This window comes from Streptomyces sp. NPDC038707 (assembly GCF_040636485.1).
In the GTDB taxonomy this organism is placed as follows: domain Bacteria; phylum Actinomycetota; class Actinomycetes; order Streptomycetales; family Streptomycetaceae; genus Streptomyces.
This window is the reverse complement of record NZ_JBEZUP010000024.1, coordinates 1-52191: the sequence shown is the minus strand read 5'-3', so window position 1 is coordinate 52191 and position 52191 is coordinate 1. Positions and strand designations below refer to the sequence as shown.

The window sequence follows — 52191 nt, the reverse complement described above, 5'->3', positions numbered from 1 at the left end:
TGGGCGTGTTCGGCCTGGGTGCCGGACTCGCCGAGGCCCTCGGACCAGGACTGCTCATCGCGCTCCGCATCACCTGGGGCCGCCCCGGCTGGTATGTCGTCGGAGCCGTGTTCGCGCTGACCGGACTGGCGGCACCACCCGCCGTCCGGTGGGCCCGGCGCCCCCGGCACACCCCGCACGCGCGGCCCGGACCCGCCGCGGCGGAGCGGTGACCGGGCTCAGGCGTTGAGGTAGGCGAGCACCGCGAGGACCCGGCGGTTGCTGTCACCGGACGGCGGCAGCGTCAGCTTGGTGAAGATGCTGGAGATGTGTTTCGCCGCCGCGCCCTCGGTGATGGTGAGCCGCTGGGCGATCGCGGTGTTGGAGCAGCCCTCGGCCATGAGCCCCAGCACCTCGCGCTCGCGGGCGGTGAGCGCGGCCAGCGGTTCGTCCCGGGAGTGACTGGTCATCAGCTGGGCGACGACGGCGGGGTCCAGGGCCGTGCCCCCGGCCGCGACCCGGCGCACGGCGTCGATGAACTGCTCGTCGTCCAGGACGCTGTCCTTGAGCAGATAGCCGATGCCGCCGGTGCCGTCGGCCAGCAGTTCGCGGGCGTACAGCTGTTCCACGTGCTGGGACAGCACCAGGATCGGCAGGCCGGGGCGCTCGCGCCGGGCCCGCAGGGCGGCCTGGAGCCCCTCGGTGGTGAAGGTGGGCGGCAGCCGTACGTCCACGATGGCCACGTCGGGCCGGTGGTCGGCGATCGCCGCGGCGAGGTCCGTGCCGTTGTCGACGGCGGCGGCGACCTCGAACCCGTACGCCTCCAGCAGTTGGGTGATCCCCTGTCTCAGGAGGAAGAGGTCTTCGGCGAGGACAACGCGCACGGCAGCTCCAGCTTCATCACGGTCGGTCCGCCCGGAGGGCTGTTGATCTCCAGGACGCCGTCAAAGGATGCCAGCCGCCTGCGGATGCCCTCCAGGCCGCTCCCGGCGGAGGCGTCGGCGCCGCCGTGGCCGTCGTCGGTGACACGGGCGTGCAGGATGTCGTCCGCGCGCCAGGCGACGACCTCCACGCGCTGGGCGTCGGCGTGTTTGAGGGCGTTGGCGAGCAGTTCGGACACGGCGAAGTAGACGGCGGACTCGACCGGGTCGGGCAGCCGGCCGGGCAGGTCCGCCACCACGGTCACCTCCAGCGGGCTGGCCAGGCCCAGGGCGCGCAGGGCGTCGGCCAGACCGCGTTCGGCGAGCACCGGCGGGTGGATGCCGTGCACCAGGTCGCGCAGTTCGCGCAGGGCCTGTACGGAGGAGCCGCGGGCCTGCCGCAGCAGCCGGCGGGCCTCCTCCGGATCCTGGCTCAGCTTGCGGTCGACGGCGCCGAGTTGGAGACCGAGGCTGACGAGCCGGGCCTGGGCACCGTCGTGCAGGTCGCGTTCGATGCGCCGCAGTTCGGCGGCCTGGATGTCGAGCGCGCCGGACCGGGTCTCGGACAAGTGCCGGACCCGTGACGCCAGTCGGGAGCCGCGAGTCGGACCGAGCAGGAAGCGGACGAAGTAGGCGTACGCCTTGAGCAGCAGCGGCGAGAGGAACAGCCAGCCGGTGAGCACGACGAGCGCGAGCAGACCGGCGGCGAGCGCGGCGGGCCAGCTGCCGACGGTGACGAAGGCGTACCAGCGGCCCGCTCCCCCGTCCGCGACCGGCCGCCACAGCCCGCAGGCGAGGAACAGCCCCTCCCCCGCGTAGTAGAGCAGGGCGGCCGGCACGAAACCGGCGAGCCCGACGACGGTGTTCAGCAGCAGCCACAGCAGGTCCCGCCAGGTCGCGGGGTCGGCGAGGATCCATTTGCAGCGGCGGGCCCAGCCGACGATGTCCGGCTCGACCTCCTCGGGTTCGGGCCGGTAGGGCCGCTCCACCGGGACGCCGGAGCGGGCCGCGGCGCGCCGGTTGAGGTCGCACAGCCACCGCACGGCCCGGGTGAGGTAGGGCAGCGCGAGGAAGCCGATGCCGATCAGGCAGAGGATGACGAAGTAGGTGGTGGTGACGAAGAGGACGACCGACAGCAGGGCTCCGCCGGCGACGGCGACGCCGGTCAGGGTGTCCAGGGCGGCCCGGCGCGGTCGGCCGCGCCACGCGACCGGCACAGTCTTCATGCGCTCATGTTCCCATCCCGTGTACCCCGGCCGGGCCGTCCCCGTCCCGGGTGACGGGGACGGGGACGGCCGGGGCGTGGTCACGCGGTCTTCACCGTGTCGACGGCCAGGTCGCGCATACCGCGCCAGGAGGGCAGCAGCGTGGCGCCGAACACCAGCAGCAGGGACCCGCCGACGATGGCGAGGTAGATGCCCGGGGATCCGGCGGGCAGCCAGGAGCCGGACTTGACGAGGGTGTAGGGGACGACGGTCGTCGCGGCGGCGAGGGTGCCGAGGACGGTGGCGACGGCCCCGATGAGTACGCCCTCCACGGCCAGCATGCCGATCACCTGGGCGCGGGTGGCGCCGGTGAGCCGCTGGAGGCCGAACTCCGCGCTCCGGTTCCGGGTGACGGACACCAGGGTGTTGACGACGGTGATGGCCGCGTAGCCGACGATCATGGCGACGATGGTGTAGTTGGCGGACACCAGGATCTGCTGGATCTGGTCGTTCCGGCCGGCCAGGGAGGAACTGTCGTCCAGTTCGGTGCCGGGCACCCGGGCGGCCAGCGCGGCCAGCCGGTCGTGGACCTCGGGGCCGGCGCCGGACGCGGCGCGGACCAGAATCTGCCGCGGCAGCCCGTCGCCGGTGTGGGGGGCGAGGGTCGCGGCGGGCAGGGTGAGGTAACGCTGCTCGGGGTTGTCGGCGTAGAGGGCGACGACGGTGGGCCGTAGGGCGGTGCCGTCGCCGAGGTGCAGCGGCAGCCGGTCGCCGACCCGGACGCCGTACGCGCGGGCCTGCTTCTCGGACAGGGCCACGGTGTCGCCGCGCAGTGCGCCGAGGGAGCCGGCGACCACGGGCAGGTCCAGGCTCTGGCGCACCCCTTCGGCGGAGACACCGCGCAGGTCGGTGCCGGCCGGGCCGTCCGGGCGGTCCACGAAGCCGCGGCCGGTGACGAACTCGGAGGCCGCGGCCACTCCGGGGATGGCCCGCGCCTGAGCGACGACGCCGGGGGCGAAACCGCCCGTGGTGGAGTCCAGGACGTAGTCGGCGAGGATGTTCTCGTCGTAGGAGGCCCGGGAGACGTGGTTCTCGGTGGACTGCATGTACAGGGTGCCCGTGGCGATGCCGATGAGCAGGACGATCGGTGCGACGGCGCCCGCCGTGCGGACATGGGCGATGGTGGCGTTGCGCAGCGCCAGCCACCCGGAGGATCCGGACAGGGCCCGTACGGGCGGGCCCAGCAGCGCCACCATGGCCTTGGTGAGTCCGGGCGCGAGCAGGGCGAGGCCGATGCCGAACAGCACGGAGGCGGGTCCGGCGGTGGCGGCGAGGGTGGGGCCGTCCTCCCGCACGGTGGCGGTGACGACGGCCAGGGCGAGGCCGCCCGCGAGGAACGACAGCGCGGACAGCAGCCGGGCCGGGCCGAACCAGCGGGTGGCGACGGTGGCTTCGGCGAGGGCGGCGACCGGTTCGGTGCGGGCGGCGCGCCGGCCGGCGAACCAGGTGGCGCCGGCCGCCGCGAGCACGGTGACGGCCGCGCCGACGGCCATCGGCAGCCAACCGGCGTGGTAGACGACGGCCGGTTCCGTCACGCCGCTGGAGGTCAGCACCTCGAACAGCAGCCGTCCGATGGCGTGTCCGGGCGCCAGGGCGAGCAGGACGGAGGCCACCGACAGCGCGGCCGTCTCGGTGCGGATCATGCGGTGCAGTTGCCTCGGGGTGGCGCCCACGGCGCGCAGCAGGGCCATCTCGCGGGCGCGCTGCTGGAGGGAGAGGCCGAGGGTGGAGGCGACGCCGAACATGACGATCAGGACGACCGAGGAGCCGAAGACCGCCGCGAGGACGACGATGGTGCGCCGGCCGGCGAGGGTGCCGGGCAGTTCGGCCAGGCCCCGGCGCTCGCCGGTGAGCACCTCGGCCCGGTCGCCGATCGCGGCGCGCACCGCGTCCGCGACGGCGGCGGCGCTCGTGCCGGGCGCGGGCAGCACGGCGACGGAGTCGATCCGGCCGCCCGCGAGGGCGCGGGCCCGGCCGTCCGTGAAGAACACGGCCGCGTGGGGGTTGTGGTCGCCGCGCTGCTCGGCGATGCCGCTGACCTCGAACCGGCGGGCGGTGCCCCGGACGACGATGTCGACCGTGGCACCGGGGCGGACACCGGCCCGCCGGGCGAGTCCGGCGTCGAGAACGGCCTCGCCTGCGGTGACGGGGGGTTTCCCGGCGGTGAGGGCATAGGGGGTGAGCCGGGCGCTCGCCCAGCCGTGGCCGTACGACGCGGACTCGCCGGTCACCGGCTTGCCGCCCTGGATGACGGTGGCCGGGACGGACACGTCGGGTACGGCGGCGCGCACCCCGTCGGTCCGGGCCACCTCACCGGCCAGTGCGGGGTCGATGCGGTGCCGCTCGGTCAGCGTGCCGGAGCGGTAGGTCTGTCCACCGGTGACGACGACCGGGGCGCCGCCCAGGCGCTGGGGTGCGGCGGCCATCCGGACGCCGGTCTCCATCAGGCCGCCGCAGCCGACGACGATCGCGGCGCCGAGGAACATGGCGAGGAAGGTCGCGGCGAGGCTCGTCCGGCGGAACTTCACAGTGCGCAGGGCCAGGCGCCACATCAGGACCGTCCCTCCGAGGGCTGCGGGGCGACGGGCTCCCGGGCGCCGTCCTCCCGGGCGCCGAGCCTGGTCATCCGGGCGGCGACCGCGTCGGCCGTGGGCCGGTGCAGTTCGCCGGCGAAGGCGCCGTCGGCGAGGAAGACCACGCGGTCGGCGTAGGAGGCGGCGACCGGGTCGTGGGTGACCATGACGAGGGTCTGGCGGCCGGTGTCGACGGATTCGCGCAGCAGGCCGAGCACGCCGGCGGCGGTACGGGTGTCCAGGGCGCCGGTGGGCTCGTCGGCGAAGACGACGGCGGGGCGGGTCACCAGGGCCCGGGCGATGGCGACGCGCTGCTGCTGGCCGCCGGACAGCTGGCCCGGCAGCCGGCCGAGCCGCTCGGCCAGGCCGACGCGCTGGACGACGGTGCGGAGCAGGTCCCTGTCGGGCCGCCGCCCGGCCAGGTGCAGCGGCAGGGTGATGTTCTGCAGCACCGTCAGCGCGGGCAGCAGGTTGAAGGACTGGAAGACGAAGCCGATCCGGTCGCGGCGCAGCCTCGTCAGCCGGCTGTCGTCCAGTCCGGCGAGGTCGGTGCCGCCGACGGTGACCTTGCCGGAGCTGGGCCGGACCAGTCCCGCGGCGCAGTGCAGGAAGGTGGACTTGCCGGATCCGGAGGGGCCCATCACGGCGGTGAAGGTGCCGTCGGCGAAGCTCATGGTCAGCCCGCGGAGCGCGGCCACCCGGCCGTCTCCACGGCCGTAGGTCTTCGACACGGCGTCCAGCCGTACCGCCTCCGCCCGGCGGAGGTCGTGGGAAGTGTGCACTGGGGCTCCCTGGGGGATGACGCGCCTCTCACGCGATGTCTGGGGACCACGTTAGGAACGCCGCGCCCGCGGCACATTGGCATTGTCCGCCCCGTTCGAGGTAGAGGTTTCTCCCCCTCGCCGGGCCAGGTTCGTGCAGAGGCCGACGCCGTCGAGCGCGAGGGACCGGGCGCACTCCGGCGAGATCGACGAGGGGACCGCGGGGCGGGAGGACGGCGATCTTTTCGCGCCGGCCTCAGATCGCGCTCAAGGAACTCTCGGGGATCTTGACCGGCGGCACCGTTGCTGCGAATATCCGGTACGCACCGGCCCAAAGGGTGGCGGAGAATGGATATACGTGAATCGCAGAAATTCCGCATGTGTCATTCCCGCCACGGCTCCGCGCGCCGGCCGCGGGGACGCATCGTCCGCGGGGCGGACGGCACCGAGCCGGACGGAACACGAGCGTCCGGTGGGTCCGCGCCGGCATCGCGTCCTGGTCGGCGGCATGACACTGGCCGCACTCGCCGTGACGTCGGTCAGCTGCGCCGGCCCGGGAGAGCCCGCTCCTCGGCCCTCGTCCACCGCGCCCGCGGGACACGTCACCGAGGCACCCGATCCGGTGGTGAGCGCCCGTCACGACCCGCGTGCCGCCACCGCCTCCGAGGCGCCTGATCTGCGTGCGCTGGGCATCCGGCCGGTCGTCAGCGGCACGTCGGCGGCCGGGAGATCGGAATACCCCATTCCTGGTGGAATCATCAAGGGGAAGACCTTCGCAATAGCGGTCCACTGTCAGGGCTCGGGCAAACTGACGGTCTCGGTCGAACCGGCGCACATATCGTTCACGACCGTCTGCGAAAAGGCGGTCGTCCCGGACTTGAATGAGATCCTGATCTCCCGGAGAGATGACCGGGCGTCCATAAAAGTCACCTCGCCGCAGGCGCAGAAATGGGCTTTCGCCGCGGGGTGGGACGCGGATCCACCGGACCACGGTTGAGGCATCGCCAGGCGGCGCCGGCGGCGCGGGGCCGCCGCACGGTCACCCGCCGGCCGTGGACACGGACGCCAGCCGGTAGCTGCCGGCCAGTTCCCTGACCTCCACGGAGACCACCGCCTCGGGCACACCGGCCGCCCGCAGGTGTCCGGTGAGCAGGGCGAGCACACTTTCGGACAGGCGGGCCCGCTGGTGTTCGGGCCGGCCGGCCAGGAGACCCACCTCGATGTGCACGAACCCGGTCTCCCCGCTCGACATGTCGCCCACGTAGGTGTCCACGGGCCGGACCAGCGTCTTGCACACGCCCGCCGAGCGGGATTCCTCCAGGACCAGCGGATGCAGCTCCTTCACGAGGACGCCCAGGTCGAGGACTCCGGCCAGACGGGAGGAGCAGTCGATGGTGAGGTGCGGCATGCGGGACCTTTCATCACACTTCCTAGTTTCTCAAGGCAACTATTTTCGCTCACGGTGTCCGGCCCCCGGCACCCACCCCGGCACCCACGGCCTCTCGCATAGGTTGTGCGCATGATCGAGGACGCGAAGACGAGGCCACGGGGTGTGCCGGCACAGCGCCGGCAGCGAGGCCGGCACGCCGCCGCCCCCGTGGGCCGGGGGGACCGCCGTACGCGGGGCCGGCGCCGGAAGAGACCGGCGCCGCCCGGACCGGCCCGGGCCTCGGTACTGATGGCGGCGGGCACCGTGGTGTCCCGGGCCACGGGACTCATACGCACGGTGCTCCAGGCGGCCGCGCTCGGCACCGGCCTGCTGGCGAGCACCTACAACACGGCCAACACGGTGCCGACCAGTCTGTACACGCTCCTCATCGGCGGCGCCCTCAACGCCGTCCTCGTGCCGCAACTGGTACGCGCCCGCGCCACGCACCCCGACCAGGGCCGGGCCTACGAGCAGCGGCTGGTGACCCTCGTGGTGTGCGTCCTCGGCATCGGGACCGCGCTGGCGGTGTGGGCGGCGCCGCAGATCGTCGGCGTCTACATGCGGGACACCCCCGGCAACCACGAGGCCTACGCGCTGACCGTCACCTTCGCCCGCTTCCTGCTGCCGCAGATCTTCTTCTACGGCCTGACCGGCATCTACGGCCAGGTCCTCAACGCCCGTGAGAAGTTCGGGGCGGCGATGTGGACGCCGGTGCTGAACAACGTCGTCCTGGTCGCCATGTTCGCCGCCTACCTGGGGCTGATGACGGTCCCCGACCGGGTGGAGGACATCACGGCCGGCCACGTCCGGCTGCTGGGCATCGGCACGACCGCGGGCATCGCCGTACAGGCCCTCGCCCTGATCCCGTTCGCCCGCGCCGCCGGCTTCCGCTTCCGGCCGCGCTTCGACTGGCGCGGTACGGGGCTGGGCTCCAGTGTCCACGCGGCCAAGTGGACCCTGCTGTTCGTCCTGGCGAACCAGGTGGCCCTGGCGGTGGTCACCAACTTCGCGAACGCCGCCGACAAGGCGCTGCCCGAGGCGGGCGTGGGCTACTCGTCGTACACCTACGCGCAGACCATCTGGATGCTGCCGCAGTCCATCGTGACCGTGTCGCTGGTGACCGCGCTGCTGCCGCGCATGAGCCGGGCCGCCGCGGAAGGGCGGGTGGCCGACCTGCGGGCGGACCTGTCCCGCGCGCTGCGGGTCAGTGGTGCGGTCATCGTGCCCGCCGCCTTCTTCTTCCTGGCCCTCGGGCCGCTGCTGGCGGTGCTGCTGTTCGCCCACGGAGCCGCCGACGCGGCCTCGGCCCGGCCGCTCGGCCACATGCTCCAGGCGTTCGGCCCCGGGCTGATCCCGTTCTCCGCCCAGTATCTGCTGCTGCGCGGCTTCTACGCCTTCGAGGACACCCGTACGCCGTTCTTCATGGCCGCGTGGGTCGCCGTGGTCAACATCGCCCTCGCCACCGCGTGCCATGTGCTGCTGTCCGCGCGCTGGGCGGTGACGGCGATGGCCGGGACGTACACGCTGTCGTACGCGGTCGGACTCCTGGTGACCGCCCGGCTGCTGCGCAGGCGGATCGGCGGACGCCTCGACGACGGGGCGCTGCGCCGCACCTACGTCAAGCTGCTGGCCGCCGCGGGCCTCGCCGCCGCCCTGGGCTGGGCCGTCGCGCGGGTCTGCGCCGCCGGTCTCGGCACCGGCACCGCAGCCACGGCGCTCTCCCTGGCCGCGGGCACGGTGACCCTGGCCGCGGGCTATCTGGCGGCGGCCCGGCTGTTCCGGGTCCCGGAGCTGGGACGGCTGCCCGGGCTGCGCTGACACACGGGCGGGAGCAGGACGGCGGAGGGCGCCGGGGACCGGCGGCGCGGAAGGGCCGGGGGCGGTGCGGTCAGGAGGCGCCGGGGTGGGCGGTCGCCGCCCGCTTCAGCAGGGAGTTCAGCAGATGTATGTCGGGTCTGCGGGCGGTGCCCGAGCGGCTCACGGTGAAGACCGTCCGGCTGACCGGCCTGGTCAGCGGGTGCAGGCCGACACCGGTGGCGTCGTCCGGGACGGCGAGCCGGGGGGCCAGCGCGACGCCCGCGCCGGCGGCGACCAGGGCGGTCAGGACGGCGAAGTCGCTGCTGCGGACCCGGATGTCGGGAACGAACCCGGCGGCGCCGCAGGTGCGCTGGATCATCTCGTAGCAGGAGGTGTCCGGCGCGGGCGTCAGCCAGGGCGCCTGGGCGAGCGCGGCCAGGTCCACCGGCTCGCCGGGGGCCAGCCCCAGCCGGTCCGCGTGATCGAGGCGCAGCACGGCCATCACGGGGTCCTCCATGAGGGCCTCCTGCTCGCTGCCCGAGGGGAAGTCCCGGGGCAGCACGGTGTAGCCGTGGACGACGGCCACGTCGGTCTCCCGCTTGTGCAGGGCCTGGAGTGCGTCACCGGGTTCCATGACGGTGAGGTGGACGACGAGGCGGCGCGACCACGCGTCGTCCTCTTCGGCGAGCGCCCGGTACACGGCCGGGAACAGGGTGCGGGCGGCCGAGGCGAACGCGGCCACCCGGACCTGGCCGCGTGCGCCGCCGCGCAGCGCCGCGAGGTCGGACTCCGCGGCGGCGAGATCACCGAGGACCACCTCCGCGTGCGCGACCAGCAGCTCGCCGGCGGTGGTCAGCCGGAGCGTGCGTCCGTGCTTCTCCACGACGGGCAGGCCGGCCTCCCGTTCGAGGACGGCCAGTTGCTGGGAGACCGCGGGCGCGGTCAGGTGCAGGGCCTGGGCCGCCGCCGCGACGGTGCCGTGAATGGCCAGGTGGTGCAGGATCCTGAGCCGACGAACATCAAGCATCATCACTTCTTACGCTTCACATAAAGAAAGCTAACTGGACCTTTTTGTTTCGGTCTCGGCATCGTAGAGGAATGCGCACACGGTTCGCCTCCCCCCGCTTTCTCGCCCTGGCCGGCACCGTGGTGCTGTGGGCGTCCGCGTTCCCGGCGATCCGCGTGGGGGTGAGCGGGCTCGGCCTGGCGGCGCTCTCGCTGCTGCGGCTGGCCATCGCCGCCGTCGTCCTGGCCGCCATCGCGCCGTTCGCCGGGGTCCGCGTGCCGAAGCGCGGGGACCTGCCACAGATCGCCCTGTGCGGGCTGACCGGCATGACCGCCTACCAGGTCCTGCTGAACTGGGGCGAGATCCATGTCGAGGCCGGCACCGCCAGCCTGCTGATCGCCGTCGCCCCCGTCTTCAGCGTCCTGCTGGGCAGCGCCTTCCTGTCCGAGCACATCAGCCGCAACGTCGCCGTCGGCAGCGTCATCGCCCTCGCGGGCACCGCCGTGGTCACCCTGAGCGAGGGGGTGTCCGGGTTCACCGCCGCCTCCCTGGTGGTGCTGGCCGCGGCCGTCGTCCAGGGCGTCTACCACTTCGCCAGCAAACCGCTGCTGCGGCACTACACCGGGCTGGAGGTGGCCACGTACGCCATGATCGCCGGCACGGTGTTCGCGCTCCCGCTCGCGCCCGCCACGGCCCGCGCCCTGACCCACGCCCCCCTGGACGCGCTGCTGGCCGTCGCCTTCCTCGGGCTGCTGCCGTCCGCCCTGGGGTTCGTCATCTGGGGCTACGCCGTCGCCCGCCTGCCGCTCGCCGTGTCCACCGCCGCGCTGTACCTGGTCCCGCCCGTCGCCCTGCTGGTGTCCTTCGTGTGGCTCGGCGAGATCCCGCACCCGGTGGAACTGCTCGGCGGTGCCGTCGTCGTGGCCGGCGTCGTCCTGATCAACCGCCGCGGCGGACCGGCGGCGCGGTCCCGGTCCGCCGCCGCCCGCGCCGGCCGCGAGGAGAGCGCCGGCGAACGCGCCGACGAGGCCCCCGTACGCCGCTGAGCGGCCCCGGCACACGACCGAGGCGGCTAGGACGGCTGGGACAGGTCGATCGCCCGGTCCACGTCCGCGGGACGGAGCACCCGCAGCATGCCTTCGAGCAGGTAGTAGTCGGCGTACGGCAGCGAGATCTCGATGCCGTCCTCGGCCGGACGGTTGCGGGTGCAGCGGGCCACCACCGCCTCCGCGCGGGCGGAGTTCCTGGTCAGACACGTCTCCGAGAGCGCGGTGAGGATGCGCAGCGCCACGTCCCGGTAGGCACGCCGGCCGGTCGCCGCGTGCAGGTCCAGCAGGCCGCACGCCATGATCGCCCCCGCCGAGGCGTCCTTGACGTCGTACGGCTGCTGCGGCGCGCGGTAGTCCCAGACCGGTATGTGGTCCGGGGTCAGCGCCTCGACGGCGAAGTCGGCGAGTTTTCGCGCGGTGTCGCGGAACCCGGTGTCACCGGTCCTGCGGTACATGGTGGTGAACCCGTAGATGCCCCACGCCTGACCGCGCGACCAGCAGGAGGAGGCGTCGTACCCCTGCACCGTGGCGGGTCCGAGGGGCGCGCCGGTGTCCGGGTCGAAGTCGAAGACGTGCGGGGTCGAGCCGTCCGGGCGGGGGAAGACGCGCTGCGCGGTCCGCGCGTGCGCCACCGCGATGTCCAGGTACGTGTCGTCGCCGGTCTGCCGGCTCGCGAACGCCAGCAGATCGAGGTTCATCATCGTGTCGATGACATACGTGAGCGGCGTTTCCGCAGGTGGGGCGCTTACCTGGTGAGCTACGCCGGAATGAGTTGACCTGAGTTGGTCGTGGTTGGTTTGAGTTGACCCAGACTCACAAGATCTGTTCCCCATCCGTCCCCCATGAGGAGAGACGGATGGCCCTCGGTGCGCGAGGCGTCGAGGGCCATCCTTGTAGGACCAGGGCGGGGGTTGACCACCCGCGGAGGCAGACATCACCCCCGCCCTGGCCCCGTCTATGTAACGCGTGCACTATGCACGTGTCATTCGCTCGAACGAGCGGTTCCGGCGGGGCGCGAAGGGCTCCGCCCGCCCGCCGTCGAGGGGGTGCTCACGGCGGGCGGGCGGGCGGCCCGTCCGGCACGGCCGACCGTGCCGGGTCTGCTGGGGGGTGGCAGATTCAGGCGTCAAGGATCAGCCGGATCGAACAGCTTTGCGATTCCGGCATATGCCATCTCAGCACAGTGAGTGCCGATCCGCTACACACCGTGCTGCATTTATTGGTACCTGACATGCATATATCTGTCGAGTACCCCCACCGGATGGAAATTTACCAGCGGCTGGTAAAGACATCCGGTCAAGATCATTACAGCGTGGGCGGGTGCTCGACCCCATCCCCGACTGGGTGCCCCGCCGCCGGCAGCAGATCGGCTCACAGATTCGCGCAGCCCGCCGCGCAGCCCGCCTCTCCCAGATGGCCCTCGGGGACCGTGTCGGACGCGACCACAAGACCATCCACCGGTGGGAATCCGGGGCCACGAACATGACCCTCACCGACTTGCTGCTCGTCGCCGACGCCCTCGGGGTACCGCTCTCCGAGCTGGTGAGGTAGGCCCGCCTCCAGCCAGGGGAGCCTGCGGCGGGCCCTGGCCACCCGGGCAGGCCCTGTTTCGGGTGGCCGCCGACGCCCACCTCTGGCGCCGGAACCTGTTGTCAGACCGCGGTCAGCGAGTCCGCGAGGAGCCTGCGGGCCTGTTCCGCCAGCTCGGTGTCGGCGAGCGTGAGCCGTCCGGCTACGACACGGGAGTGCCCGTAGTAGGGGCTGTCCAGGTCGACAGCCCTCGCCATGTCAAGCGTCCACTTCGTCTCGGGCACGTCGATCGTGCCCGGCTTCCTGACCGTGCGGGAACCCGAGCCGGTGCAGGCGAGCCAGCAGCCGCAGCGCTGCTCGTGCGACCCCTTCCACTCGCCGATGAACCCGTGCCGGCCAGCCATGGCGAACAGGTCGCCGGGCTCGTGGACGTTGCCCTCGACGGGGATGACGCCGAGGACTGCGGTGAGTCCGCCGTCGGTGGTGGTGTAGGCGAGGACGCAGCGGGATGCGGTCTCCCAGTCGTGTACGAAGGGGAAGATCGTGACCCGGCCAGCCCCCATCATGTCCTTCGCCATCGCGCTGTTCCTCTCTGGTGGGTGGTGTCGGCCCCGCCACTGTACGGCGGGGCCGGCGGTTCAGTGCTGGTAGTCGCGACCGTCGTCGGAGTCACCCGTGGGCGGGTTGCCGCCCTGGCCGTCGTCCTCTTCCGGATCCGCCGAGGTGGTGCTTCGGAGGGCTTGCTCCAGTGCCATGTGCCGTCTCCTTGTCACTCGATCCGCTCTTGCCACCGGCGTCTGGATGACGTCGGAGTTCGTGGCCCGCTACCGGCGTAGGCGACGCGAGAGGTAGCTCTGCCGTGGAGGAGCCTTGCAGGGCCGCGTGTGGACGTACAGGGTCGATCCGGCCCCGCTCGCGCCGTGGTTGATGACCGTCTCGCGGTCTTCGTCCTCGCGGATCGGCTGGTCGCAGCGGGCGCAGATCATCGCCGGGCCTCTCGGACCGCGCGCACCAGCGTGGAGCCCTCGGGGCAGCGGGTGTGGTCGTCCACGCACTGCTCGCACGCGCCACTGTGCTGGATCAGCGCGTCCATCGCCTGCCGCTGTGCGCACAGTCGGCAGGCCCTGGGAAACCACACACCCTCGGTGTCGCGGCGGGGGCCGAGGTCGACCGCGGTCTCGCCGGTGAGTTGGATCCCGTCCCAGACGCAGGTGGCTCCGCGCGTCTGGTCCTGGGTGAGGGAGTCGTACTCCGGGAGTGGTAGGGCGGCGAGCGCGGGCTGCGTGCCCGCGGTATCGCTGGACATGAATCAGGCCTCCACGATCAGCGCGGTGTTCGTGCAACTGACCGTAGAAGCCTTGTAGCTGAGGTAGGGGCAGAGTTTCTGCCCCATGCTTACGCGGCCAACAGGCCGAGCTTGACGGCCAGCTCGGACGCCCGCTGTCGGCGCTCGGGCTGCTTGGCCTCTGTCTCCTCCAGCACGATCCTCCTGGCGTACCCGTTGTACTGGATGGTCTCCGGGGCCGACTCCCATGCCTTGTCCAGTGTCGCCAGCGCGGTGTCCGGTTGGCCGTCGAGTTGGTAGGCGCGGGCCTCCTCAATGCGGTGCCGGGCCCTGCGCGGGCGGGACTTGATGGTGTGCTTGTCCGCGCGCGCGGCCTGCTTCACGGACTCGTGGCCCTGGTGCAGTTCGACTGCGACGGTCACGGCGTGAGCGCCCATGATGGCCCGGGAAAACGAGGTGACGGGGTGGTAGTAGCTCGCTGGCAGCTTCTTCGCGGTCTTCTCCGCCTTGTCCCACCACCCCCACGCCTCCCCCGTCTCGCCCCGCCGCGCGGCCGTGTACCCGGCCTCGAACTGCAACGCGCCGGCGATGGCGAGGACTCGGTCGTCGGCGTCGGGGAGGTAAGGGGCGAGGTAGCGGAGCGCCTCCAAGGTCACGGCGTCGGCCGCGTCGAAGTGCGCTGGCCCGGAGTCGCGGTGGGCTTGGGCGGCGAGCCACGCGGCGACGCCGATGGCGTGGGGGTCCTCGGACTCTTGGGCTGCGACCATGCCGCGTTCGGCGACCCGCCAGAGCAGGGCGCTGTCGGGCTGGTAGGCGACGAAGAACTGGCTGAGGCTGTACACCTCGGAAAGGACGGCCTGCGCCGCGCGCCGGTCCGCCGCGGTGTCTGCCTGCCGGACGGCGAGCTGCGCGTCCCGGATCAGGTCCGGCAGCAAGCCGCCCACCACCTCGCGATGGTTCGGTGCCTCATGCCGGGCCGCCCACGCTGCGTCCAGCCGATGTCGCAGGTGCAGCGTCGGCGGCGCCTGCCGGTCCCCGGTCAGCGGGAACGCGTCCACCGCGGCCTTCACCGCGGCGAGCTTCGGGTGGCCGGGGCCAATGAACAGCGTGGCCGGCATGGACTGGTCTCCTGTGAGGTCGGCGAGGTCCCTGACGCGGAGCAGCTCGGCGATCCGGAGGATGGTCGGCAGCTTCGGCGTCTGGAGTACGCCGGTCTCCACCTGCTTCACCCATGACGGGCTCTTGCCGAGGAGGCCGGCGAGGACGGGTCGGCTCATGCCGCGGCGTTGGCGGAGGATTTGCATCCGTTGTCCGAATGCGAGGGGGTTGGCGTAGGGGTCGGGGGTAGCATCGTTGTGCATGGTCTCGCCCTCCTGCTCTGTTCGGGTCGCACTGTCAGGGTAGGGGGCGGGGCCGTTTTTGTGCCGCGATGTTGTGGGGTGGGGGCGGCGTAGGCTGGGGTCATGTCCCTCGATCTTGTGACCAGCCTTGGTGCGGTGCGGTCTGCTGCGGAGTTGAACGCGGCGATCCGTGCACTGTGGTCGCATCCGCAGGTGCCGCTCACGGATGGGCAGCGGGCGGAGTACGAGCGGCTGTGCGCCGAACTGGCCCGGGTGCGACGTGAGGGCGTTACGACCACGGCATGAACCTGTAGACAGGACTACAGGCAACCTGTAGAGTGGTCTACAGGTGGAGCGAAGGCCGCTTCAGGAGGGGACCACCATGCAGCGCTTCGAACTCGCCGCCTGGCTCGGCGACGACCACGGACTCACCGACGACCAGATGGACGAACTCCTCCGCACCGCCGACGAGATCGAGGAGCAGTACCCCGACGAGGACGACCGCGACGACCGCGAGGCGGCCCTGACCGCCGCCTACCGCCTCATGGTCGAGGCGCCGGAGGACCTCGTCGCTGAACTCGCCGCTGCGCGCACCGCCGCCCGTATCGCCGAGCGCAAGGCGCTCGTTGCTCTGCGGCAGGTCGCCGTCACCCGTATCGGCAACGGAGACGCCACCGAGGCCGGATTTGCCCAGCAGGCGGGCATCGACCGAATGGCCGTCCGAAGGTGGCTCGGCAAGCGTTGAGCAGGCAGAAGGCCCCGCCCGCGTGCTGCGGTCGGGGCCTCACCGGTGCGGTCAGCGGAGGATGTGGTCGAGGTACCAGACGCCGAAGCCGACCCAGCTCACGGCGAAGCAGACCGCGCCCGCCTTCGTGTGGACCCGGAACCAGCGGCGCGTCGACTCCGACAGCGTGTCGCCCTGCCTGGCGTTGCGCAGCGCGTACGCCTCGAACCCGGCGCCCGCGAGGATGAGCCCGCCCCAGACGACGTCCCCGGTACTCACCGGCCCGCCGCCTGCCACAGCGCTATCCCTAGTCCGGCCACACCACACACCGCCGCGATCGACGGCAGAGGCCACCGGGACCGCTCCAACGTCCGCAACCGCGTCTCGTGGTCCGCGACGTCCTTACCCAGCTCCGTGAGGCCCTGGCCGATCCCATCCAGCTTCGTCTCGACCCGGGTTAGGCCATCGCTCAACGACCGCAGCTCCTGATACATCTGGGCAGGCGCGATGTACACGCCCGAGTCCGGCACGCTCACTCTCTCGCCCCCGCCCCGCCGCCCGTCCGCAGCCACCCCGGCAGCAGCCCCTGCACGCTCGGCAGCGCCATCACCCGCGCGAACCCGCCCGCCACCGCCAGCGCACCCGCCACCCACGGCAGCGACTCCGGCACCCCCGACGCCGTCACGATCCCCGGCAGCGCCACAGCGACGCCCACCAGCGTTTGGAGCACGGTCCGCGCCGTGACCTTCGTGGACTCCTTCGCCATGATCAGTTCTCCTTCGCAGGCATGTCGAGCGCCGCACGCACGGCGGCATCCTTGGACTCCAGCAGCTTGCGGAGCGCCACCGACAGCTCCGGCCCCGACTGGATGGTCTCCACGAGGTGGTTAGCGAGCTCAGCGAACGGCGCCGAGACCGCCTTCAGATGATCGGGGAGGTGGTCGAACGTGAAGTACCTCAGGATCGGCGGTACCTGGTTGGCCATGATCTGTCCTCTCAGCTCTGCGCGCCGGACACGTCGACCGACACCTTCACCACCGCATCCGCGATGGCCTCCTGCACCGCCGCCACCACCGCGGCGGTATCCACGCCCGAGCCCACCAGGCTCGCGAGCTTCGTGATCGCCGCCGTCTGCGCGGCCTCCGACGCAGCCACCCTGTCCAGTCGCTTCAGGATCTCCGTCTGAACCGAGCTCAGCGTCCACGTCGGGTTCGTCGCCGGCGCACCCGGCACCGCGATGACGCCGTCCAGCGTCAGCACCGCCTTCGCCACGTCCTGGGGGGTGGGCATGTCGTCCTCCTGCTCGTTCGGTCCTGCGCTGAGGGTGGAGGCCACGTCAGCGCGCACCGCATGCATGGCCATAATCTTGTTGGGGGCGTAGCCGGGGTCCCACTTGTCCGACGACCACTCGCCGTGCCCGATGACGGACTTCTCCGTCCAGCCGTGGAAGTCGATGATGGCCGCGGACAGCCGGCGCGCGGCCGTGTACTGCGCCGGGCTCATCTCGTGGGCGCCGCTGTACTGGATCTCGACGCCGTAGAAGTGGGCGTTGCCGTCGACGCCGCTCGTGTTGCCGCGGGTCGGGTGCAGTTGCCCGGTGTAGTCCTCCGCCTGCACATGAGCGAGGACCGCCGGGTCGCCGCCGCCGGCATGGTTCGCGCGGCCCCAGCCGACCAGGAACACGGTGCCGTCGGCGCCGATGGAGAACTGGCAGAGCGGGCCCGGCAGTCCGCTGATGCCGTCGTACAGGGTGGTGGAGGCGTACGCCTGACCGTCGCGTACGTCGGCGCCGGTGTGGTGCCACACGAAGCCGTTGACCGGCCCCCACGCACCCTTCTGGTTGCGGTTGTGGGAGGACCAGCCAGGGATCTCCACGTAGCGGAGCTTCCACTTCTTCAGCTGGGCGACGACCTGTGCCGCCGTCATCGGAGTGGCCATGCTGTGTCTTCTCTCTGTCGGCCGTCAGATGACGGTGATGACCTGCTCGTACCGCTTGGCCACGACCGTCCGTACTCCCGGCACAGCGGCCAGGCAGTCCCGGACCGCGTTGACGATGGTGATCTCGGGCACGATCTGCTGCTCCTGGTCGATGGCCCCGATGGACACCGCCACCACCGGCAACATCTCGACGTCCCGGCCCGTGATCGTGTAACTCGCCATGATCTGTGCCCCTTTCAGGCGATTCGCTGCAACCGCAACCAGCTGTCCGTGTAGACCGTCACCGCGGTCGCGTCCGAGGTGAGCTGCGCCCAGTCGCACGAGTACGTGCCCGACGTCGCCCCGACCCGGAGCGTCCCGTACACGGCCACCGTCAGCGGTGCGCCACCCGTCCCCAGGCAGCCGAAGCTGCGGGCCGCGGTGATGTCATTCGTCTCGGTGCGGATCGTGTAGCCCCGCCCGGATGTCGTATCGAGCTGGACGGTGCCCGTGTTGCTGAAGGTGATCACCGGGGAGTGGCCGGTGCCCCACCCGAACCACTCGCCCAACGAGCCGGTAGGCGCTGACCAGTCGAGGTTGAAGTCGGCGGCGGCCGGCCCGTCGTATTTGATCCAGCCGTCCATGATGTACACCGCGCCCGCGATCACATCGAACTGGAGGTGCGGGTCGGGCGTGGTGAGGGTGGTCGCCGCGCGGCTCGTGTCCGCGGTTTTGCGGGCGACCTGCGGTTGCATCGCGCGCAGCAGGCTCGCGGTGATCCGCTGCCCCGCAAGGGGCGTCGGGTATGCCTCAGTCGGCATGGGTGCCTCCTACAGGGCGAGAATGGTCGGATAGGCGAGCGAGACGCCCTCGCCGGCGGAATGGGACTTGGTGACGCCGTTGATGCTGCGGGTCACCGCGAACTGCTGCGGGCTGACAATCTGGAAGGCGTCGTACTGAATGCTCGGGTTGACATTGGTGGTCCCGGCCACGGCGAGGGAGCGGACACCGATCCACTGGCCCGAGGGCAGGTCCGCGTCCACCGCGGTGACGTGCCACTCCGGCGGCTCCACCGTGTCCGCCGCCCACACCTTCGCGCGCAGCAGCGTCCCTCGGATCCTGAACCGGATCCTGTAGAAGACGCCGGCTGCGAACGTGACGCCGGGCAGCGTGTAGCTCCCCAGGATCGTCTCGACGCTGTTGACCCGCTTGAACAGCAGCAGCGTGACCGCGTTCGAAGCGCTGAACTGCGCCTGCGCCGAGTACAGGTTGTTGTCGTCCGTGTACCGGGCCACAAGGGCGCCGGTCAGTGACGCGCCGGTAGCGAGCTGGGTGGCGCTGACGTTGACGTAGACGTCGAAGTCGGCGGCGATCGTCGGCAGGATGCTGCGGCGGGACGATGCCGCCGAGGGCAGCAGGTGCGCGCCGACCCCGCCGGACACGCTGTAGTCCGCTGTCGTACCGCCGCTCAGCGTCCATGTGAACCCGGAGTCGCTTGCGCCCCAACCGCTGGCCACAGACCGCGTGAACGTGTCAGTGACCAGGTCGCTGATGCTGGTCACGCGCATGATCTCGCCGTCCACCCGGATGTCCAGCGGCAGATCGGTGGCGTCCTTCGTCCACAGCGTGTCCGCTCCGGCCGACGGCTGCACCGCGATAGCAGTCGCCGAGCTGCTGATGCCCGCGACCAGCTCCGACCCGTCCGTGTCGACCCGCGCCTCGGTCGCGTCCAGGACACCGACGCTGCTGTACGGGCTGGCCGGCGCACAGGAGAAGGTCACCCGGTGCTCGAAGTGGGTGATCGTCTCACTGATCCCGAGGACGAGCTGGTCGATGGTGTCGGGCGGCAGCCAGGCGGGCGGGTTGGTGATCTGGATGCGGTCTCCGAGCCGCATACCGAGGATCGCCCGCCGCATCGCCGGGGTGATCGACGGATGGGCGAGGTTGACGCTGATCTGCGGGAACCGGGCCTCGTCCACGGTACCGAGGTGGACGCGCCATGCCGCCTGGTCTCGCAGCGTCCCCGCGTCGGAGGAGGCGAGGTTGAGTGTGTACTCCTGCCCATACGTCCCCACCCCGGCTGGCGGGAGCGCGGTGCCTAGCGTGCCGCTGGTCTCCTCGTAGGTGCCGCTCACCCCGTTGACGGTGATTGTGACCTTGTTCTGTACGTAGCGGTCGTCCTCGACTGGCACCGGGATCTGTGCGAGCTGCCCGGACGGGTAGTCGAGGACCAACGTCGGGTCTTGGTTGTACAAGGAGGCGCGGGTGCGGTAGCCGATGCCGAGTCCGGACCGGGTCTCGTACAGCAGCCCGCCGTCGGCCAGCGTGCACTCCTGGAGGTGGGCCAGCAGGGTCTGCCGGGGCTGCGCGCCCATCGGCACGGTGTCGTCCAGGTCACCGACCCACTCGAACGCGATTCCGACCTCACCGCACAGCCGCTGCATCCTCCTGCCCGCGGTCTCCCCGGTGGGGTTGAGGCGGACGCCGAGCGCGTCGAGCGGGGTGATCGTCATCTCCACCGTGCAGTGGCCGACCGCGACCCCGGGCAGGAACGCGGTCCCGGCCGGGCCGGAGACCGCGCGGGAGGCGGGCCCGAACTGGACCCTCGTCACCCTGGTCAACGCGGTCACGAACACCGTGTCGGAGACGCTGTACACGCGGCCGGTGACCACGTCCTTCAGCCGGAGCGTGCGGGCGACGTCGGCGCCCGACTCCTGAAGCTCCACGCTGACGTACAGCAGACGGCCACGGACGTCGAGGGTGTGCTGGAGTTCGGCGCCGAGGACGGTGCCGTCGGACGCGCACGTTCGGATCGTGAGGCTGGTGGTGGAGGTGTCGTAGTACACCTCCCAGAACTGGGAGGCCCCGGCGCTATAGTCCGCTTGGTCAATCGCGCACAGCACCTTGCCCAGCGACAGGCCGGCCGCCGGAACGTAGGCGAGGAATCTGACCTGGGTCGCGGCGGGGTCGTCGTACTTTGGGATCCCGCCAGCCAGGCTCCCGTTGGTAAGGATCGGCAGCGGATCCGAGGCGACGTAATCGCCGTAGCTCGCGGGCGCAGGAACACCGGACCAGGTCATCGGCGAGCCAGACGCCAGCGCCGACGCTGCGGTGGTGGAACCGGCCGGATCCTCGCACGGCCAGTACGCCACCAGCGACGACGGCAGCGGGCTGGTGATGGCCTGGTAGATGACGGAGTGCTCGGGCGCCGGGCCCTGCGCGAGGCGGCGGAGAATGCCGTTCGCGGACAGGTCCGTCCACACGTCCGACCCGGACCGGTCCCAGTTCGGCGCCCACTCCGACGCCTCACCCCAGATGCGGTACGACTTGGCGCCCATGCCGTCCGGCACACTGATCCGGACCGGGGTGTTGCGCCCGATCGCACCGTAGTAGGGGCCGCTGGGGTTCCGCGGGGAGAACCTGCCGTCGCGGTTATCCAGTTCCAGCGCACACGTGCCGGCCTCGGTCTGGGAGCCCTCGTCTCGGATGCCGCTGGTGATCTGGATGGTGCCGCTGTCGTCGCGGACCAGCGTGTAGCCGGTGATGTCCACCCACGCCCCAGCTACCAGCATCTCCACCTGGACCGGGGCGTCGTTCGACGCTTCACCGGACGCGCCGAGGGGGCCCTGGGCGCCGCCCATGCGGCGCTGCCAGGCCATCACCCGTGCGGCTATCCCTGCTGCCATCGGCTACTCGTCCCAGACGACGAAGCAGCTCATGTTGACGGCGCCGCCGAACGTGGCGCGGACGCGGAGGAACCGGCTCACCGCCACGATGGGGCGCTCGTCGGGCATCCACTGGTACAGGTAGTTGATGTCCGTCGCGCCCGCGGTGCCCGGCACGAGGTTCGCGTCGAACGTGCGGGTTGCGGTGACCGTTCCCTCAGCTGTGGCGGTGTAGCCGGTGCCGGTCGTGCCCAGCGTCATCAGGGACGCGGGCGCGTTCGGGTCCAGCGGCTGCACCCCGGACGCCACATGCGCGGTGACAGTCGCGGCCACGTCCGTCTGGATCAGCTCCACCTGCCCGGCCGCCGAGGGCACCCCGTCGAGGGTGAACCCCCACGCGATGAGCTGGATCTGCCGCGTGCTCGGCGTGGCGATCTGGAGCATCGTCTTGATGCTCGTACCGGTGGTGACCTTCTGCTGGGCCGCCGTCGTCGGCATCGGCCCGTTCCAGCACTTGTAGCGGTGCACTCGCGTCTCCCTCTCTTACCGGCCGCGCGGGGGCCGGAGCGTCGCTTCGATCGAGCCGCGGGCCTTGACCGCCCGGCGCCCGGTGTCCACCCACAGCTCGCCGAACTCGCGCTCGCCGATGCGGACCTGGATGACGATCGGCTGACCATCCCCAGCCGTCGGCGCCGCAGCAGCGGCAGCGGCCGGCGTGCGGGGTGCGGTGAGCATTGACGCCCACGGCGCGCTCGCGGCGGCGAGCTTCCGCCGGGAGTCCGGGTTGCTCCACACCCTCGATCCGGCCGGTAGGTCCAGCAGCTCAGGCCCTTGCTCGCCCACCCAGGTCAGGCTGGAGCGGAGGCCGCCGGAGGCTGCGGCGCCGACAATCCCGCCGCTCGCTTTCTTCCCGCCCTTTCCGCTCTTGCCGAACGCGGCCTCGATCGCCTTCTCGATCTTCTGGGCGAGCGTGTCCATCGAGTCCTTGAGCTTCTTCTGCTGGGCCTCCAAGGACTTGACGTACCGCTCCTGCGCCTTGATCGCCTTGTCATACACCGCGTCCGCAGTCGTCTTCCCCGCGCTGGCCGCAGCCTTCTCGATGTCCGCCTGCGTCTTGTTGATCGTCTTGACCTCGGACGCACTGGCCTGGAGCAGGGCGCCCGCGGTCTCCAGACCACCACCGTCGATGCCAGCCTCGGCAACCTGCTGGATGATCGACTTTGAGAAGCCCTTCGCGCGGAGCTGCTTGAGCGCGGTCGCGAACGCGGTGACCTTGTCCTTGCTGGTGCGCATCCCGGCGCGGATCGTGGACAGCGTCACCGTGCCCTCGCCTGATGCGCCCCGGGTGATGTTCGCGCTGGAGAGCAGGTTGCCCTTCACCGAGTCCCGCAGCTGCGCCGCCGCGTTCTTCAGGTCCGACAGCTTGGACTTCGCGCCCTCCAAGCTCTTGGTCACGCTCGTGAGCTGCTTCTCCCACTTCAGCAGCGACCGGCCAGCCGAGTCGAGCTGCTTGAGCAGCCGGGTCTCCGTGTTGCCGTGCGTCGCCTTCATGATGATCGAACGCCACTGGCTCAGGGCGTTGACCAGCGACGTCAGGTCGCTCGGCTTGCCGAGTGCGGTGCCGATCTCCGATCGCCGGTACCCGGCCATCTGCCCGAAGTGGCTGATGGTGAGTTCGCCCATCGCGTCGCGGCGGGCCTCGGCCTCTGCCTTCGCCTGTTCCGCAGCTCGCTGCCGGGCACGTTGCTGCGCCTTGGAGAGGTGGCCGCCCTTCGCGTAGCCGTCGACCTTGAACCGGCCGTCGTTGATGGCGTCGAGCATCTTGACGCCGTACTTCCTGACCGACGCCGCTTTGACGACGTACTCGGTGTTCGAGACCGCGGCGACCGCGCCCGAGCCCATGAACGCGAGGATGCTGTCGCTCGTGCCGCTCCCGGGGCCCTGGACGTAGCCGCCGTCCGGGAACGCCTGCACGTCCCCGCCGTCGGCGTAGCCCTTCACCAGGCCGCCTGAGGCGTAGTCACGCTTCCGGACCTCGATGCCGCCCTGGTTGGAGGTGAACTTGTTGACCTTGTAGTTGGTGACGATGTTGATCGTCTTGTCGTGCAGCGCGTTCACGGCACCGGCAACGCTACGGATGCCCGCAAGTGCCCCACCGGTCGCCGCCGTGACCTGCACCTTGCCGTTCGGGAGGCGCTTCACCTTGTACCCGAACGACTCCAGTACCTTCTCGGCGCTGGCGGACAGCGTCTGAAGGGTGACCTTTCGCGTGCCAGGCGTCCGCTTCACCGCGGCGTTGAAGGCCTCCAGTCCGGCCTTCGCGTCCTCGGTGTCCATCCGGACCTTGGCGCGCTTGTCCGGGATCTTCAGGATCTGGTCCGCGAGTTGCCGGGCCTGCTCCTTGTTGAGGCCCATCGCCTCGGCCGACTTGATCAGCTCCGACCGGCCCCGGCTGTAGATCCCGTTGACCGTCTCCCAACTCGACCCCGACTCGCGCGCGCTCGCTGCTGCGCCGTCAGTCTTGTCCGCGAGGTCTTGGAGCGCTGTCGCAGCCGCGCGGGCCTTCTCCGAGTTCAGGTCCAACACGCCGTGCGTCATCGACAGAGCGCCCGCGTTGTCCTTCGCGGCCTGCGCCGCGGCATCGATCGCGGCCTCGAAGCCGATCATCCCGCCGAGCCCGGCGCGCTGGACGTCGTTCAGGGCCTGGAGAGCGCCACGCAATCCATCCGCCGACGCCTTCTGCGCGTCAAGCTTCGCTGCCGTCGCCTGCGCCTGCGCGCCAAACAGACCCTGCGACTCTGCGGTGAGCTTCGCCTCCAGCGCCTGATCCGCGAGGGCAGACCGGTAGTCGTCCAGCTTGGACTTCAGCTCCTTCGAGCTGAGGCCCTGCTTCTCCATCGCCTTCGCGATGTCGGTGACCGCCGCCGCCGCAAGGTCCGCCTTGCCACCCTTGACCATGTTCGACAGGGCCTTGTCGACCGCGTCGAGATCCTCCTTGGCCTTCTTCACCGGCGTGGAGTCCATGCCGATCAAGCTGGTCAAGAACTGCTGGACACCCTCCATGTTCGACGGCCGAGCCAGCGTCCGCAGGCTCTCGCCGAGCCCCGACAAGTCCTTGCCGAAGGCACGCGCCGCCTCACCAGACACCTTGCCCGTGTCTGCCAGCTTCCCCAGCGACGTGGTCAGCTTGTCGATGTCCGGCGGCGCCGCCTTCCCCGCCTCCGACAGACTCGACAGGGCGACGACCAGCAGACCGATCCCCGACCCGATCAGCGCCACCTTCGCGCTGCGGGACAGGGCCCCGAACGCCGCCGACAGAGACGCGAGCGGACCAGTCGCGCCGGCCGCCGCCGTCCGCATCGCCCCGATCGCAGTGGCCACGCTCGACAGGCCACCCAGCGCCGCCATACCGGCAGCCGCGAGCTTGACCGCCTTCAGTGCGACGGCGAACTGGAGGAACGTCGACAGCACCCCGGACGGGACCGCGTTGACGAGCTTCGCGACCGCGTTCACGAACCCGAGCATCGACAGACCGGTATCCGACGCTGCGGCCACCACATGCACCAGCGCCTCGGACAGGTGGAGCAGCGTGTCCCCCACCTGTGGACCGGCTTTGCGGACGTAGTCCATGAACTCGGTGAACTGGCTGCTACCGGCGCCGCCGGACATGGTCCGCATGAAGTGCACGAGCGCGTCGTTCGCCTTGGACAGGGCACCCGTCGCGAACTGGCTGAAGCTGTCCATGAACTTGGAGAAAGCGCCGGACTGCACGCCGCCGCCGAGGATGGTCATGAACCGGTCCAACTCGGTGGAGGCGCCCTTCACCGCGGGGGTGAGCTTCGGCAGCAGCGCGCCAGCGACCGCGAGACCCTTCGTGAAGACGGGCATCGTGTCGCCGGCCAGCCCCTTTGACCACTGCTTGTACTGGTCCGTCAGCACAGTCAGGCTCGCGGCGGCCTTGCGCGAGGCGGGGTCCATGCTCTTGAGCTGGTCGAGGTAGGCGGCCTCGGCCTGTGTGGCCTGCTTCGATGCGGGGCCGTGCTTCTTGACCGCTTCGTCGTACTTCTTCTGCGCGTCCGCCGCGTCCTTTACAGCGACCAGCTGGCCCGCGATCGCGAGCCCGAACGCGCCGACAGCGGCGCCGGCCGCGCCCACGTTCGCGATGATCGGCACCGTGGCGGCGGCGATCGGGAGCAGCGCTGGGGTGAGCATGAGCGCCGCGGTCTTGAGCTGGTCCAGTCCCTGGCTGCTGCCGCTGAAAGTGGCGGTCAGGCGGCCGTTATTGCCGCGGAGCTGGCCCATCGTGCCAGTGAGGCGGCGCATGCTGCCGTCGAGTTCGTCCGTGTCCCGGCGGAGCGTGCGGGACCGGTCGGACATCGTGGTCATGCGGGTGTCGGCGGACCGCGCTGCGCTGTTCAGCGACCGAAGTGCACGGGCGGCATCCTGCGCGGAGTCCTTCAAGGCGCGGAGAGCGAGGGACGCTGCGGTTGCCCGTTCGGTCAGCCCGTCCAGGCCCCGGCCGGCGTCCCGGGCTTGGTCCCGTAGGCGGTCGAGAGAGCGGTTGACGGCCGCGAGACCGGCCGCGGTGTTGTTCGCGACCCTGACGCGGATCTCGATGTCGTTACCCAAGGCAGTCCCCTCCCTCCAGCTCGTGCTCGGGCGTGCCGAGGCGCTCTATTTCGATCAGGTGCAAGAGTTCGGAGTCCTCTGCCAGCAGGGCACTGGGTAGGCAGTGGAACTGCCGGCAGAGGCCGAGGATCAGGCGGGCACGCTGGTACTCGGCTGGGGGGCCGACAGTGCTTCCATCGGGATGGATGCCACCTGGGACGGCTCGCCAGAGGGCGAGCTCGTGGGCAAAGGGTCGGCGTCGTCCACCTTGCCGCCGAGCCGCTCCATCCACTCCGTGGCCAGCGCGAAGGCGAGGTCGTTGTCGACCTCGGTGAACAGCGCCTCCCGCGTGCACGGGATCGCGCTGCCGTCCTCGCGTTCCAGATTCCAGGAGACGAGGGCGTCGCCGAACGCCTCCATCTGGCGGACAAGGCCGCTGCTGGCGCCCTCGCCATCCTCGTCCGTCTCGACGTAGCCGAGCAGGTCAAGGTACTCCCCGAGGCTCTTGCCGCGCGCGTAGGCGAGCGGGTACTCGGTGGGATCGCCGTACGTCTTGTGGCCCTTGAGGGAAACCTCGATACGACGGACAGTCTTGCGGTAGCCCATGCGTCTGCCTCTCAGGACCAGGTAGGGACGGTGCCGTCCGCGAGGGACAGGGGGACGGAGAACGTCAGCTCGCCGCTGTCGGAGCGGGTGAGCTGGTAGTCGGTCGGCAGCATCTCCATGGCCAACGTGACCCCGTTGACGGTCTGCGTGACCGTGCGCTGCACGCTGGTGGAGGGGACGGTCTTGAACACGTCGTGCGACTGGTTCGCGGCGGCGTTGAAGACGCCGTTCAGCGTCACCGACCCGTCCGCCAGCAGGAGCAGCCGCTCATTGGCGCTCTTGTCGACGCCGGTGATGTCCTGCACGCCCCTTGGGGTGGACATCTGCCAGTTGGTGATGTCGTTCTTGATCGCGCGGGCGGTGCCGGACGCGTCGTCCACCGACAGCGTCGTCTGCCCGAGACCGGAAGCCTTGGCCATGGCTCAGTTCCCTTCTGTTGCGGTGCTGGCCCCGGCGGGCAGCTCCTGGACCCACTTCGCCTCGCGCTCACGGTCGACCGCGAGGGAGCCGAACATCTTGCGGACGCCGTCAGCGCCCACCCAGCCCTTGTGGAAGTGCGTGGGCCGGGTGATCGAGTAGTCGGCGGCGATGAGCTTGACCTCGTGCGTTGTCTCTCCACCATCGACCAGCGCATACAGGCGGTCGCTCGGAGCGGAGATGAGGATGGTGAAGCTCGACGGTCCGAGCACGCGGTTCGTCCACGGCTCGTCATCGGGGATCTCGTGGACTGCGAACGGGGTGTGGAACTCGACAGGGCCGACCTCGTCGGTGTGGTCGGTGCCGTCCACGATCACGCGCGCGTCAGCCGCATTGGCCATGCTGTCACCCCTTCGCGATCTCGTCGGCGATGGTCTGCTGGTGCGTGGCGAAGTCGTCCAGCCAGTTGTCCGGGCTCACGTGGACCCGGGCCTTCGTGCCTCGCGGGTTGCCGCGCCAGTCCCCGTCCCGGACCACGTACAGCGGCGGCCGGTCCAGCCGCACTCGGTGCTCCGACGCGGCGAAGCACGGCTGGCCGGCGGGGAAGACGAGGTAGCTCTCGCCCTCGGCGACCTGCTGCACGGTGTACTGCCGGCCCGAGTGGGTGGCCGTGTGGAGGAGGTCGGGGGTGAGGTTCTCGATGCGGGTCCGCCAGCCGTTGAGGTAGTGGGGGCACTGTGTTTCGGCGCAGGTGCCGCGCCGGAAGTGCGTGCCGACCGGCGCCACGACCGAGTACGTCTTGTACGCGGCGGCGTCCATGAGGGGTGCCGCCCGGTTGAGGTGGTGGACGTTAGAAGCTGACACCGGCCACCTCGTTCTTGATCACGTTGACGGAGAAGGTCACCGACGTGAAACCGCCGGTCGTGGCGGTCGAGACGCGGAGGTAGCGACGTAGCGTCGCTGTGTTCCCGAGGGCGATCCGCTCCGACGTCGGCGCGGCGGTCACCTGGGTGAAGGCGAACGAGGCGACGTCGGCGAAGGTGGAGTTGTCGGCGCTGTCCTGGATCTTGATCGTGACGTCCGTACCGGTGAACGCGGTCACATGCAGGTACGCCTGGCCGCCGAAGCTGGCCGCCGCCGCAGTGTCGATGCTCGTCCCGGTCGTCGCCGCCGTGTCCGTCCGCAGTCCCGCGGTGAGCTGTCGGCCCCACTCGATGCCGTACCCGTTGGACTGGGCGGACACGGAGAAGGTGAGCATGCCGTCGTCGCCACGGGTTGGGTCGTAGTTCGTCTGCTTGGCGACGAGGGAGGCGGCCGGATCGCCGAGGGACGTGCCCCGGCAGTACGTCATGATGACGTCCGTGCGGGGCAGCGCGGACAGCTTCTCGTGGGTGGCGCCGTTGATCGGGTCCGAGCTGAAGAACGCCGTGTACTCGATCTGCCCGCTGAGCAAACCTCCTTCCCGCTGGTATGCAGCCTTGTTGATCGGAGTCCGATTCAGCAGCGCAGGGCCGCCGCCGATGTTGCCGAGGGCCTGGATGTCGCCTGAGGCGTCGTAGCCCGCGATGTACAGGTTGTCGCCCAACCCGCCTGTCTTGGCCACTACGCGGCCTCCTCCCATAGGTCGTTGACGATGCAGGGCAGCCAGATCGTCATGACCCGCTGCAACGCCCCGTCCTGGGGCAGGTAGCCGGCGCGGACGTCCAGGGACTGGCCGTAGGTGCCGAAGATGTCGACCTGGCGGACCAGGCCGCCGAGGGTGAAGTCGCCCGCGTAGGCGGTGCAGAGGGCGTCGACGGCGGCGACCATCGCCGGGTCGATCGCGTCGAGGGGCAGCTGCTGCGCGCTGGTGTAGAGGCGGACGTTGAGGACGACGAGCGCGGTCACCGAGTCCAGGCCCGACGAGCGGACGGGGGTGACCCGGTCCACCCACACGCCCGCGGTGAGGCCGCCGGACGGCGAGGGGTGGATCGGCTCGTGGCCATTGACCGCGTCGAAGTAACCGCTGGCGGAGGCGTGGGAGATCGCCGCGTCGAGGATGCCGGTGATGTCGAGAGCCACGGTCAGCCCCCCATCTCAGGCAGGTGCCGGCGGACGGCGATCTCTGCGATCTGCGGGCCGCGGACTGCGACGGCTTGCTTTGCCGCCCGCCAGAAGTGGTAGCCGGCGAACCGGGTGACAGGTGCGTTGCGGCTGCCCACGCCCTCCAGCCACGGGCCGTAGATGACGCCCTGGTCGTGGACGAGGGACACCTCGGAGGAGACGCGCGTTGTGGTCACGCGGGTCTCGTAGTAAGGGGTGCGCGTCTTGAAGTTCGCCGCGGTGCCCATGAGGACGCGCTCCTCGGCGTACGCTGCGATGTCGTCGCGGGCGTCGTCGCAGGCGTCCTCGATGGCCCGCTCGGCGCGACCGTCGAAGAGGGGCCCGCGGAAGGTGATGTCGATGCTCATACGGACCTCACCCGCCCCTTCCGGCCGACCGCGTCGTACACGGCCTGCCTCAGCAACGCGAGGGCGCCGTTGTCCCGGTTCCGCTCCCCGGACCCCTCGCCTGCGCGGAGCGCCCGCGTGTACCCGGACGTCTCGGAGGTGAGCCGGCTGATCGCCTCCGCGATGACGAGATCCCGGACCAAGCCCGGCGGCTCCCAGCGGACGACGGCCGCGCCCCCGGTGTGGGTACCCGCGGTGGTGCCGAGCGCGCCTCGGGCCATGGTCAGGGAGCGGGAGGCGTAGATGCTGGCGCCGGCCGGGTGCGCGGCGAGGACGGATCCGTCCCAGCCGCGCTTCACGGTCAGGGTGGTGCCGGCGATGTCCACGATGAGCATGCGCTCTGACTCGATCAGCAGTACCTCGTCCACCGCGTAGCCGCTGCCGTCCGTCACGGTGATGGCCACGTTGTTCTGCTGCGCGGTCAGCCCGCTGCCGCCTAGCGTCTGCCCGGTGTCGGTCATCGTCCGGCCGGTGACAAGCATTCGCTCCGAGTCGACCCGGATCACGGAGCCGACGCCGATGGTGGCTGCGGCCAGGCCGTCGACCGTCACCGTCGTTGCAGTGGTGGAGGAGACGGCGCCGGTCAGCGTGCCCGCGGTGGTTTCGTCGTTGCGGTAGCCCCAGAGGCCGGTGATGGTGACGTCCCGCTGGTGGGTGCTGCCGCCGCCCCACGCGGCACTGGTGCCGAGGCTGATCTCGATGCGGTTGTACGGCGGGCCGCTGCGGTTCGGCTCCAGCAGCACGTCATCCAGAGGGATGGCCACGCCACCGGACGAGACGGAGGTGAGAGAGATCAGCTCCGAGTCGTCCAGCCACAGACGCCACGACGGCCGGTACTGCGAGTCCGGCCAGTCGAAGAACCTGGTGGCCTGCTCCGGGTAGAAGCGCCTGTGGCACAGGTGCTCGACGTCCCGGGACGCGGACTGGAGGGCGCGGTCGATCTGGGCTGTGTTCCGCGCGGTGGGCTTGCTGTCCATGGCGCGTTGCACGTCCTCACGGGTCGCGTACACCGGCTGCTGGATCATCTCTCACCTCCTCTCAGGTGCGCAGGTTGGGTGTGTCAGGCGTCAGCGGAGTCGGTCGCCGACGTACCGGCCGCCGGGCCGCCACCCGTCGAACGGGCAGTAGAGGATTCCGTCCGGGCCCGTCCGGAGGGGCTCGCCGTCTTGCGGGCACGCTTCCGGGTCCCGGTCTCGCTCGTCTCGGACGAGGTCGACGGCTTCTCGGACGATGTCTCGGAACTGCTCCCAGCTGATCGCTGCTCACCGTCCTCGGCCAGCGCGGACTCGACGCCCGCGATGGTGGCCCCGCCGTGGCGGGTGATCTTCGGCATGCTGTCCTCCACTTCGACGGGCACACTGGCCTGGATGCCGAGCGCCGCTGCCGAACCCTGCTCGGCGTGACGCTCCGACCCGCAGTGGGGGCACCGGGGCACCCCCACCGCGAAAGCCGCAGTGCAGTCCAGGCAGACCCTCAAACTCACAGCGACGCCGCCAGCGCGGCCGGGGCCCGCTCGACCAGCAGATCGCGACGGAGGTAGAGGATCGCGCCGAGCTGCGCGTTCGTACCGACGTCCGCGACGTCCAGGGACACGTGGGTATAGCCGTCCGCGAGCTGCGCCGCGTCGACCTCGATCACGATGATCTGCTGGTGCTCCGCGCTGGTGCCGGCGCCGCCCGGGTCGGCGATCGTGGCCGCCGCGGCCTGGGTGACCTTGGTCCACTGCTCGGTGCCCGCGAGGGTCGCGGCGTCCTTAAGGTAGTAGTGGTCGATCACCGCCAGGTTCGAGGTGGTGCCGCCGGTGTTCGCGGTGTGCTGCTTCAGCGTGAGCGTAGGGTCGTCACCGGCGGTGCCGGCGCCCTTGAAGACCACGATGGTGAGACCACCGCATCCCTTCAGGGAGACGCGCTTGCCGGTGACGGCCGCGCTGGAGAGGTCGACGGGGGCCGCGCCGACGCAGACGTCGATGAGGCGCCCCAGGGCTTCCATGGCCATGATGGGTGTCCTTTCTGGTGCGCCGGGTCAGGCGGCGAGCTTGACGATCGGGGACAGCGTGCTGGTGCTGCCGTTGGCGGGGGTGATCGCGGACTGGAGCCACGGTCGGCCGTCGACACGTTCGATCACTCTGAAGGCGACCTCGTCGGTGTCGAACTTGAAGTCGTCGGACTGCTTGGCCTGCATGGCTTGCCGGTCACCGACCAGGTAGAACCCGAAGTCCACCAGGCTGAGGTCGCCCGCGTTGCCGAGGGCTGGGACCTTCTCGGTGAAGATGACGGGGCGCCCCATGAGGGTGAGAGGCGGGGCGTCGATGGCCTGGCCGCCGGTCATCCACATGGCCGGGGAGGCGATGCCGTCGGTGCCGCGGGTCATGGCCATCTGTGCGAGCTGCGGGAACGTGTCGGGTGCCGCGAGCCAGACGGAGCGCGCGATCGACTGGGGCAGCATCCGCGAGTACATGTTGATGACGTCGAGGAAGTCAATCTTCGATGTGGTGGTGCGGGTCACGCTGATCGCGGCGTTGCCGTTGAGGATGCCGAGCGGCTTGCCGACGCCGTCGCCGGTCAGGAACGCCTGGTCCTCGGCGAACGCGAGGGCCTCGGGGAACGCCTCGTCCACAAACGCGGTGAGGCTGATCAGGGAGTCGGTCAGCAGCTCGTTCGGGATCTCCGTGTACGCTGTGAGCTTCTTCGCGTCCAGGACGATCCGCCCGAAGCGCGGCTTGCTCCCGGTGAGCTTGCCGCCTTCCTCGGTCCAGTACGTGGTGATGCCGCCGTACACGCTGTTGACGTTGCTTGTGGAGTCGATCGCCGGGAACGGCACCCGCAGCGTTTCCATCGGGATGACGCGGGCACGCGGGCGGACCACGGACTGTTCCAGGGCGACCCGCAGCATCTCGGAGCGGAGGCTTTCGGGGATGAGGAAGCCGCCGTCGGCCGGCACGTCGCTGCTGAAGTTCTTCAGCTGGGCGAGCTTGGCCTGCGCCTCGGCGGTGTCCCGGCTGGAGCTGCCGCGCCAGATGGCGTGGAAGTACTCGCCCGAGCTGGCGAAGAGGTTGTCGACCTTGGCGCCGAGCGCGGCCTTGTTGTAGAGGCCCTTCGACTTCTCCAGCTTGCTCGCCTGCGCGTAGGGGTCGGGGGTGTGGGCGCGCAGGTCGGGCCGCTTGATGTCATCGGCGCCCTGCTCGCGGAGGAAATTCGCGAAGCCGGCCTGCACCTGCTCGTCCACGAGCCGCTTCAGGTCGGTACCGTCGCCCTGCGCCCGGTTGGCGTAGCTCTCGATGAACTCGGTCAGTGTGTCCTCGCTGGCGAGGATCTCTTTGCGGGCCGCGTTGTCGGCGAGCATCTCGCGGAGCTCGTTGCCGTTGCGCGGCGTGGTCGCGATGGGTGCCACAGGTGCCTCCTTCAGGCTGCTTCCGTCGCCGCGCTGGACGACGCCGTGGGGTCGGTCAGGTGGGAGACGAGCGCCGACCAGTCGTCTGCGTCGTCGGTGGAGAGCAGCGCGGCCACGTCGGTCGCCCACTCGTCTACGGGTTCGGCGGCAGGCGCCTCCGGTGCGGGGGCGGGTTCGACGGGCGTGGTCTCGGCGACCGGCTCGACCGCGGCCGAGTCCTCGGCGGGCGGGGTGACCGCGGCGCGGAGCTGCGCGGCGATCTCCTCGCCGATGAGGGAGCGGATGTCCTCGGTCAGCCCAGCCTCAGCCCTCGGCTGCTCCGTCGCGCGCGGTCCGGTGTAGCCGTAGGCGGCGAGGTCGTAGGCGCGGTGCATGTCCGGCTCCGGCTCGTCGGGCTCCGCCGGGGTGGTGCCCTGCTTCGGCGCCTGCACGGCCTCGTCGGCGAGGCCGGCGGCGACGGCGTCCTCGGGGAGGTACCAGGTTTCGGCGCGCATCCGGGCCCGCCACTCGTCGCGGGTGCCGCCGGCGCGCTGTGCGTAGGCGTCGGCGATGTTGTCGCTGATGAGGTCGAGGAGTTCGGCCATCTCCTCCATGTCGGAGGCGTTGCCCATGCAGACCCCGGATGCGTCGTGGATCATGAGCATGGTGTTCGGGGCCATCTCGATCCGGTCCCCGGCCATCGCGATCACACTGGCGATGGAGGCGGCGATCCCGTCGACCTGCACCGTGACCTGAGCGGGGTGGGAGCGGAGCGCGTTGGCGATGGCGATGCCCTCGAACACCGACCCGCCCGGCGAGTTGACCCGGACCCGCAGATTCGGCGCCGTCACGCCGCGCAGGTCCGCGATGAACTGGTCCGCGGTCGCGCCGTACCACCCGCCCACCTCGTCGTACAGCATCACCTCGGCCTCGTCCGGAGACGCGGCGTTGGTGATGCGGTACCAGGATCGGACCTCGATGCCGAGCTGGGCGCGCTGCTTGGCGGCCTGCTCGCGCTGGCTGGCCTGGAAGGTGGCCGCCTTACCGGGCAGCTGGATGTTCATGACTGCGCCTCCTCGGCGGGCGGGGTCCAGCCGAGCCGGACCAGCAGGTCGCGCGTCTTCTGCGGGACGGTGACGCGCGGGTTCTCCAGGTCGGCGTCCAGTTCGTGCAGCACCACGTCGATGACGGCGGTCGGCTTGTTGTCGACCCCGATGTGCAGTGACAGGTGCGTCACGGAACTGGCGATGTCCTCGCCGTCGAGTTCGACCTGTGTGCCGCCGGGCAGGCCAGTGCCGCCGATACGGAGGCGGCCGGGACGGACGCCGTACTTGCTCATTCGTCGTCCCTCGTCTTCCGTCGCTTCACGACCTTGCAGCGGCACTCGTTGCCGTACTTCGCGCCCTCGCAGTGCACGTAGCCCGAGCCGCCCGGGTAGTCCCGGTACGCGGCGGCCCGGTTGCGGTACGTCTGGCCGTCCTGCTCCGCGCACGGCTCGCACCGGTCGTCGTCGTCCTTCGTAACCACGACCCACCGCTGCGCGTTCTCGATGTCCTCACCCAGCAGGCCGGCCACGGCGTCGTCCCACGCGGCCGTCGGATCGGTCGGGGCCGGCGCGACAGGGCTGGGTCGGCCGGAGAACGGGATCTCGGGGAGGCCGACGGCGGAGCAGGTGCCTGCCGCGTCGAACCCGGCTGCGACGAGCGCGGCGGCGGCGTTGGCGCGGGCGGTGAGCTGCTGCGCCTCGATCTCCGGGTCCGGCGGGGTCGGCGGTTCGTAGTCGAACTCCAGGCCCTGCGCGGTGGCGCCGTACATGGGCAGCAGCTCGAAGTTCAGCGCGGCCTTGATTCGCTCCAGCCTCGGGATCGTCTGCTGCTCGGCGAACCACGCCTTCGCGGCGAGCGCGCTGGCGCGGTTGATGTCCTCGAAGTCGCCGATCGCCGTCTTCGAGATGCCGTATGCCTCACGGATGCGGTCAGCGGTGGCGCCCCGCAGCTCCACGAACTGCATGTCGCGCTGCGAGATCGTCCGGTCGACCCACTTGCCGTGCTCCAGGATCGCCACTCGGTGGGCGTTGCCGACGCCACGGTGCTGTTCGTTCCACCGGTCCCGCAACTCGCCGAACTGATCGTCGCTGAGCGCGGACGGGACCTCGATGATGCCGCCCGGCTGCGCGCTGTTCACGAAGAAGGCGCGGCTCCACTCGGAGGCGTACCGGCTGGTGTCCAGGTCCGGGAGGATCGACAGCACCGGCGACAGCCCGCGGTACGGGTCGAGCGGGTTCGGCCGGCGCAGCTGGATAACCTCGTCCAGGCCGAGGGGGATCTGCTCGCCGTCCGGGCTGGTGTAGACGTAGCCGGCAAGGAAGTTCTCGCGGGACGGTACGGGGGTCATGCGGTCGGGGCGGACGGGCCACATCTCCAGCGGCAGTGTGACGCCGGGCCTGCGCGCGATCACCCACCAGGCTTCGCCGGTGAGGTCGAAGTGCTGCTGGAAGGTCTCTACGAACTCCTGCCGCGGCATGAACTTGTTGGGGGCCTGCCACAGTTCGAGGGCCGCGTGGCTGGTGACCTCAGTGCGGTCTTCCTTCCGGCCGCTTTTCGCCTTGCGGTACAGCTTCCAGTCGACCAGCGCGGTCGCATTTGAGGTGCGGTCCACGATGGCGAAGAGGGTGCCGACGGCGCTCATGGCGCGCATCTGGCCTTCGGTGGAGCGGCTGGAGCCGAACACGGGGCCGTAGGACTGGGAGCGGGAGGCGAAGGGGACCGGGGTCTGAGCTGCGACGCTGCTGGTCTTGTTGAGGAGCGCGCCGAGGAGGGTCCGTGCCAACGCCCCTCCAGTTCGCTACTGGCTGCGTCTGCCCTCGTGGATCCGGAAGTTGAGGACGAAGCACCCGATGCCTGCTGCTGCCATGCCTGCTGCCAGGCCCAGCCACACCATGGCGGAACCCGACAATAGGATGATCCCAGCCGTGTCAAGCAAGGGCGGCGCCAACTTCCGAAATGCCTGCGCCCACCTGCGGAATTGCTCGTATGGAATGGTCACGGCGGCTCGCTCTCGTTGGGGTGCAGTTGTAGGAGGTTCACATGACGGTGGGTGCGGGTTCCTCGCTCGGCCTGAACACCGCGAGCCCAGTCACCCCTTCCATGACGGCAACCTTCACGCCGGGCAGTACGGCCGTTACCTCGTCAGCGATCCGCTTCAGGTCGTCGTTGCGCTGCGGCTTCTCGAAGCACAGAATCAGCGTGTCGCCAGCGCGCACCATCGGAACGTTGCTCAGCATCACAGCCACCTCACCTTGGTTCGTCCTTGCAGATCCCGCGCCGCGACCATGTAGCGCGCGCTGTCCATCGAGTGGTCGTTGGCCTTCACCGGTTCCTCTTTCAGCCCGGTCTGGTTGCCGGGTTTCACGGCCCAGACGTAGCCGGAGACTTCTTCGGCGAGGCCGATCGGGAGGGACTGCGCGTCCATCTCCGGGTCGCGCTCCAGCAGGGCGTCACGGAAGACGTGCAACCGCGCCTTGCCGTCCGGTTGGACCTTCAGTCGGGACTGCACCGCCTGAATGCCGTCCGACACGCCCTTGTGAGCGGCCTGCGTCGACATGCCGAGCTTCCGCTCCAGCGTCGCCCGGTCTTCAGCGTCGTGGTCGGTGATGACCGCGCGCGGCCTCGGCTGCCCGGCGAGGAGCCGATCCCGGATGACGTCGGCGTGGTCCTCCACCAGCATCCGGGTACGCACCCACTCGCGGATGAGGTAGAGCCGGCCGTCTGGGTCCTCGGCCCACAACTGGGCGACGAACGGGTTGGTGAACCCGAAGTCCACCGTGACGTAGCGGGTCCAGGCCGCGGGCACGACGAACGGTTCGATGACGTGCACCGGCTCGGACCAGCCCTCGTACACCAGGCCCTCGGCGGCGGCCCAGATGCCGTCTCGGTAGCGGAGCCGGCGCACGCCTGTCAACGCGTCGAGCTTGGCCATGTAGTCGACGCCGCGTTCGGTGAGTGTGCCGTCTTCGCGGACGTAGAGGGGGTTGTCGCGGTGCAGGCTGTGCAGCATCCGCATGGTGCCCTCGTCGCACCGCTGTTTGATCCAGTGCTTCGGGTGGTCCGGGTTGCACGCGAGGATGATCTGCCGGTACGTCGGCGCGTTCCCGCGGAGCCGGGTTACCAGTGTCTCCAGCGCGGTGAGGCTGATCTGGGTGGCCTCGTCCACGTAGATCCGTGAGAACTCGGTGCTGAGGAACTTCTCGGGCCGGTCGAGGCCGCCGACGAGGATTTCGGCGCCGTTCGCGAACTGGTACGCGGCAGGCTTCCGCGGGCTGCCGCCGAACCACTTCACGACGCCCTCGGCAAGCGCGGCCGGCGCGACCTGCTGCTCGAACGTCACCAGCGTGCTGCCGGTGAGGCTGGCGTGGGTCTGCCGGACGATCAGCGACCGGCAGCCCGGCACCATCAGCGATGTGTAGAAGGCCTTCTGGAGCATCGCCAGGGACTTCCCGGTGCCTGCTGGCCCGGCGATGCAGATCTCCTGGTCCTTGGCGGAGAGGAGGGTCTTGGCGCCGCCGCGGGGTTCGTATCGGACGACCGTGGCGGTCACACGAGATCCTCGGGGTCGACGCCCACGAGCTGGTAAGTCACGCCACCGGAGACTTCCGTCTTGGCCGGCTGGTCAACGCCGTGGAGTTTGCGGTAGCTCTCGCGGATCCGGAGCGCGGTCTGGATGGCTTGGAGGCGCGGGCCGTCGTCTTCGAGGGGTGCGCCGTCTTCACCGACGACGATCCGGCCGTGGGAGACGACGACGTGGTTCCGGTCGATGATCTCGCGTGCGAGGAGGTACAGGTCATCGAGCTGTTCGGACTCGGTCTGTATCAGCCGCTCGACCGCGGGCCGTATGACGTCCGCCTTGGCGTTCTGGATGGCCCGCCAGGCACCGCCGCGGTCGTAGTAGCCGAACAGGTCAGCGAGTTGCTGAAACGTCGTGCCGGGGTGGTCGGCCATGTACTGGGCTGCTGCGGCGTCGCGGCGGACGGTGTCGATGCCGCGTTGGAATTTGCCGTTGCCGTCGCGTGGGCGGGCTCGGAAGTCGTAGTGGGGGTCGTCGTTGGCGGTCACGGCGGTTCCCCTCTCTTGTGGTTATACGTATAACGGTTGGCGTGGTTTGATGGTAGGTGATGCGTGCAACCGGGGTGGCGGCTACGGGTGGGCGCAGGACGGAGGCCCCGCACTCGGGCGTGTGCGGGGCCTTCAGTTCATTCGGGGTCAGGCGTTGCGGAGTAGGTCGGCATACTCGGCGCGGGTGGCTCCCTCAGGGATGCTGGGGGCCTGGTCGATCTCCTGCTCGGTGGCGGGGCGGCCGAGCTTGCTGGAAAGGCCGATTCGCAGGGCCAGATGGGTCATCGGGGCCTTGGGGCTGACGGACTCCAGGATGCGGGAGAGTTCGGTCATGGGGTTCGTCCTGTCGTGTCGGGCGGTCAGGCGGTGGGCTTGATGACGGCGAGCAGGGCGCGGAGCTGGTCCGTTGTCAGCTCGGGGCGAATCCTGTGCTCGATGTTGATCCCAGCGGCCAGCAGCTCCATGAACAGGTTCGCGCGCTGCTTCAGCTCGTCGTACTGCTCCGGCGTGTACAGGCGCTCCCGGGCGCCGTACTGGCTGTCCTCGACACCGTCGCGGTGGAAGCGTCCGCTGTACTCGCGGCCGTCCTGCCGCGCGACGTACAGGTACTTGCGACCGATCCGGGCCACGGTGACAGGCTCGTCGCTGCGGTAGCGGTTGCCGGTCGTGAGGATCAGCGGGTCACCGACCTTGACGTCGAGCAGTCCGGTCTCGGCCATGGTGGGGTCCTTTCGTGGCGGTGGGTTGAGCGTATGGCGGGGGTCAAGCGCGACGGGGTCAGATCGGGTTGCCGTCGCAGTCGTGGTAGCCGTCGCTGCTGCGGTGGATACCGAGGCACTCCTCGTGCTCCTCGTGCTCCTCGTGCTCGTCGAAGTCGTCGTGGTCGACGGCGGGGACGATCTGCATGGCGGACTCCTAGGCGGCGAGAGCGAGGCGGGCGGCGGCGGTGCGGTCCTACTCGGCGAGGTTCGTGGTGGCGATGTAGTAGCCGGATCGCGTCCAGCGGCGACGGCGGTCGGCGCGGTGCAGCACCTCCCAACGCTCGTGGTCGGGCTCGTAGAAGTAGGCGAAGTCGACGTACCGCATGCCCTCTGTCGCGGCCTGGAGGGCGGCGTCCTTCGCGTCGTCGCGGGTGCGGTGGAGGCTGAGGAGCCGGTTGTCGTGGATGACGGCGTAGAGCATGTCGTTCTCCGTTCCGGGGCGGCGCGGCGATTGTTGCCGGCTCCCGTCAGGCGGCCAACGTGAGGCGGGCGCGGGCGGCCTTGTACTCGGCGCGGCGGGGCCGGTACACGGTGGCGATCCGGGCGACCTCGGCCGGGCTGTACCGCATGCACTGGCGGGCGCGGCCGTGGGTGTAGCTGGTTCCGGGCGTGCCGGTGACGTTCGCCTTGGCGGCGTTCCTGCGGAGGGAGCCGGCGACCGAGCGAGCCTCGCGGACGGGGAGGCCGGCGGCGAGGCAGTGGGTGGCGAGAGTGCCGGTGCCCTGGCGGCGGATCTTCGCGGCGGCCTGGTGCTGGGTGCGGCGGGCGCGGAGGGCGGCACGGCGGGTGCGGTTGGCGGCGATCATCTGGTCCCCCTGAGCAGTGTGCGAGTGGCCGAGCGGGGCCCGGCCTGGTGGCGGCCGGGCTGTGGGTGGGTCAGGCGGCCTGGGCGTAGAGGCGGCAGGCCATGTCGGCGAAGAAGCGCTCACCCTGGCCGACGTTGGTGATCTCGGCGTCGACCATCTCGCCGAGCAGGGCGCAGAACTGCCAGGGCGACAGGGCGTTGATGTGAGAGGTCACGTTGGCGTTGGCCCGGTAGCCAGCGATGTGCTTGTTGTAGGACTGCCAGGCTCCGAAGGCTGCGCGGAACAGTTCCTCGCGTTCGGGGCTGTACCAACCGGCGTCGAACACCGCGTGCTGGATGCATTCCAGGATGTCGGCGTGAAGGTCGATGCCCTTGCGGATGCGGCGGGTGCGGGTGCCGATGCCGAGGTTGCTCCGCATGGTCTTCGCGAACTGCTGTCCCTTGGTCATTTCCGTCTCCCCTGCTCGCGCTTCCTTATACCCACTACGTTAGGCCAAGCCAGATTGGCATGTCAAGCGTGTTTGGCCTACTAGGCATGGCCAATCTGGTCTGGCATTCTGGGGAGGTGAAGGAAGCCGAGATCAAAGCCATCGCCACCGACTACGAGGAAGCCGCCGAACGCCTCCTCGAAGAACGCGACGCCAAGCTCCGCGCCGCCGTAGACGCCGGCTGGAAGCAAGCCGACCTCGTCCGCATCACCGGGTACAGCCGCGAGACGATCCGGCAGGCGCTCAACCCGGAGATCCGGGCCCAGCTCCGCGCCCGTCGTGCAGCCAAGCGCCCGGCGAGCAGCGAGGAGAAGACCGCATGAGCGAGGAGCAGTTCGCCGAGCTGCGCGAGACGACGCGCCAGCAGATCCTTGCCGCCTACGGCCTGCCGACGGAACTCACCGACGCGTGGCAGGAGAACCACGCGGCCAGCGCGGGCCCGGTGCGCCCGGACGAGGAGCCCACCACATGAACAGTGACGCCGACGGCCCCGAGCGGTCACCCGAACCGCAACGCGGCGACTGGCTCGCCGACTACCTCGAATGGAAAGCCGAAAATGGCATGTGGGACGACGAGCCCACAGCATGACGACGGCCCCGCCCGGGACGCTCCGGCGCGGGGCCGCTGTGCGCCTGTGGTCAGACCGGGTAGTCGTCGCCCAACACCTCACGCCGGGCGGCAGCCGCGCGCCGGTTCAGGGCGCCGGTCATCCGGACCAAGGCCACTGTGAGCGCCACGAAGACCGCGACGACGAGCACCTGGGTGACAACGCTGACGACCGCAACGTTCCGGGTGGCGCTGGCGATGATCAGCATGATCACGTTACCCGCCAGCCACGCGAACCAGAGCCGCATCTTCTCCACGCGCACCGCGCGCTGCACTTCGCTGTAACTGGGCATCGATCCCCCCGGGATGGCGGCTGGTGTTCCGCCGCATCATCCGCTGCCGTACAGGCCACGTGAAGCCGTCGTCACCACTCTGTGACCGACCCTCGTTCGAGCGAACCGGTAGCCCCACCCCCGCGCCCCAGGCACACTGCTGCCATGGCGATCAGGTACGGAGTCCAGGCCGACACCCGCGAGGAATGCATGACCGCGCTCCAGGAACTCTGCGAGCGACTCGGCGCCCGCCCATCGGCCCTGCCATCCGATACGTTCGGCAACGGCTGGCTCGCCCGCGCCCGCCCCATCCCGCCGGCCGACCGCGGGGCCGAGCCCGGACAGCAGTAGGCCCCGCCGTCGACCGGGGCGACGGCGGGGCGCGATACCAGTGTGGCAGTCAACTGCCGTTCTTGACGTCGGTCCGGCCAAACCACTGCTGGTGGACGTGCGTCGTGTTGCGGACGTTCACCACGCTCCGCCCGCGCAAACTGCTCGCGGCGAGGAGTAGAACCACCAGGATCGCGAGCCCGCTCGTCCCCATCATCGTCACCCCGGCGGCCAGCTGGCCAAGCCCGAAGCCGACGCCAGCCCCGGCCGCACCAACACCCAAGCCGCCGGCCAGCATGCGCTGCGCGAGCGGATCGAGGACCGGCTGCCGCGTCATGTCCCGCGGTTCCGCTGGGGCGACGGGCTGTAGTTGGGAGCGGCGCATCGGGACCATCTCCCCGTAGGCGTTGGGTACCCAGGCGACCGGGTCGCGGTCGTCGTGCAGTTCGATGCCGGCTGGGCGCAGGGGCTGTCCAGGCTGTGTGTAGCGCTGGTACTGCTCAGGTAGCGCAGACATGGCGGGGACTCCTCAGCTGTCGGTGGGGCGGATGGCATAGCGGCCGAACTTGGGCTTGTGTACGCGGGGGTCGGAGCCCAGCCAGCGCCCGATCGTCGCCGCGTGCGGAACCTCCAGGTCGGGGTGTTGCCGAGCGAACACGTCGCGGATCGCTTCTGGGCCGATGCCGCCCGGTCCGGCCTTCTCAACGATGGCGACGACCATCTCGCGGCGCGGATCGCCGTCCTCGCCAGCCTGCGGCTGCGGGTCGGCTGTGGGCTGCTTCCACGTCAGGCCGCCACCGGCGAGGATCTCCTGGAACCGAGCGTCGAGATCGCCGTCACGGGCGGCGGTCTCATTCATCGCCTCGTGCAGGCGGCGTCGTGCGGCCTCGGCCTCATCAATGGTCTTCTGTGCGTCGCCTCCGGTCGGGGTGGTGCCCCAGCCGGCGGTGACCCCGCGACCGCGCGGCTGAGCAGCGGGAGCCGGCTGTTCGGTGGCCTGCGCTGGGGTGGTCCCGCCGAAGAGGTGGTCGGTGCCGATCCACCGCTGCTCGTAGGCCTCGCCCGCCGCGCGGCGGGACAGCTCGTCCAGCTCCGGGTGACGGTCGGCTGTTGCCTTGACGATGTCGAGGATCTGTGAGGGCCGCATCCGGTACACCTTGAGTGGGTGGACCTGGTTGTCGCCGTCCCGAACCAGCGCGCACCCTGGGTATGGGGCGTCTTCTGCGTTGGCGTTGTGGTTGTAGCCAAAAAAATAGTTCAGCTCCGCGTCGTCGGCGACCTTCATGCCGGCCTTGAACGTGGACTGCTTGAGGATCTGCGGGTCGGCGAGGACGTCCTGGGTGGCGCGGAGTCCGGACGTGGTCTCGTTGACGGCGGCTGCGCGGGCGATCTCCAGGGTCTGGATCAGGTTGTCGGCGATGGCGCGCAGTGTGTCGTTGCGCCGTGAGCGGGTGGAGAAGACCTCTGCGCCTTCGTCGTTGAAGACGCGGATCTCCGGCACATCGGCGTCCACCGGCAACTTGTCGTCGTTCGCGGCGATCTCCCGCTCCTGGTAGCCGACCTTCCGGGCCTTCGCGATCCGCACCAGCGCGGCAGCCATGGCGAGCGCCTTCTCCGGGGTGTCGGCCACCCAGTCGATCGGCGGCCGACCCGGCTTGCCTGCGGCGGCCCACGCGCGCATCCACTTCAGGGCGAGGCCGCCACCGTTGAGGTCGATGACCCAGGTGATCGAGTCGACCATGCGGCACTGGTTGGCGATCATCACGTTGAGCAGGTTCGTCTTCCCGGAGCCACGCTGGCCGACGACCAGCATGGACGCCTGCCTGTTGACGGGGCCTTCGGCCGCGCCGTCGCGGAGGACTCCCAGCGGGGCAGGCTCGTTGACGGTGAGCGGCGAGTAGTCGTCGGGGTAGTACACGTCCTCGATGAGCCGGTTCACGGTCGAGACGTGGATGAGGACAGCGCCGCGGTGCGCACCGGGCCCGACCTCAACACCGCAGCCTTCCGGCAGGCGGGCGTCGGAGGCGAGCTGGTCGCGGTAGGTCGCGATGTCCTTCCACCGGGTACCACCCGCGCCGCACTCGCCGTCCAAGCTGAACCCGCCGCCGGACTCCCACATCTCAACCCCGACGATCTGCACGACCGCCCCAGCGCAGACGCGGACGATGCGGTCCTCCCACTCGTCCGCGACCTGCTTGCGCTTCCCGTCGAGAGTGGCCCGCCGCGCGGCGGCCTCGGCCTCGACGCGCTTCTCCTCGGCCTTCTCCTCAACGTGGTGCGCGCCCGCCATCGCCGCACCCAGACCGAGGACGCCGGCGAGGAGACTGCCCATGCCCCACTGCGACCAGGGTCCTTGGGCGATGGCCCAGGAGCACCAGCCGCCCGCACCGAGCCAGCCCGCGGCCCGTAGGGCGAGCGTGGCGTTGGTGACCTTGTGGCGGCGGCCGGCGATGTGGCTGCCCACGGCGCCGGCGCCAGCGGTGAGGGCGGCCCACTCCCAGGGCATGGCGAGGGTGTGGCCGGCGTAGCCGACGGCGAGGGTGGCGAGGCCGGTGTTGATGGATCCGGTGACGGGGCCGTGCTTGGCGTCCCAGTCGGCTTTCACGACAGTGCTCCTGGTCGGGGTTAGAGGTTGGCGGAGACGTCCCACATGCGCTCGCCGTGGCGGGGGTTCTCCAGGCGGGCGATGTCGACGTCGTGGAGCTGGCGGAACGCGGGCGTGAGTTCGGAGGCGAGTTCGGCGGCCTTGAGTTGCAGGCCGTGGATCTGCCGCATGATCTCGACAATGTTCGGGTGGAGCGGCCAGTTCGCGTCCGCGTTCTCGACGGTGGTCTTCAGCGCCTCGGCGTGGATCCGCAGGGCCTCCTCCAGACCGGCGAAGTCCTGGCCGACTTGGAGCATCCCTTGCGGCTGGTAGGCGGCGGCGGCTCGGGCCATCTCGGTGGCGGCGGCGACGAAGTGGTGTCCTCCGGACACGGTTCCTCCAGTGGTTGTGGTCGGGGTGGGTGTTGTGGGGCGCCGCACGGTCGCGGCGATGGCCGGTTCCGTGGTGGCGTCCTGCTCGGCCTTGGTGCGCTGCTTGCGGCGTCGCTTCCATACGGCCTTCAGCCGGTCGAGGGCGGCGGCACGCCCGTGGCCGAGGAGCGTCCAGGCGCTGGCGCCGAGCGCGCAGATGCCGTCCCACAGTGCGCCGCGGGCGCGGCGGGCCTGCTTCGCGGCGGCCTTGCTGGCGCGGGTGACGAGGGGCCGTCCGGCGCGGTAGGCGGCGCGGGCGACCCGGCCGGCGGCGGCCTTGAGGGCGTGGCCCTTGCCGCTGCTACCGGCCGCGGTGGTGGTGCCTTTGGCGGCGCGCTGCTTGGCGGCCTGCTTCAGTGCCTTCTGCGCTGCCTTCTCTGCGGCCCGCTGCTGCTGCCGCTTGCTCGGCCGGTCGTGCTTGTCGCCGCGGCGGTGGCGGCCCGGCCCGTCGTGGCGGCCGACGCTGCTCTTGCGGAGCGCGCTACCGGCGTTGCGGAGGAGACCGCCACGTGACCGCCCGACGCCACCGGTGCCGCTACCCGACCCGCCACGCGAGCCCAGCCCGGATGAGGCGCCACCGCTACGTGGCAGCCCGCCACGACTGGCGCTACCCGGACGCTTGACGCCGCCGCTACGGCCGCTACGCGACCCGCCACCGGACCCGCTACCGCTACGGTTTCCACTGGTCCCGGATCCGCTACGCAGGCCGCTACCACCGGCGCTACGCAGCCTCTGCGTCGTGGCGCGACCGGCCTGCACCGTGGCGCGCCGGCGGAGTGCGGCAGCCGTAGCGCCCGCCACGATCACCGCGCCGGTAGCAGCCGCGGCGGCCGGCCCGCCGACGCTGTACGCGGCGGTCGCGGTCAGGGTTGTGGCGTTGCTGGCGCCTGCGAGGACGGGGGCCATGGGCAGGCCGCGGGTGCGGCGCTGTCGGGTCCGCTGTTCGGGCAGTTCGGGGACGGGCCACTCGGACGGCCAGGCCAGGACGGGGGACGGCCGGGCACTGTCGTGTGTGGGGGGATCGGGTTGCGCGTCGCTTGTGGTGGGCGTCTTCTCGGGGGCGGTCTTGGTGCGGGCCACGGGGGTGCTCCGTTCACTGTGACTGTGACTGCAGTCGGACTCTGATCGGGTGGTGTTGTTGCTGGTCAGGGGCCGGTCGGGGGGCGAGTCTGACTGCGACTGCAGTCACGGTCACGGCGGGCGGCGTCGTCGGCGTGGGCCATGACGAGGAAGACGACCACGATCAGGAACCAGGCGATTGCGGCGGCGAGCAGCATGTGAGTCCTTCGGTGTCAGGCGGCGCGGGGGCCGGGTAGGGCGGGGTTCTCGGCTTCGACCTGGCGGCGGATCTTCCCCGCCTGCGCGCGGGAGTTCGGCAGCTGGGCCTCGCCCAGCGCGGTGACAATCGCGCCCTCGGTGGGCCGGTGGCCGAGCTGCAGCCACAGGGAGCGGACGACGTACTGCGGGGTGCCCGGTTCGTAGGCCGGCACTGTCTGCTCTGCCGTGGCGTCCGCGATGGTGGCGGTCTCGGCGGGTGGCGTGGCGATCTTCTCTGGCGTGGTGGCGCGCGATGGCTTCGGTGTAGCAGGGGTGGCCGCTACCGAGCGGTGAGTGGCGGCCGGGGTGGCGGTCGGCGCTACGGCCGGGAGAGCGGGGACGCTACTGAACATGGCGGCGAGCGCGGTGTTGGCGCCGTCAACGATTCGGGTGTTCTGTACGTCTGTGAGGGCGCTACCGAGTGTGGCGTCGCTATCGCCGAGTCGGCCCATGAGGCGCCACGCCGCGAGCGCCGACGCCTTCCGTACCCACAGCCAGGGGTGGCGTTCGGCGCGCGCTCGGTGGTAGGCGATCCGCCGGAGCACGGCGGCGTTGCGGCGCTGCGCCTCGATGTCTACGCCGGTGCGGTGCACGACGATCCGGCGGGCGAGGAAGCTGATGCCCTCAGCGGACGCGGTCATCGCGAGCGGGGTGAGGGCGAACACGACGGCCTCGGTTGCGGTCGGGGCGATCGTCAAGCCCATGACGGAGGCGGCGGCCGGCAGGAGCCACAGTGCGGCGCGGATGGCGAGGGGCGCGGCCTGGCCGAGCATGGTGACGCCGATCATGACGAGGGCGGCGACGAGGGTGGCGCCTTCGCCGGCGGCGACGACGCCGAGAGCGGTCTCTTTGCGGTGGAGGACGGAGCCGGCGTTTGCGTAGGTGCCGATGGCTCCGCCGATACCGACGGCGATCATCGGGATGGTGGCGATGACGAGGACGGCGATCTGTCCTGTGGTCAGCTTCTTCACGGTGACGGCTCCGTGGAACGGGCTAGCGGTAGCGCCAGGCGGTGGCGGCGAGACCGGCGGCAATCAGGGTGGGGACGGTGAGTTGGGCGTAGAGGCCCGCGATGGTGCAGAGGGTGAAGCCCCAGCGGGCGACGGGCGAGCAGAGGGTGTCGGCGAGGGGGGAGCGGGCGCGGAGGCGTTGCCGGCGGCGTCTGCATTGGGGGCACGGCTTGCGACGGACCATGGCTGACTGCTTCTTCTCGTGGGGTGGCTGGTCGGATCTCCAGGGCGCCCGTGCGAGACGGACGCCGAGGGCTACCGGCTGGCCGTTAGCGGTTCTTCTTCCGCTGCTCCCACTCCTCCTCGGTTTGGTCGAGCCACTGCTGGAACTTGGCGTCGGACTGGGCGCGGTAGGCGCCGGCGGTGACGGGCTGACCGTCCTTGTCGGCCTGGATGCCGGCGAAGCCGGTGCTGGTGCTGTCCTTGAGGAGTTCGTCGGCTTTACGGCTGAAGATGCCCATCACTGCTCCCACGTGAAGTTGAGGGCCTTGCGCGCGGCTGCCTCGTTCTGCTCGGCCTGCTTGATCTCGTCCTTGACGGCGGCTTGCTCGGCGGCGCGCTCGTGGTTGACGGAGGCGAAGACGCTGCGGCGCTCCTGGCTGTAGGCGGCGTCCAGGTCCCGCCGGGCCTGACGCCAGGCGGTGTGCTTCTGCTCGTAGTCGCTCTGCTCGGAGCTGCTGCGGCTGAACCAGCCCATGGTGGGTTCCTCTCTGGTGGGTCAAGCGGTGATGGTGGCGAGGATGTCGGCGTGGTCGAACGCGAGCGGCGGAAGGTCGCTCAGGGGCCACCACTGGGCGCGGGTCGCGTCATCACCGGCCTCGATGATCGTGCCGGGCAGGACGGTGAGGCGGTAGGCGACGGTGACGTACCGGCCGCGCGGGTCACGGCCGGGGGCGTCGAACGTGCCGACCTGGACCAGCTCCTCCGGCGCCGCGTACACGCCCGCCTCTTCGGCCAGCTCACGCGCGGCGGCGGCCCGGCTCGTCTCGCCCGGGTCGACGTGGCCGCCGGGCAGCGCCCACGCGCCCTTGTGGGGGTCCCAGCCACGCTCGATCAGCAGGACGTACCCGTCGGTCGTGGTGACGACGACATCGGCGGTGTAGCGGATGGTCTCGAACGTCTCGGTCATGACGGTCCTCACGGTGCGGTTGGTGCCGGGCCGGCGGGACGAGGGGGTTGGTGGTCGCCGGCCCGGCGGTCTGATGGGTTAGCGGGTGCTGCGTCCGTTGCAGCCGGTGCAGGGTCGCCAGACGGTGACGTGTCCGCCGTCGGGTTTGGGGGTGGTTTCGGGGTAGCCGCCTTGGCCGCCGCAGCCGGTGCAGGTCATCGGGTGGCCTCCGGGTCGCCGTAGTTCTCGGGGAGGCCGTGGCGGCGGAGCCACTCGCCCTCGTAGTCGTTGCGGCCGACGGCCGCGAAGGTGGCGCGGGCGTCGTTGACCTCGTCGTCGGTCATCTCGGGCGTGATCTTGTGAGCCCAGGTTTTGCCGGTGAGGTCGGGCCAGCGGTCTGCGGATCCCATCACTTCACCTCCGGGCGAGGGCCTGCTGTGCGGCGGGCGTGAGGGGCGCGGTGCGGGGGCTGGGCTGTGCCGGTTGGGGCTGGGTACGATCGGGCACGGTCTCTCCTGGTCTGATCAGGGGCGACTGGCCCCGGCGGAGGTGGTGCTCCGACCGGGGCGTACTTGTTGGTGCACGAGACCGAGCGCGGCCTCGCCCGACCAAGGTAAACCCTAGGGTTGAAGGCTCGCAACCCTAGGGCTTAACCTCGTGTTGGTCGCGCTCGCGCAGAGGAAGGAGCGCGGGAGTGACAGACAACCGCGAGGAGGTGAGACGCCTGGTGGAAGCCATCGAGGCGTTCGAGGCCATCGAAGATGACGAGGCGTGCGCCAAGGCTGTATCGGAGGCGCTGGCTCAGTGGCCGGACCACCACTCGAAGCTGCGTGCGCTTCGGCAACAGCGTGTCCAGGCGCTGAAGGTGCAGGGCAAGACGTGGGCGCAGATCGGGGAACTCCTCGGCGGGATCAGCGCTGCGCGCGCCCAGCAGATCGGTGCCGGGTTGAGCGGGGCGACCCGGAAGAAGCAGCAGCGGGAGGCGTCGGATGGATGAGCTGGTGGAGTTCCTGCGGGCCCGGCTGGACGAGGACGAGCAGATCGCGGGGGTGGCCGCCGGGTTGCAAGCCGACCCGGAGAACGGTTGGGGCGTCAGCGGACACGCGATCACGCCCCATATCGGTGTCGTGCACGAGGATGAGGCGCGGATGCACATCGCTCGTCATGATCCGGCGCGTGTCCTGCGCGAGGCCGACGCGAAGCGACAGGTGATCCGCGAGTGGGAGGACGCCCGTGCTACCGCCGAGGCCGACCAAGGTGACGTGTCCGCACGGGTGGCATTGCTGGCCTTCACGATCACACTGAGTGCACTCGCTTCTGTGTACGCCGATCACCCGGACTACCGCGAGGAGTGGCGGCCGTAGCCGTGCCCCAAGCGTGCGAGAGCCCCCGAGACCTGGACTCGGGGGCTCTCTGGTGTCCTCCGCCCCGAGCCTTCCCAGGCTGAGAGCAACCGCCGCCGGTGCGCGAGCAGCGTGTCCGCCCGGCAGCACTTCCAGCATCACCCCCGTGTCAAGTTTCCAGTTTCCGGCTGCTGAACGCGTTGGGTGGTGAACGATGACCGTCATGGCACGTAAGAAGATCCGGCCTCTGGGGCACTGCTCTCGCTGCACTCGGGCTTGCTGGAAAGATGCCGACGACTTTCACCGCTGGAACGCCACGATGAACCGAAGCGTTCTCGTGGGCCTGGTCTGCCCGGAATGCCAGACGGCGGAGGAGCACATCGAGGCGGAGGTGAAAGAGGCCACGCTCGACTACGCGAGCGCGGTACCGGACGCTTCGGGACGACCAATCGTTGCACCAATCGTTAAGACCGACGAGTCGGTCCACCCATCCGGTCGACCAAGCATGCCGGTGTCAGTGCCTGCTGGCAGGCTTACCCGTATGCCTGTGGTGATCGTGTACCCGCCCGACGAGCAGGGCGGCCGACGTGTCCGTGTCGATGGGGAGATCTCGGGCCGCGCGCTCGGACTGAAGGATGTGGTCGAGTTCCTGCGGCGGGCCGGCGCGGACGTCGAGGACACGGACGTAGTGCGCGCGGACTGGATCGAGTGGCGAGGCGGCGGGCCGGACATGTGGGAGCACTGACCGGGGCTGTCTGCCGGGCGGGTGACACGGTGCGATAATCCCGTGCCGTCGGCGGCGGCCGGCCGTTGGCAGGGCATGGAGCCGGTAGACGAGGAACTGTCGAAGTTGCTGGACGAGGGCGGGGATTTGATGCCGCTGCTGACGTTCGGGGAAGCGCGTGCGCTGCACTACGTCGCCCACCTGTTGGGCCTCGGTGATGCTGTGGCGGCGGATGCTGCTCGGGAATTGGAAACGCGGTTGGAGCGTCGGCTCAAGGTGATGTTCCCGGGGCAGGACATCCTGCTGAAGGCGGCGTACTACGACTACTGACGCACGACCGCCCCGTCTCAACCGTGGAGACGGGGCGGAAGGCGGTGCGCCGGGTAGCTACTCCGGTGCTTGGCAGCCGATCGGTCGACACCACCCTGGGTGCCGTACTGCCACGCTCAGGATGCCACGGGCGTCAAGCCGGGGCCGGTCAGCTCTTGCCGTGGACGACGAGGGCGTACACCTCGGCCAGCACCTTGAGGCGGGTGGACAGGTGATCGACGGGGCCGCCTTCTTTCTTCACTGCCTCGACTTGTTCCGTGATCGCGTCGAGGAGGGCCTTGGCGGCGGTCTTCTGGGCGTCGTACTTGCTGTTGCTGGCGACGTGGTCGTGCAGGCTACTCATGTTCACCTCGTTGCGGGTGGTTCGGGTGGCGTTGCTGTATACGTCTGCGTCGGGTGGGTTGGTTCCGTTACGGGGTCCGCCAGTTGGGTCCGCGGAGTGCGGGCGGGACGCTGCTCGTCGGCTGCGCGGTGAGCAGGCGCATGATTGCGTTGAGGTGGGCGGGCGGAGGCACGTCGGCGCGCTCGGGCCGCAGCGGGGGTACGGGCTGGTCGAGGCTGGCAAGGATCTTGTCGGTGAGGCCGTGCGCGTAGGCCAGGTCGAGCAACTCGGGGCATTCGTTGAGGTTGTCGGTCTCGGGGAGTTCCATGTCCCCGTAGGTGCCGCAGCCCTTGCATGCGGGTTCGTAGTGGACGTCGGGATCAAGCCGGTGGCGGGCGAGGACGCGCCGGTCGGCTTCGCAGCGGCGGAGCACCGCCTCGGGGTCGTGGTGGACGATGTGCTCGGCCATGAACATGCCTTCGTAGGAGCGGTTCCACCGTCTCCCGATCTTCCGCTTCAGGTCCGGGTGCGGATCGTCGACCACGAGGATGCGGCCGTCCGTCGTCTCGTCGCCGAAGGTCCACGACGGTGCGGCGGGGTGGCAGCCGCACAGCTCAGCAGCCTTGCGCGCGAGACGCTCGACCTCTTCGATCTGCTGGGTGATCCAGCCGTGCAGGTCAGGCATCGGGCTGCTCCCTTCCCGCGTCCATGAAGGCACGGAAGTACTCGGTCATCTCCTCGACGCTCGGCGGCGGTACGGCGTCTGGGTTGCTCGGTCGGCAGTGCACGTAGCCGGGGCGGATGGTGGCGTCGTAGACGAGCGGCCAGCCCATGGCGCGTGCTGCGGTCATGAGTTCGGGTGTGGCTCGCGGCTCGTCCTCCTTGGGGCGGAGGATGTCGATGAGCAGGTCGAGGGTTGCGGGTTCGGCAGCAATCTCTTGCACGGGTTCGGTGCGTACGAAGAGAAGTTCCATCACTGCTCCTGGTGGTTGGTTGCTCGGGTCGCTGCCGCCGGCGCGCGCTGGTCGAGGACGGCGCTCAGTCGGCGGCCGATCTCGCGTTCGGTCTGGGTCTGCCCCGCCATGAACAGCTCGCTGGCGATCATGCGGACGTCGGCGAGTGCGGCTTCGGCGCGCGCGGCTCGGGCTCGCTGCTCCTCGTAGGCCTCGGGTGGTGGTGTGGCGTCGCCGCGCCCGCAGTGCTCGCAGTAGCCGCGTGCCACGGCGCGGAGCGTGTCGAGGGCGTTGTACAGCTGGTCGAGTTCGGTGTCGGTGATCGTGGACGCGGTCCGGCGGTCGGTCACGGCTGCTCCTTGATGCTCGGCTTCTGTCCGGCTCCCTTGCAGCGGTAGGCGCGGGGGCGGAGGTATCCGCTGCCAGCGGGCCCGCCGTGGTGGCGGATGGTGCCGTTCTTCGTGAGGTTCATCTCGCGGCGACAGACGGGGCAGGTGCCGCGTCCGTGGGGGCTCTCGGTCACTTCTGCCTCCTGGCCACGGCGGTCGTCCAGCGGGTGACGGGCGGCCGGCATCCGACCTGGGTGACGTAGTCGATGACGTCACCGATCTTGCCGATCTCAAGGTCCCTGTCGGCCAGGGCGAGCTTGGCGACCAAGCTCACGAGTGCGGGGATGGTGTGCTCGGTGATCTCGCCGGTGGTGTAGAGGCGGTGGATGGGGCTGCCGAAGTGGCCGAAGTGGGGGCGGAGGATGTCGCGGATCTGCTGCTCGTTCACGTGTTGCTCCTGGTGGTGGGCCCGCCCGGGTGTGCCGGGCGGGCGGCGGGCTACGGCTGGGCGTTGATGGCGCGGGCCACGGCGAGGGCGCGGACCAGGTGGGTCGGATGGGCTGGGGTGTCGCCGACGTTGAGGTACTGCACTGCGGTCTCCAGCAGTGCGATGAGGGGGTCCCTGAAGTCGAGATTGAC

The 52191-nt window shown here is 70.4% G+C and carries 73 protein-coding genes (1 of these 73 only partly in view); 15 read left to right on the top strand and 58 right to left on the bottom strand.

The genetic code is table 11. The features are described from left to right. On the top strand, positions 1-212 hold the end of the coding sequence (locus tag AB0E62_RS27625) for a hypothetical protein (protein WP_362199331.1). The gene continues 349 nt to the left of window position 1, outside the view; only the last 212 of its 561 coding nucleotides appear in the window; its start codon lies beyond the left edge, outside the window; the stop codon is at positions 210-212. 6 nt (positions 213-218) lie between these two features. On the opposite strand, the gene AB0E62_RS27620 is transcribed toward AB0E62_RS27625, so the two are convergent. From AB0E62_RS27620 to AB0E62_RS27605, 4 genes are all read right to left on the bottom strand, one after another. Then, positions 219-863, bottom strand: coding sequence for a response regulator transcription factor (locus AB0E62_RS27620; protein WP_362199328.1), 645 nt, complete (start codon positions 861-863; stop codon positions 219-221). Beyond that, positions 827-2125, bottom strand: a complete 1299-nt coding sequence (locus AB0E62_RS27615; RefSeq protein WP_362199325.1) for a sensor domain-containing protein — start codon at positions 2123-2125, stop codon at positions 827-829. The genes AB0E62_RS27620 and AB0E62_RS27615 overlap by 37 nt, the downstream gene beginning before the upstream one ends. A gap of 80 nt (positions 2126-2205) precedes the next feature. Next, on the bottom strand, positions 2206-4716 hold the full coding sequence (locus AB0E62_RS27610) for an FtsX-like permease family protein (RefSeq protein ID WP_362199322.1): 2511 nt from the start codon (positions 4714-4716) through the stop codon (positions 2206-2208). Then, positions 4716-5519, bottom strand: a complete 804-nt coding sequence (locus tag AB0E62_RS27605) for an ABC transporter ATP-binding protein (RefSeq protein ID WP_362199319.1) — start codon at positions 5517-5519, stop codon at positions 4716-4718. The genes AB0E62_RS27610 and AB0E62_RS27605 overlap by 1 nt, the downstream gene beginning before the upstream one ends. Before the next feature lie 487 nt (positions 5520-6006). Here AB0E62_RS27605 and AB0E62_RS27600 point away from each other — a divergent pair, with 487 nt between their 5' ends. Beyond that, entirely contained in the window at positions 6007-6495 is a 489-nt protein-coding gene (locus AB0E62_RS27600) for a hypothetical protein (protein WP_362199316.1), read from the top strand. Between the two features lie 42 nt (positions 6496-6537). Here AB0E62_RS27600 and AB0E62_RS27595 read toward each other — a convergent pair whose 3' ends face one another. Beyond that, positions 6538-6906 (bottom strand): 5-carboxymethyl-2-hydroxymuconate delta isomerase, encoded by a 369-nt coding sequence (locus AB0E62_RS27595; protein WP_362199313.1) that lies wholly within the window; start codon positions 6904-6906, stop codon positions 6538-6540. A gap of 111 nt (positions 6907-7017) precedes the next feature. Here AB0E62_RS27595 and murJ point away from each other — a divergent pair, with 111 nt between their 5' ends. After that, positions 7018-8745: a murein biosynthesis integral membrane protein MurJ gene (murJ, locus tag AB0E62_RS27590; protein WP_362199310.1), complete on the top strand. Its 1728-nt coding sequence runs from the start codon at positions 7018-7020 to the stop codon at positions 8743-8745. A gap of 70 nt (positions 8746-8815) precedes the next feature. Here murJ and AB0E62_RS27585 read toward each other — a convergent pair whose 3' ends face one another. Continuing rightward, complete coding sequence (locus AB0E62_RS27585) at positions 8816-9751, bottom strand: LysR family transcriptional regulator (protein WP_362199307.1); 936 nt, start codon at positions 9749-9751, stop codon at positions 8816-8818. 71 nt (positions 9752-9822) lie between these two features. Between AB0E62_RS27585 and AB0E62_RS27580 the strand changes: the two genes are divergently transcribed. Next, positions 9823-10776 carry a DMT family transporter gene (locus AB0E62_RS27580; protein WP_362199304.1) on the top strand — a complete coding sequence of 318 codons (954 nt, stop codon included), beginning with the start codon at positions 9823-9825 and terminating at the stop codon, positions 10774-10776. A 26-nt stretch (positions 10777-10802) separates the two neighbouring features. Here AB0E62_RS27580 and AB0E62_RS27575 read toward each other — a convergent pair whose 3' ends face one another. Next, complete coding sequence (locus tag AB0E62_RS27575) at positions 10803-11480, bottom strand: hypothetical protein (RefSeq protein WP_362199301.1); 678 nt, start codon at positions 11478-11480, stop codon at positions 10803-10805. A 619-nt stretch (positions 11481-12099) separates the two neighbouring features. Here AB0E62_RS27575 and AB0E62_RS27570 point away from each other — a divergent pair. Continuing rightward, positions 12100-12330 carry a helix-turn-helix transcriptional regulator gene (locus AB0E62_RS27570; RefSeq protein WP_362199298.1) on the top strand — a complete coding sequence of 77 codons (231 nt, stop codon included), beginning with the start codon at positions 12100-12102 and terminating at the stop codon, positions 12328-12330. 101 nt (positions 12331-12431) lie between these two features. Here the strand turns inward: AB0E62_RS27570 and AB0E62_RS27565 are convergent, their stop codons facing one another. From AB0E62_RS27565 to AB0E62_RS27555, 3 genes are all read right to left on the bottom strand, one after another. Continuing rightward, positions 12432-12887 carry a hypothetical protein gene (locus AB0E62_RS27565; protein ID WP_362199295.1) on the bottom strand — a complete coding sequence of 152 codons (456 nt, stop codon included), beginning with the start codon at positions 12885-12887 and terminating at the stop codon, positions 12432-12434. Positions 12888-13291: 404 nt separating this feature from the next. Further along, positions 13292-13615, bottom strand: a complete 324-nt coding sequence (locus tag AB0E62_RS27560; RefSeq protein ID WP_362199292.1) for a hypothetical protein — start codon at positions 13613-13615, stop codon at positions 13292-13294. Between the two features lie 89 nt (positions 13616-13704). Next, positions 13705-14955 (bottom strand): helix-turn-helix domain-containing protein, encoded by a 1251-nt coding sequence (locus tag AB0E62_RS27555; RefSeq protein ID WP_362199289.1) that lies wholly within the window; start codon positions 14953-14955, stop codon positions 13705-13707. 102 nt (positions 14956-15057) lie between these two features. Between AB0E62_RS27555 and AB0E62_RS27550 the strand changes: the two genes are divergently transcribed. Both AB0E62_RS27550 and AB0E62_RS27545 read left to right on the top strand, forming a co-directional pair. Then, on the top strand, positions 15058-15240 hold the full coding sequence (locus tag AB0E62_RS27550) for a hypothetical protein (protein ID WP_362199286.1): 183 nt from the start codon (positions 15058-15060) through the stop codon (positions 15238-15240). Between the two features lie 76 nt (positions 15241-15316). Further along, entirely contained in the window at positions 15317-15679 is a 363-nt protein-coding gene (locus tag AB0E62_RS27545) for a hypothetical protein (RefSeq protein WP_362199284.1), read from the top strand. Between the two features lie 51 nt (positions 15680-15730). On the opposite strand, the gene AB0E62_RS27540 is transcribed toward AB0E62_RS27545, so the two are convergent. From AB0E62_RS27540 to AB0E62_RS27460, 17 genes are all read right to left on the bottom strand, one after another. Next, positions 15731-15937, bottom strand: a complete 207-nt coding sequence (locus AB0E62_RS27540; RefSeq protein ID WP_362199281.1) for a hypothetical protein — start codon at positions 15935-15937, stop codon at positions 15731-15733. Between the two features lie 253 nt (positions 15938-16190). After that, on the bottom strand, positions 16191-16424 hold the full coding sequence (locus tag AB0E62_RS27535) for a hypothetical protein (protein WP_362199278.1): 234 nt from the start codon (positions 16422-16424) through the stop codon (positions 16191-16193). Between the two features lie 2 nt (positions 16425-16426). Beyond that, entirely contained in the window at positions 16427-16642 is a 216-nt protein-coding gene (locus tag AB0E62_RS27530; protein ID WP_362199275.1) for a hypothetical protein, read from the bottom strand. Between the two features lie 11 nt (positions 16643-16653). Further along, positions 16654-17595: a peptidoglycan recognition family protein gene (locus AB0E62_RS27525; protein WP_362199273.1), complete on the bottom strand. Its 942-nt coding sequence runs from the start codon at positions 17593-17595 to the stop codon at positions 16654-16656. Between the two features lie 24 nt (positions 17596-17619). Continuing rightward, positions 17620-17817, bottom strand: coding sequence for a hypothetical protein (locus tag AB0E62_RS27520; RefSeq protein ID WP_362199270.1), 198 nt, complete (start codon positions 17815-17817; stop codon positions 17620-17622). A 14-nt stretch (positions 17818-17831) separates the two neighbouring features. Then, positions 17832-18395, bottom strand: a complete 564-nt coding sequence (locus AB0E62_RS27515; protein ID WP_362199267.1) for a hypothetical protein — start codon at positions 18393-18395, stop codon at positions 17832-17834. Between the two features lie 9 nt (positions 18396-18404). Further along, entirely contained in the window at positions 18405-21260 is a 2856-nt protein-coding gene (locus AB0E62_RS27510; protein WP_362199264.1) for a hypothetical protein, read from the bottom strand. Positions 21261-21263: 3 nt separating this feature from the next. After that, positions 21264-21767 (bottom strand): hypothetical protein, encoded by a 504-nt coding sequence (locus tag AB0E62_RS27505; protein ID WP_362199261.1) that lies wholly within the window; start codon positions 21765-21767, stop codon positions 21264-21266. Positions 21768-21782: 15 nt separating this feature from the next. After that, positions 21783-25868, bottom strand: a complete 4086-nt coding sequence (locus tag AB0E62_RS27500) for a phage tail protein (RefSeq protein ID WP_362199258.1) — start codon at positions 25866-25868, stop codon at positions 21783-21785. Between the two features lie 129 nt (positions 25869-25997). Beyond that, positions 25998-26453, bottom strand: coding sequence for a hypothetical protein (locus tag AB0E62_RS27495; RefSeq protein WP_362199255.1), 456 nt, complete (start codon positions 26451-26453; stop codon positions 25998-26000). A gap of 11 nt (positions 26454-26464) precedes the next feature. After that, positions 26465-26872: a hypothetical protein gene (locus AB0E62_RS27490; RefSeq protein WP_362199252.1), complete on the bottom strand. Its 408-nt coding sequence runs from the start codon at positions 26870-26872 to the stop codon at positions 26465-26467. A gap of 3 nt (positions 26873-26875) precedes the next feature. After that, positions 26876-27271 (bottom strand): hypothetical protein, encoded by a 396-nt coding sequence (locus tag AB0E62_RS27485; RefSeq protein ID WP_362199249.1) that lies wholly within the window; start codon positions 27269-27271, stop codon positions 26876-26878. 4 nt (positions 27272-27275) lie between these two features. Then, positions 27276-27734, bottom strand: a complete 459-nt coding sequence (locus AB0E62_RS27480; protein WP_362199246.1) for a hypothetical protein — start codon at positions 27732-27734, stop codon at positions 27276-27278. Then, on the bottom strand, positions 27721-28473 hold the full coding sequence (locus AB0E62_RS27475) for a hypothetical protein (RefSeq protein WP_362199243.1): 753 nt from the start codon (positions 28471-28473) through the stop codon (positions 27721-27723). Before AB0E62_RS27475 ends, AB0E62_RS27480 begins: the two co-directional genes overlap by 14 nt. Beyond that, positions 28473-28931, bottom strand: a complete 459-nt coding sequence (locus tag AB0E62_RS27470; protein WP_362199240.1) for a hypothetical protein — start codon at positions 28929-28931, stop codon at positions 28473-28475. The genes AB0E62_RS27475 and AB0E62_RS27470 overlap by 1 nt, the downstream gene beginning before the upstream one ends. 2 nt (positions 28932-28933) lie before the next feature. Then, the gene (locus AB0E62_RS27465) at positions 28934-29320 is read right to left on the bottom strand and encodes a hypothetical protein (RefSeq protein WP_362199237.1); all 387 of its coding nucleotides are present in this window, start codon (positions 29318-29320) and stop codon (positions 28934-28936) included. Then, a complete protein-coding gene (locus AB0E62_RS27460; RefSeq protein WP_362199234.1) occupies positions 29317-30384 on the bottom strand; it encodes a hypothetical protein in 1068 nt (355 codons plus the stop codon). The genes AB0E62_RS27465 and AB0E62_RS27460 overlap by 4 nt, the downstream gene beginning before the upstream one ends. 141 nt (positions 30385-30525) lie before the next feature. On the opposite strand from AB0E62_RS27460, the gene AB0E62_RS27455 reads away from it, so the two are divergent. After that, positions 30526-30762, top strand: a complete 237-nt coding sequence (locus tag AB0E62_RS27455) for a hypothetical protein (protein ID WP_362199231.1) — start codon at positions 30526-30528, stop codon at positions 30760-30762. A gap of 76 nt (positions 30763-30838) precedes the next feature. Here the strand turns inward: AB0E62_RS27455 and AB0E62_RS27450 are convergent, their stop codons facing one another. The 14 genes from AB0E62_RS27450 to AB0E62_RS27385 form a co-directional block, all read right to left on the bottom strand. Further along, positions 30839-31354, bottom strand: a complete 516-nt coding sequence (locus tag AB0E62_RS27450) for a hypothetical protein (protein ID WP_362199228.1) — start codon at positions 31352-31354, stop codon at positions 30839-30841. 27 nt (positions 31355-31381) lie between these two features. Next, on the bottom strand, positions 31382-32749 hold the full coding sequence (locus AB0E62_RS27445) for a phage major capsid protein (protein ID WP_362199225.1): 1368 nt from the start codon (positions 32747-32749) through the stop codon (positions 31382-31384). A gap of 11 nt (positions 32750-32760) precedes the next feature. After that, entirely contained in the window at positions 32761-33792 is a 1032-nt protein-coding gene (locus AB0E62_RS27440) for a head maturation protease, ClpP-related (protein ID WP_362199222.1), read from the bottom strand. Beyond that, complete coding sequence (locus AB0E62_RS27435; protein WP_362199219.1) at positions 33789-34067, bottom strand: hypothetical protein; 279 nt, start codon at positions 34065-34067, stop codon at positions 33789-33791. The genes AB0E62_RS27440 and AB0E62_RS27435 overlap by 4 nt, the downstream gene beginning before the upstream one ends. Further along, positions 34064-35557: a phage portal protein gene (locus AB0E62_RS27430; protein WP_362199216.1), complete on the bottom strand. Its 1494-nt coding sequence runs from the start codon at positions 35555-35557 to the stop codon at positions 34064-34066. The genes AB0E62_RS27435 and AB0E62_RS27430 overlap by 4 nt, the downstream gene beginning before the upstream one ends. 253 nt (positions 35558-35810) lie before the next feature. Further along, on the bottom strand, positions 35811-36011 hold the full coding sequence (locus AB0E62_RS27425) for a hypothetical protein (protein ID WP_362199213.1): 201 nt from the start codon (positions 36009-36011) through the stop codon (positions 35811-35813). Continuing rightward, positions 36011-37324, bottom strand: coding sequence for a phage terminase large subunit (locus AB0E62_RS27420; protein ID WP_362199210.1), 1314 nt, complete (start codon positions 37322-37324; stop codon positions 36011-36013). Before AB0E62_RS27420 ends, AB0E62_RS27425 begins: the two co-directional genes overlap by 1 nt. Next, positions 37321-37839 carry a hypothetical protein gene (locus AB0E62_RS27415; RefSeq protein ID WP_362199207.1) on the bottom strand — a complete coding sequence of 173 codons (519 nt, stop codon included), beginning with the start codon at positions 37837-37839 and terminating at the stop codon, positions 37321-37323. Before AB0E62_RS27415 ends, AB0E62_RS27420 begins: the two co-directional genes overlap by 4 nt. Before the next feature lie 147 nt (positions 37840-37986). After that, a complete protein-coding gene (locus tag AB0E62_RS27410; protein ID WP_362199204.1) occupies positions 37987-38172 on the bottom strand; it encodes a hypothetical protein in 186 nt (61 codons plus the stop codon). Positions 38173-38198: 26 nt separating this feature from the next. Further along, positions 38199-38558: a hypothetical protein gene (locus tag AB0E62_RS27405; protein WP_362199201.1), complete on the bottom strand. Its 360-nt coding sequence runs from the start codon at positions 38556-38558 to the stop codon at positions 38199-38201. 58 nt (positions 38559-38616) lie between these two features. Continuing rightward, positions 38617-38745, bottom strand: coding sequence for a hypothetical protein (locus AB0E62_RS27400; RefSeq protein ID WP_362199199.1), 129 nt, complete (start codon positions 38743-38745; stop codon positions 38617-38619). Between the two features lie 48 nt (positions 38746-38793). After that, positions 38794-39021 (bottom strand): hypothetical protein, encoded by a 228-nt coding sequence (locus tag AB0E62_RS27395; protein ID WP_362199196.1) that lies wholly within the window; start codon positions 39019-39021, stop codon positions 38794-38796. Positions 39022-39067: 46 nt separating this feature from the next. Beyond that, a complete protein-coding gene (locus AB0E62_RS27390; protein WP_362199193.1) occupies positions 39068-39406 on the bottom strand; it encodes a hypothetical protein in 339 nt (112 codons plus the stop codon). A 70-nt stretch (positions 39407-39476) separates the two neighbouring features. Next, positions 39477-39854, bottom strand: a complete 378-nt coding sequence (locus AB0E62_RS27385; RefSeq protein WP_362199190.1) for a hypothetical protein — start codon at positions 39852-39854, stop codon at positions 39477-39479. Between the two features lie 86 nt (positions 39855-39940). On the opposite strand from AB0E62_RS27385, the gene AB0E62_RS27380 reads away from it, so the two are divergent. Continuing rightward, positions 39941-40216, top strand: coding sequence for a hypothetical protein (locus AB0E62_RS27380; protein WP_362199188.1), 276 nt, complete (start codon positions 39941-39943; stop codon positions 40214-40216). Continuing rightward, the gene (locus tag AB0E62_RS27375) at positions 40213-40365 is read left to right on the top strand and encodes a hypothetical protein (RefSeq protein ID WP_362199185.1); all 153 of its coding nucleotides are present in this window, start codon (positions 40213-40215) and stop codon (positions 40363-40365) included. Before AB0E62_RS27380 ends, AB0E62_RS27375 begins: the two co-directional genes overlap by 4 nt. Positions 40366-40531: 166 nt before the next feature. Here AB0E62_RS27375 and AB0E62_RS27370 read toward each other — a convergent pair whose 3' ends face one another. Next, the gene (locus AB0E62_RS27370; RefSeq protein WP_362199182.1) at positions 40532-40792 is read right to left on the bottom strand and encodes a hypothetical protein; all 261 of its coding nucleotides are present in this window, start codon (positions 40790-40792) and stop codon (positions 40532-40534) included. Positions 40793-40936: 144 nt separating this feature from the next. Between AB0E62_RS27370 and AB0E62_RS27365 the strand changes: the two genes are divergently transcribed. Continuing rightward, on the top strand, positions 40937-41122 hold the full coding sequence (locus tag AB0E62_RS27365) for a hypothetical protein (protein WP_362199179.1): 186 nt from the start codon (positions 40937-40939) through the stop codon (positions 41120-41122). Positions 41123-41171: 49 nt separating this feature from the next. Here AB0E62_RS27365 and AB0E62_RS27360 read toward each other — a convergent pair whose 3' ends face one another. The 10 genes from AB0E62_RS27360 to AB0E62_RS27315 all read right to left on the bottom strand — a co-directional run bounded on the left by AB0E62_RS27360 (position 41172) and on the right by AB0E62_RS27315 (position 47961). Continuing rightward, the gene (locus AB0E62_RS27360; RefSeq protein WP_362199176.1) at positions 41172-41618 is read right to left on the bottom strand and encodes a hypothetical protein; all 447 of its coding nucleotides are present in this window, start codon (positions 41616-41618) and stop codon (positions 41172-41174) included. A gap of 12 nt (positions 41619-41630) precedes the next feature. Next, positions 41631-43706 carry a hypothetical protein gene (locus tag AB0E62_RS27355; RefSeq protein ID WP_362199173.1) on the bottom strand — a complete coding sequence of 692 codons (2076 nt, stop codon included), beginning with the start codon at positions 43704-43706 and terminating at the stop codon, positions 41631-41633. Between the two features lie 20 nt (positions 43707-43726). After that, the gene (locus AB0E62_RS27350; RefSeq protein ID WP_362199170.1) at positions 43727-45196 is read right to left on the bottom strand and encodes a hypothetical protein; all 1470 of its coding nucleotides are present in this window, start codon (positions 45194-45196) and stop codon (positions 43727-43729) included. Between the two features lie 65 nt (positions 45197-45261). After that, a complete protein-coding gene (locus tag AB0E62_RS27345; RefSeq protein WP_362199167.1) occupies positions 45262-45393 on the bottom strand; it encodes a hypothetical protein in 132 nt (43 codons plus the stop codon). 15 nt (positions 45394-45408) lie between these two features. Then, entirely contained in the window at positions 45409-46404 is a 996-nt protein-coding gene (locus AB0E62_RS27340; RefSeq protein WP_362199164.1) for a hypothetical protein, read from the bottom strand. A gap of 22 nt (positions 46405-46426) precedes the next feature. After that, on the bottom strand, positions 46427-46627 hold the full coding sequence (locus AB0E62_RS27335; protein ID WP_362199161.1) for a hypothetical protein: 201 nt from the start codon (positions 46625-46627) through the stop codon (positions 46427-46429). Between the two features lie 85 nt (positions 46628-46712). After that, positions 46713-46904, bottom strand: coding sequence for a hypothetical protein (locus tag AB0E62_RS27330; protein ID WP_362199158.1), 192 nt, complete (start codon positions 46902-46904; stop codon positions 46713-46715). Continuing rightward, on the bottom strand, positions 46904-47140 hold the full coding sequence (locus AB0E62_RS27325) for a hypothetical protein (RefSeq protein ID WP_362199155.1): 237 nt from the start codon (positions 47138-47140) through the stop codon (positions 46904-46906). Before AB0E62_RS27325 ends, AB0E62_RS27330 begins: the two co-directional genes overlap by 1 nt. Positions 47141-47161: 21 nt before the next feature. Beyond that, a complete protein-coding gene (locus AB0E62_RS27320) occupies positions 47162-47572 on the bottom strand; it encodes an NUDIX hydrolase (protein ID WP_362199152.1) in 411 nt (136 codons plus the stop codon). A 194-nt stretch (positions 47573-47766) separates the two neighbouring features. Continuing rightward, entirely contained in the window at positions 47767-47961 is a 195-nt protein-coding gene (locus AB0E62_RS27315) for a hypothetical protein (RefSeq protein ID WP_362199149.1), read from the bottom strand. A 284-nt stretch (positions 47962-48245) separates the two neighbouring features. Between AB0E62_RS27315 and AB0E62_RS27310 the strand changes: the two genes are divergently transcribed. From AB0E62_RS27310 to AB0E62_RS27295, 4 genes are all read left to right on the top strand, one after another. Further along, a complete protein-coding gene (locus AB0E62_RS27310) occupies positions 48246-48548 on the top strand; it encodes a hypothetical protein (RefSeq protein WP_362199146.1) in 303 nt (100 codons plus the stop codon). After that, the gene (locus tag AB0E62_RS27305) at positions 48541-48915 is read left to right on the top strand and encodes a DUF6221 family protein (protein ID WP_362199143.1); all 375 of its coding nucleotides are present in this window, start codon (positions 48541-48543) and stop codon (positions 48913-48915) included. Before AB0E62_RS27310 ends, AB0E62_RS27305 begins: the two co-directional genes overlap by 8 nt. Positions 48916-49117: 202 nt before the next feature. Next, positions 49118-49639 carry a hypothetical protein gene (locus tag AB0E62_RS27300; protein WP_362199140.1) on the top strand — a complete coding sequence of 174 codons (522 nt, stop codon included), beginning with the start codon at positions 49118-49120 and terminating at the stop codon, positions 49637-49639. Between the two features lie 42 nt (positions 49640-49681). Continuing rightward, entirely contained in the window at positions 49682-49948 is a 267-nt protein-coding gene (locus AB0E62_RS27295; protein WP_362199138.1) for a hypothetical protein, read from the top strand. Positions 49949-50096: 148 nt separating this feature from the next. On the opposite strand, the gene AB0E62_RS27290 is transcribed toward AB0E62_RS27295, so the two are convergent. From AB0E62_RS27290 to AB0E62_RS27265, 6 genes are all read right to left on the bottom strand, one after another. After that, the gene (locus AB0E62_RS27290; protein WP_362199135.1) at positions 50097-50291 is read right to left on the bottom strand and encodes a hypothetical protein; all 195 of its coding nucleotides are present in this window, start codon (positions 50289-50291) and stop codon (positions 50097-50099) included. A 67-nt stretch (positions 50292-50358) separates the two neighbouring features. Then, positions 50359-50955, bottom strand: a complete 597-nt coding sequence (locus AB0E62_RS27285; RefSeq protein WP_362199132.1) for a DUF6221 family protein — start codon at positions 50953-50955, stop codon at positions 50359-50361. Further along, positions 50948-51244 carry a hypothetical protein gene (locus AB0E62_RS27280; protein WP_362199129.1) on the bottom strand — a complete coding sequence of 99 codons (297 nt, stop codon included), beginning with the start codon at positions 51242-51244 and terminating at the stop codon, positions 50948-50950. The genes AB0E62_RS27285 and AB0E62_RS27280 overlap by 8 nt, the downstream gene beginning before the upstream one ends. Beyond that, the gene (locus AB0E62_RS27275) at positions 51244-51573 is read right to left on the bottom strand and encodes a hypothetical protein (protein WP_362199126.1); all 330 of its coding nucleotides are present in this window, start codon (positions 51571-51573) and stop codon (positions 51244-51246) included. The genes AB0E62_RS27280 and AB0E62_RS27275 overlap by 1 nt, the downstream gene beginning before the upstream one ends. Beyond that, positions 51570-51746, bottom strand: coding sequence for a hypothetical protein (locus AB0E62_RS27270; RefSeq protein ID WP_362199123.1), 177 nt, complete (start codon positions 51744-51746; stop codon positions 51570-51572). The genes AB0E62_RS27275 and AB0E62_RS27270 overlap by 4 nt, the downstream gene beginning before the upstream one ends. Then, positions 51743-52000, bottom strand: a complete 258-nt coding sequence (locus AB0E62_RS27265; protein WP_362199120.1) for a hypothetical protein — start codon at positions 51998-52000, stop codon at positions 51743-51745. The genes AB0E62_RS27270 and AB0E62_RS27265 overlap by 4 nt, the downstream gene beginning before the upstream one ends. Positions 52001-52191: the final 191 nt, after the last annotated feature.

Excerpts from the sequence above, each read along its gene's own strand:
- AB0E62_RS27615 (WP_362199325.1), bottom strand. The coding sequence starts at position 2,125 with ATGAAGACTGTGCCGGTCGCGTGGCGCGGCCGACCGCGCCGGGCCGCC.
- AB0E62_RS27610 (WP_362199322.1), bottom strand. The coding sequence starts at position 4,716 with ATGTGGCGCCTGGCCCTGCGCACTGTGAAGTTCCGCCGGACGAGCCTC.
- AB0E62_RS27600 (WP_362199316.1), top strand. The coding sequence starts at position 6,007 with ATGACACTGGCCGCACTCGCCGTGACGTCGGTCAGCTGCGCCGGCCCG.
- AB0E62_RS27595 (WP_362199313.1), bottom strand. The coding sequence starts at position 6,906 with ATGCCGCACCTCACCATCGACTGCTCCTCCCGTCTGGCCGGAGTCCTC.
- murJ (WP_362199310.1), top strand. The coding sequence starts at position 7,018 with ATGATCGAGGACGCGAAGACGAGGCCACGGGGTGTGCCGGCACAGCGC.
- AB0E62_RS27585 (WP_362199307.1), bottom strand. The coding sequence starts at position 9,751 with ATGCTTGATGTTCGTCGGCTCAGGATCCTGCACCACCTGGCCATTCAC.
- AB0E62_RS27580 (WP_362199304.1), top strand. The coding sequence starts at position 9,823 with ATGCGCACACGGTTCGCCTCCCCCCGCTTTCTCGCCCTGGCCGGCACC.
- AB0E62_RS27575 (WP_362199301.1), bottom strand. The coding sequence starts at position 11,480 with ATGATGAACCTCGATCTGCTGGCGTTCGCGAGCCGGCAGACCGGCGAC.
- AB0E62_RS27565 (WP_362199295.1), bottom strand. The coding sequence starts at position 12,887 with ATGGCGAAGGACATGATGGGGGCTGGCCGGGTCACGATCTTCCCCTTC.
- AB0E62_RS27560 (WP_362199292.1), bottom strand. The coding sequence starts at position 13,615 with ATGTCCAGCGATACCGCGGGCACGCAGCCCGCGCTCGCCGCCCTACCA.
- AB0E62_RS27555 (WP_362199289.1), bottom strand. The coding sequence starts at position 14,955 with ATGCACAACGATGCTACCCCCGACCCCTACGCCAACCCCCTCGCATTC.
- AB0E62_RS27550 (WP_362199286.1), top strand. The coding sequence starts at position 15,058 with ATGTCCCTCGATCTTGTGACCAGCCTTGGTGCGGTGCGGTCTGCTGCG.
- AB0E62_RS27545 (WP_362199284.1), top strand. The coding sequence starts at position 15,317 with ATGCAGCGCTTCGAACTCGCCGCCTGGCTCGGCGACGACCACGGACTC.
- AB0E62_RS27535 (WP_362199278.1), bottom strand. The coding sequence starts at position 16,424 with ATGGCGAAGGAGTCCACGAAGGTCACGGCGCGGACCGTGCTCCAAACG.
- AB0E62_RS27530 (WP_362199275.1), bottom strand. The coding sequence starts at position 16,642 with ATGGCCAACCAGGTACCGCCGATCCTGAGGTACTTCACGTTCGACCAC.
- AB0E62_RS27525 (WP_362199273.1), bottom strand. The coding sequence starts at position 17,595 with ATGGCCACTCCGATGACGGCGGCACAGGTCGTCGCCCAGCTGAAGAAG.
- AB0E62_RS27520 (WP_362199270.1), bottom strand. The coding sequence starts at position 17,817 with ATGGCGAGTTACACGATCACGGGCCGGGACGTCGAGATGTTGCCGGTG.
- AB0E62_RS27515 (WP_362199267.1), bottom strand. The coding sequence starts at position 18,395 with ATGCCGACTGAGGCATACCCGACGCCCCTTGCGGGGCAGCGGATCACC.
- AB0E62_RS27510 (WP_362199264.1), bottom strand. The coding sequence starts at position 21,260 with ATGGCAGCAGGGATAGCCGCACGGGTGATGGCCTGGCAGCGCCGCATG.
- AB0E62_RS27495 (WP_362199255.1), bottom strand. The coding sequence starts at position 26,453 with ATGGGCTACCGCAAGACTGTCCGTCGTATCGAGGTTTCCCTCAAGGGC.
- AB0E62_RS27490 (WP_362199252.1), bottom strand. The coding sequence starts at position 26,872 with ATGGCCAAGGCTTCCGGTCTCGGGCAGACGACGCTGTCGGTGGACGAC.
- AB0E62_RS27485 (WP_362199249.1), bottom strand. The coding sequence starts at position 27,271 with ATGGCCAATGCGGCTGACGCGCGCGTGATCGTGGACGGCACCGACCAC.
- AB0E62_RS27465 (WP_362199237.1), bottom strand. The coding sequence starts at position 29,320 with ATGAGCATCGACATCACCTTCCGCGGGCCCCTCTTCGACGGTCGCGCC.
- AB0E62_RS27460 (WP_362199234.1), bottom strand. The coding sequence starts at position 30,384 with ATGATCCAGCAGCCGGTGTACGCGACCCGTGAGGACGTGCAACGCGCC.
- AB0E62_RS27450 (WP_362199228.1), bottom strand. The coding sequence starts at position 31,354 with ATGGCCATGGAAGCCCTGGGGCGCCTCATCGACGTCTGCGTCGGCGCG.
- AB0E62_RS27440 (WP_362199222.1), bottom strand. The coding sequence starts at position 33,792 with ATGAACATCCAGCTGCCCGGTAAGGCGGCCACCTTCCAGGCCAGCCAG.
- AB0E62_RS27435 (WP_362199219.1), bottom strand. The coding sequence starts at position 34,067 with ATGAGCAAGTACGGCGTCCGTCCCGGCCGCCTCCGTATCGGCGGCACT.
- AB0E62_RS27425 (WP_362199213.1), bottom strand. The coding sequence starts at position 36,011 with ATGCTGAGCAACGTTCCGATGGTGCGCGCTGGCGACACGCTGATTCTG.
- AB0E62_RS27410 (WP_362199204.1), bottom strand. The coding sequence starts at position 38,172 with ATGACCGAACTCTCCCGCATCCTGGAGTCCGTCAGCCCCAAGGCCCCG.
- AB0E62_RS27405 (WP_362199201.1), bottom strand. The coding sequence starts at position 38,558 with ATGGCCGAGACCGGACTGCTCGACGTCAAGGTCGGTGACCCGCTGATC.
- AB0E62_RS27400 (WP_362199199.1), bottom strand. The coding sequence starts at position 38,745 with ATGCAGATCGTCCCCGCCGTCGACCACGACGACTTCGACGAGCACGAG.
- AB0E62_RS27395 (WP_362199196.1), bottom strand. The coding sequence starts at position 39,021 with ATGCTCTACGCCGTCATCCACGACAACCGGCTCCTCAGCCTCCACCGC.
- AB0E62_RS27390 (WP_362199193.1), bottom strand. The coding sequence starts at position 39,406 with ATGATCGCCGCCAACCGCACCCGCCGTGCCGCCCTCCGCGCCCGCCGC.
- AB0E62_RS27385 (WP_362199190.1), bottom strand. The coding sequence starts at position 39,854 with ATGACCAAGGGACAGCAGTTCGCGAAGACCATGCGGAGCAACCTCGGC.
- AB0E62_RS27380 (WP_362199188.1), top strand. The coding sequence starts at position 39,941 with ATGGCCAATCTGGTCTGGCATTCTGGGGAGGTGAAGGAAGCCGAGATC.
- AB0E62_RS27375 (WP_362199185.1), top strand. The coding sequence starts at position 40,213 with ATGAGCGAGGAGCAGTTCGCCGAGCTGCGCGAGACGACGCGCCAGCAG.
- AB0E62_RS27370 (WP_362199182.1), bottom strand. The coding sequence starts at position 40,792 with ATGCCCAGTTACAGCGAAGTGCAGCGCGCGGTGCGCGTGGAGAAGATG.
- AB0E62_RS27365 (WP_362199179.1), top strand. The coding sequence starts at position 40,937 with ATGGCGATCAGGTACGGAGTCCAGGCCGACACCCGCGAGGAATGCATG.
- AB0E62_RS27360 (WP_362199176.1), bottom strand. The coding sequence starts at position 41,618 with ATGTCTGCGCTACCTGAGCAGTACCAGCGCTACACACAGCCTGGACAG.
- AB0E62_RS27345 (WP_362199167.1), bottom strand. The coding sequence starts at position 45,393 with ATGCTGCTCGCCGCCGCAATCGCCTGGTTCCTGATCGTGGTCGTCTTC.
- AB0E62_RS27335 (WP_362199161.1), bottom strand. The coding sequence starts at position 46,627 with ATGGTCCGTCGCAAGCCGTGCCCCCAATGCAGACGCCGCCGGCAACGC.
- AB0E62_RS27330 (WP_362199158.1), bottom strand. The coding sequence starts at position 46,904 with ATGGGCATCTTCAGCCGTAAAGCCGACGAACTCCTCAAGGACAGCACC.
- AB0E62_RS27325 (WP_362199155.1), bottom strand. The coding sequence starts at position 47,140 with ATGGGCTGGTTCAGCCGCAGCAGCTCCGAGCAGAGCGACTACGAGCAG.
- AB0E62_RS27320 (WP_362199152.1), bottom strand. The coding sequence starts at position 47,572 with ATGACCGAGACGTTCGAGACCATCCGCTACACCGCCGATGTCGTCGTC.
- AB0E62_RS27315 (WP_362199149.1), bottom strand. The coding sequence starts at position 47,961 with ATGGGATCCGCAGACCGCTGGCCCGACCTCACCGGCAAAACCTGGGCT.
- AB0E62_RS27305 (WP_362199143.1), top strand. The coding sequence starts at position 48,541 with ATGGATGAGCTGGTGGAGTTCCTGCGGGCCCGGCTGGACGAGGACGAG.
- AB0E62_RS27300 (WP_362199140.1), top strand. The coding sequence starts at position 49,118 with ATGGCACGTAAGAAGATCCGGCCTCTGGGGCACTGCTCTCGCTGCACT.
- AB0E62_RS27290 (WP_362199135.1), bottom strand. The coding sequence starts at position 50,291 with ATGAGTAGCCTGCACGACCACGTCGCCAGCAACAGCAAGTACGACGCC.
- AB0E62_RS27285 (WP_362199132.1), bottom strand. The coding sequence starts at position 50,955 with ATGCCTGACCTGCACGGCTGGATCACCCAGCAGATCGAAGAGGTCGAG.
- AB0E62_RS27280 (WP_362199129.1), bottom strand. The coding sequence starts at position 51,244 with ATGGAACTTCTCTTCGTACGCACCGAACCCGTGCAAGAGATTGCTGCC.